The sequence below is a fragment of the Spirosoma liriopis genome (genome assembly GCF_023196085.1).
Lineage (GTDB): Bacteria > Bacteroidota > Bacteroidia > Cytophagales > Spirosomataceae > Spirosoma > Spirosoma oryzicola.
Map to the genome: position 1 here is coordinate 115344 of NZ_JALPRF010000005.1, position 57671 is coordinate 173014.

38 protein-coding genes (1 of these 38 only partly in view) are annotated in these 57671 nt (G+C 48.8%); 15 read left to right on the top strand and 23 right to left on the bottom strand.

Annotated features, from left to right (window positions below; genetic code table 11):
- Positions 1–39 precede the first annotated feature (39 nt).
- From M0L20_RS23915 to M0L20_RS23945, 7 genes are all read right to left on the bottom strand, one after another.
- Positions 40–1467 (bottom strand): RagB/SusD family nutrient uptake outer membrane protein, encoded by a 1428-nt coding sequence (locus M0L20_RS23915; RefSeq protein ID WP_248479558.1) that lies wholly within the window; start codon positions 1465–1467, stop codon positions 40–42.
- Positions 1468–1481: 14 nt separating this feature from the next.
- Positions 1482–4553: a SusC/RagA family TonB-linked outer membrane protein gene (locus M0L20_RS23920; RefSeq protein ID WP_248479559.1), complete on the bottom strand. Its 3072-nt coding sequence runs from the start codon at positions 4551–4553 to the stop codon at positions 1482–1484.
- Between the two features lie 338 nt (positions 4554–4891).
- Positions 4892–6058 carry an acyltransferase family protein gene (locus M0L20_RS23925; protein WP_248479560.1) on the bottom strand — a complete coding sequence of 389 codons (1167 nt, stop codon included), beginning with the start codon at positions 6056–6058 and terminating at the stop codon, positions 4892–4894.
- 49 nt (positions 6059–6107) lie between these two features.
- A complete protein-coding gene (nagA, locus tag M0L20_RS23930; RefSeq protein ID WP_248479561.1) occupies positions 6108–7307 on the bottom strand; it encodes an N-acetylglucosamine-6-phosphate deacetylase in 1200 nt (399 codons plus the stop codon).
- 35 nt (positions 7308–7342) lie between these two features.
- On the bottom strand, positions 7343–8710 hold the full coding sequence (locus M0L20_RS23935) for a Gfo/Idh/MocA family protein (protein ID WP_248479562.1): 1368 nt from the start codon (positions 8708–8710) through the stop codon (positions 7343–7345).
- 41 nt (positions 8711–8751) lie between these two features.
- Entirely contained in the window at positions 8752–9765 is a 1014-nt protein-coding gene (locus M0L20_RS23940; RefSeq protein ID WP_248479563.1) for a Gfo/Idh/MocA family protein, read from the bottom strand.
- Between the two features lie 179 nt (positions 9766–9944).
- A complete protein-coding gene (locus M0L20_RS23945) occupies positions 9945–11003 on the bottom strand; it encodes a LacI family DNA-binding transcriptional regulator (RefSeq protein ID WP_232563324.1) in 1059 nt (352 codons plus the stop codon).
- A 354-nt stretch (positions 11004–11357) separates the two neighbouring features.
- Here M0L20_RS23945 and M0L20_RS23950 point away from each other — a divergent pair, with 354 nt between their 5' ends.
- The 3 genes from M0L20_RS23950 to M0L20_RS23960 all read left to right on the top strand — a co-directional run bounded on the left by M0L20_RS23950 (position 11358) and on the right by M0L20_RS23960 (position 13350).
- Complete coding sequence (locus M0L20_RS23950) at positions 11358–12254, top strand: SDR family oxidoreductase (protein ID WP_248479564.1); 897 nt, start codon at positions 11358–11360, stop codon at positions 12252–12254.
- 191 nt (positions 12255–12445) lie between these two features.
- Positions 12446–12856, top strand: a complete 411-nt coding sequence (locus M0L20_RS23955) for an Xre family toxin-antitoxin system antitoxin (RefSeq protein ID WP_248479566.1) — start codon at positions 12446–12448, stop codon at positions 12854–12856.
- Positions 12857–12861: 5 nt separating this feature from the next.
- On the top strand, positions 12862–13350 hold the full coding sequence (locus M0L20_RS23960) for an RES family NAD+ phosphorylase (RefSeq protein ID WP_248479568.1): 489 nt from the start codon (positions 12862–12864) through the stop codon (positions 13348–13350).
- A 146-nt stretch (positions 13351–13496) separates the two neighbouring features.
- Here M0L20_RS23960 and M0L20_RS23965 read toward each other — a convergent pair whose 3' ends face one another.
- The 5 genes from M0L20_RS23965 to M0L20_RS23985 form a co-directional block, all read right to left on the bottom strand.
- Entirely contained in the window at positions 13497–14249 is a 753-nt protein-coding gene (locus M0L20_RS23965; protein ID WP_248479570.1) for an SDR family NAD(P)-dependent oxidoreductase, read from the bottom strand.
- A 78-nt stretch (positions 14250–14327) separates the two neighbouring features.
- A complete protein-coding gene (locus tag M0L20_RS23970; protein ID WP_248479572.1) occupies positions 14328–15278 on the bottom strand; it encodes a helix-turn-helix domain-containing protein in 951 nt (316 codons plus the stop codon).
- A 275-nt stretch (positions 15279–15553) separates the two neighbouring features.
- Positions 15554–18067, bottom strand: coding sequence for a phosphocholine-specific phospholipase C (locus tag M0L20_RS23975; RefSeq protein WP_248479574.1), 2514 nt, complete (start codon positions 18065–18067; stop codon positions 15554–15556).
- A gap of 30 nt (positions 18068–18097) precedes the next feature.
- Positions 18098–21334: a TonB-dependent receptor gene (locus tag M0L20_RS23980; RefSeq protein WP_248479575.1), complete on the bottom strand. Its 3237-nt coding sequence runs from the start codon at positions 21332–21334 to the stop codon at positions 18098–18100.
- Between the two features lie 160 nt (positions 21335–21494).
- A complete protein-coding gene (locus tag M0L20_RS23985) occupies positions 21495–22094 on the bottom strand; it encodes a Crp/Fnr family transcriptional regulator (protein ID WP_248479576.1) in 600 nt (199 codons plus the stop codon).
- Between the two features lie 267 nt (positions 22095–22361).
- Between M0L20_RS23985 and M0L20_RS23990 the strand changes: the two genes are divergently transcribed.
- Entirely contained in the window at positions 22362–25574 is a 3213-nt protein-coding gene (locus M0L20_RS23990) for a TonB-dependent receptor (RefSeq protein WP_248479577.1), read from the top strand.
- A gap of 67 nt (positions 25575–25641) precedes the next feature.
- Here M0L20_RS23990 and M0L20_RS23995 read toward each other — a convergent pair whose 3' ends face one another.
- A complete protein-coding gene (locus tag M0L20_RS23995; protein ID WP_435531845.1) occupies positions 25642–27453 on the bottom strand; it encodes a cytochrome c peroxidase in 1812 nt (603 codons plus the stop codon).
- Between the two features lie 81 nt (positions 27454–27534).
- Positions 27535–28995: a PhoX family protein gene (locus tag M0L20_RS24000; protein ID WP_248479579.1), complete on the bottom strand. Its 1461-nt coding sequence runs from the start codon at positions 28993–28995 to the stop codon at positions 27535–27537.
- 654 nt (positions 28996–29649) lie between these two features.
- Here M0L20_RS24000 and M0L20_RS24005 point away from each other — a divergent pair.
- From M0L20_RS24005 to M0L20_RS24015, 3 genes are all read left to right on the top strand, one after another.
- Positions 29650–29916, top strand: a complete 267-nt coding sequence (locus M0L20_RS24005) for a hypothetical protein (RefSeq protein WP_232563312.1) — start codon at positions 29650–29652, stop codon at positions 29914–29916.
- 23 nt (positions 29917–29939) lie between these two features.
- The gene (locus tag M0L20_RS24010; RefSeq protein ID WP_248479580.1) at positions 29940–30689 is read left to right on the top strand and encodes a hypothetical protein; all 750 of its coding nucleotides are present in this window, start codon (positions 29940–29942) and stop codon (positions 30687–30689) included.
- Between the two features lie 308 nt (positions 30690–30997).
- Positions 30998–32278, top strand: coding sequence for an MFS transporter (locus M0L20_RS24015; protein ID WP_248479582.1), 1281 nt, complete (start codon positions 30998–31000; stop codon positions 32276–32278).
- 57 nt (positions 32279–32335) lie between these two features.
- On the opposite strand, the gene M0L20_RS24020 is transcribed toward M0L20_RS24015, so the two are convergent.
- The 7 genes from M0L20_RS24020 to M0L20_RS24050 form a co-directional block, all read right to left on the bottom strand.
- Positions 32336–32764, bottom strand: a complete 429-nt coding sequence (locus M0L20_RS24020; RefSeq protein ID WP_494338093.1) for a VanZ family protein — start codon at positions 32762–32764, stop codon at positions 32336–32338.
- 118 nt (positions 32765–32882) lie between these two features.
- Positions 32883–33320, bottom strand: a complete 438-nt coding sequence (locus tag M0L20_RS24025) for a response regulator (protein WP_232563308.1) — start codon at positions 33318–33320, stop codon at positions 32883–32885.
- A 134-nt stretch (positions 33321–33454) separates the two neighbouring features.
- Positions 33455–36676 (bottom strand): PAS domain-containing sensor histidine kinase, encoded by a 3222-nt coding sequence (locus M0L20_RS24030; RefSeq protein WP_248479586.1) that lies wholly within the window; start codon positions 36674–36676, stop codon positions 33455–33457.
- A 213-nt stretch (positions 36677–36889) separates the two neighbouring features.
- Complete coding sequence (locus M0L20_RS24035) at positions 36890–37027, bottom strand: hypothetical protein (protein ID WP_248479588.1); 138 nt, start codon at positions 37025–37027, stop codon at positions 36890–36892.
- A 503-nt stretch (positions 37028–37530) separates the two neighbouring features.
- Positions 37531–40083 (bottom strand): FdhF/YdeP family oxidoreductase, encoded by a 2553-nt coding sequence (locus tag M0L20_RS24040; protein WP_248479589.1) that lies wholly within the window; start codon positions 40081–40083, stop codon positions 37531–37533.
- Between the two features lie 448 nt (positions 40084–40531).
- Positions 40532–41020 (bottom strand): hypothetical protein, encoded by a 489-nt coding sequence (locus tag M0L20_RS24045; protein WP_248479590.1) that lies wholly within the window; start codon positions 41018–41020, stop codon positions 40532–40534.
- A 33-nt stretch (positions 41021–41053) separates the two neighbouring features.
- Positions 41054–41605: an RNA polymerase sigma factor gene (locus M0L20_RS24050; RefSeq protein WP_248479591.1), complete on the bottom strand. Its 552-nt coding sequence runs from the start codon at positions 41603–41605 to the stop codon at positions 41054–41056.
- 189 nt (positions 41606–41794) lie between these two features.
- Between M0L20_RS24050 and M0L20_RS24055 the strand changes: the two genes are divergently transcribed.
- Positions 41795–42139 carry a DUF6249 domain-containing protein gene (locus M0L20_RS24055; protein WP_248479592.1) on the top strand — a complete coding sequence of 115 codons (345 nt, stop codon included), beginning with the start codon at positions 41795–41797 and terminating at the stop codon, positions 42137–42139.
- 181 nt (positions 42140–42320) lie between these two features.
- On the top strand, positions 42321–44753 hold the full coding sequence (locus M0L20_RS24060) for a TonB-dependent receptor (RefSeq protein WP_248479593.1): 2433 nt from the start codon (positions 42321–42323) through the stop codon (positions 44751–44753).
- 75 nt (positions 44754–44828) lie between these two features.
- Here M0L20_RS24060 and M0L20_RS24065 read toward each other — a convergent pair whose 3' ends face one another.
- The gene (locus M0L20_RS24065) at positions 44829–45710 is read right to left on the bottom strand and encodes a DUF808 domain-containing protein (protein ID WP_248479594.1); all 882 of its coding nucleotides are present in this window, start codon (positions 45708–45710) and stop codon (positions 44829–44831) included.
- A gap of 832 nt (positions 45711–46542) precedes the next feature.
- Here M0L20_RS24065 and M0L20_RS24070 point away from each other — a divergent pair.
- From M0L20_RS24070 to M0L20_RS24080, 3 genes are all read left to right on the top strand, one after another.
- A complete protein-coding gene (locus tag M0L20_RS24070; RefSeq protein WP_248479596.1) occupies positions 46543–47637 on the top strand; it encodes a catalase family protein in 1095 nt (364 codons plus the stop codon).
- A 263-nt stretch (positions 47638–47900) separates the two neighbouring features.
- Complete coding sequence (locus tag M0L20_RS24075; protein ID WP_248479598.1) at positions 47901–50213, top strand: FdhF/YdeP family oxidoreductase; 2313 nt, start codon at positions 47901–47903, stop codon at positions 50211–50213.
- Positions 50214–50453: 240 nt separating this feature from the next.
- Complete coding sequence (locus M0L20_RS24080; protein WP_248479600.1) at positions 50454–51059, top strand: outer membrane beta-barrel protein; 606 nt, start codon at positions 50454–50456, stop codon at positions 51057–51059.
- A gap of 69 nt (positions 51060–51128) precedes the next feature.
- Here the strand turns inward: M0L20_RS24080 and M0L20_RS24085 are convergent, their stop codons facing one another.
- A complete protein-coding gene (locus M0L20_RS24085; RefSeq protein WP_248479602.1) occupies positions 51129–55184 on the bottom strand; it encodes a hybrid sensor histidine kinase/response regulator transcription factor in 4056 nt (1351 codons plus the stop codon).
- A gap of 314 nt (positions 55185–55498) precedes the next feature.
- Between M0L20_RS24085 and M0L20_RS24090 the strand changes: the two genes are divergently transcribed.
- From M0L20_RS24090 to M0L20_RS24100, 3 genes are all read left to right on the top strand, one after another.
- Positions 55499–55795: a hypothetical protein gene (locus tag M0L20_RS24090; RefSeq protein ID WP_232563295.1), complete on the top strand. Its 297-nt coding sequence runs from the start codon at positions 55499–55501 to the stop codon at positions 55793–55795.
- A gap of 188 nt (positions 55796–55983) precedes the next feature.
- On the top strand, positions 55984–57066 hold the full coding sequence (locus tag M0L20_RS24095) for a sensor histidine kinase (RefSeq protein WP_248479604.1): 1083 nt from the start codon (positions 55984–55986) through the stop codon (positions 57064–57066).
- A 300-nt stretch (positions 57067–57366) separates the two neighbouring features.
- Positions 57367–57671 carry the 5' portion of a MarR family winged helix-turn-helix transcriptional regulator gene (locus tag M0L20_RS24100; protein ID WP_232563293.1) on the top strand. 169 nt of this gene lie beyond the right edge of the window, so only the first 305 of its 474 coding nucleotides appear in the window; the start codon lies at positions 57367–57369; the stop codon falls past the right edge of the window.

Consider the following 57671-nt stretch of genomic DNA (forward strand, 5'->3'; position numbering starts at 1 on the left):
TTTGTTGCTAAGTAAAAACTATCTTGGCTTTAAATTAGCCTAAAAACCAGGATTTTGTGTCAGATTAGGATTCAAGGTTATTTCGGTCTGCGGAATCGGGTAAAGCAGGTATTTATCGTCAACGGTCCGGTTGTACACCCGCTTCTGAACTTCCTTGTACCGACCCAGCCGTAGAAGATCGAACCGACGGATTCCTTCGGCGCTGAACTCCCAACCCCGCTCATCGACCAAAGCCGTAATAAAGTCTTCTTTTGAAGGAGTCGTCGTCAAACTTAGTTTGCTGATACCCGCCCTCGTCCGAACAGCATTGATACCGTCAAACTTGCCCGCGTTGGCCGGATTGAGTTGATTCATGGCCTCCGATTGCATCAGCAGTACATCGGCATAGCGTAAAATCAGCGTGTTGTTGCGGGCGTTGTTTCCTTGTCTAAGCGGGTCCCGAAACTTGACGTAATACGCGTTAGCTAATGTCTGACTCCCGGCTTTTTTGGTCATCGTCCAGTTCTTACGAATGGTATCGGCAGGCGCGAACGAGTTGTAGAACCATTCCTCAACGTAAAACGCCTGATTGCCGTCTAGCGACGCAGGCAAATGCATCCGCGCCGTGATGTTACCCGCGTTGGGCGGCAAATCGAACTGAACTGAGAAAATGTGTTCAGGACCATTTTCGGTTGCGACATCGAATACGTTGGCGTAAGGCACCAGCGAATAAATTTTCGAGTTGATCACCCGGTTGGTAGCATCGAGGGCTGACTGAGTATCCGTTGCTTCGGCAGCTGATGAAGCAGCCCGGGTCAGATACACCTTAGCCAGCAAGGAAGCGGCTGCTCCGCTGGATACGCGCCCTTTTTCAGCCGCCGTAATTTTATTTTCAGGAAGGCAGTTCGCTTCGGCAAAGGTCAGGTCATCAACGATTTGCTTGTATACATCTTTGATCGGTGTTCGGGCGGGTCGTAAATTACCATCTGCTCCGGTTGGCTTGGTCAGCAGCGGAACATCGCCATAACTACGCACCAAGTCAAAATAAGCCAGCGCCCGCAGAAAACGAGCGTTTCCTTCGATGTTGGCGCGTCTGGCGGCATCCATGCTAATCGACGGCGTATTGGCAATGACATCGTTCGCGCGGTTGACCATCAGGTACGAGTACGTCCACCAGTTGGCTACTTCCGGATTGGTGGACGTATACGTTAGTTCATCCAGATCAGGCCGGCCCGCCTGCGGATTTCCGACCTTCATCAGATCACCGGTCAACTCCGACAAGATCCAGAACGTACGGGCGTAGTACAATCCATTCTGCATGAGATTGAATACACCGTTCAGCGCGGTAACGGCATCGGCCTCGCTCCGGTAAAAATTATCGGTGCTGACAAAATCGTAGGGTTCTTCTTTTAAGAAATTTTCGCAGGAAACGCCCGTCATCGCAAGCGCCCCCAACAGGAGCAACAAACCTTTTTTCGTAGTTTTCATGAGTGTCACGTGGATTAGAGGCCAAGGCGAATACCGGCGGTGAATGTTCGGACGTTTGGATACGCGTTGAAGTCGGTGTTGAGACTGAGGTTGGAAGCCCCGAATGAGTTGACCTCCGGATCGTAGCCAGAATACTTGGTGAAGGTGAACAGGTTCTGAGCGGTAACGTAGACATTCGCCGATTTCAGGACGTTGCTGATTGAGCCTAACTTCGGTAGCGTGTAGGAAAGCGAAACGGTTTTAACGCGCAGAAAACTGCCATCTTCAACCACATCACTCGTAATACCAGTTCCACGCCGTAGAGTGCTGTTTGCCTTGGCAATGGTGTTGCTGGTACCCGGCCCGGTCCAGCGCTGCGTCTGCGACTTTAGTTTGTTGCCGTTAATATAGCCGCCCGTTTCGAGGTAATACCGGTTGAGGTTCAATATGTCGCTACCCTGAACGCCTTGCAGAAAAACGTTCAGGTTGAAATTGCCCAGCGTAAAATTGTTGGTAAGTCCGTAAATAAACTTGGGTTGCGCCCGACCAATAATGGTGCGATCCTTCGCGTCGAGTACGCCATCGCCGTTGAGATCGGCGTAGCGCGGATCGCCCGGACGAACACCGGTTCGTTTGCTGGCGCTGATTTCGTCGGGTGTTTGCCAGATTCCTTCGAATACGTATCCGTAAAAAGAGCCAATCGGTTCGCCTACGCGCAGCACGCTGGTTGCGCCATTGCTGGCACTCGGGAAAAGACTGCCGCTCGACGTACCGACAAAGCGTTCGTATTCGCCATTCAGGTCAAGAACTTTATTGCGATTAGCGGAAAGGTTGGCGGCTGTTGTCCATTTGAAGCGACCCGAATTCACATTGACGCTATTGACACTCAGCTCAATTCCTTTGTTTTGCACCCCACCCGCGTTTAACAGGACTGTGCTGTAGCCCGTTGACACCGGAATTGATACGTTCAGTAGTAAGTCTCTTGTGCGTTTGTAGTAATAGTCCGCAGTAAACGTAATTCGATTGCTCAAGACACTCAGGTCAACACCGAAATCCAACGAAGCGGTTGATTCCCAGCTAATACCTGGGTTCGGGATGTTGTTCGGCGATAAACCAATCACGCGTGTGCCGCCCCCCAGTGTGTAAGCGTTGTTAGTGTAGCGGGCAAATGATGAATACGACGCGATTTCCTGATTACCGGTGATGCCGTAGCTTGCCCGTAATTTCAGATCAGAAACGACGGGTACCGACTTCATAAAGGGTTCGTCGATGACGCGCCAGGCGAAAGCTCCCGACGGGAAATAGCCCCATTTGTTGTTCGGTCCGAAGCGGGACGACCCATCGGCCCGCATCGTGAACGTAAACAGGTACTTATCCAGAAAGCGGTAGTTGGCCCGGCCAAAGTAAGACATCAGGCTATTTTTACTACGGCTTGAACTCGGTGGCAACACGTTGGCACCAATGCCGATGTTGTCGGATTCCAGCAGATTCGTGAAGAAATTACTATTCGATGCCGCGAATTCGGTGTTGTAAAATTCCTGAAATGTCAGACCACCGAGAAGCGTGAGCGCGTGCGATTTGTTGAACTCCCGGTCGTAGGTTAAGGTATTTTCGTTAACCCAGCTGTAACGGTTTCCTGATGAGCGCGTAGCGGTGCCTTTGCTGTTCGAACCGGCGTAAATATCGGACGGTACGTAATACTCCAGCGACGCATAATTAAAATCCGTTCCGGCGGTACTTCTGAGCTTAAGTCCTTTGACGATCTCATAGTCAGCGAAAAAATTAAGTAGACCCCGCAGGTTGTTGTACTGATTTTTGACTTTGTTGGCATAAGCGACCGGATTACCGACCAGCTCCAGGTAGCCCGCAGGACCATTGAGGTACGTATAAGTTCCCGCCTGATCACGAACTGGCAGTGCCGGATTGAAACGCATGGCGTCCAGAATAATACCACCCATTTCCGTCGATCCGGCAGTATTGACCAACGCGCGGTTCTCTCCCGACCGGGTTAGTTGTGACGTAAAGCCAACATTGATTTTGTCGCTTATCTTTTTGTCCAGATTAAACCGAATAGAGCCTCGCTGGAAGCCCGAATTAATGACGATACCCTGCTGGTTAAAATAGTTGAAGCTCAGGTTGTAGCGGGTATCGCTGTTGCCGCCCAGGAAGTTAAGCTGGTAGTTACTGATCGGCGCTGTTCGCAGCACTTCTTTTTGCCAGTTTGTGCCTTCGCCCAATGCCGCAACCTGTTCTGGGGTATAAGGCAGTGCTTTCGCAGAAGCGGGCGTTTCCTGATTAATCAGACCCTGAACGTCATTCAGATAGGTCGCAAACTCTCTGGCGTTCATCATATCGTATAGCTTGCTGACGGACTGAACACCGTGATACGCTTCAAAATTGATGGATGATTGTTTGCTGGACCCTTTTTTCGTCGTAACGATCACGACACCGTTGGCCCCCCGGCTTCCGTAGATAGCCGTAGCAGAAGCATCCTTCAACACTTCAATGGATTCGATATCGCTGGGGTTTATGGAATTCAGATCGCCTGCGCCCGGAAAGCCGTCAATCACAAACAGCGGTTCGTTGCCCGAGTTGATGGAGTTTGTCCCCCGGATGCGAATGCTGATGTTACCGCCCGGTTCCGCATTGGTTTGGGTGACCTGCACTCCGCTGATACGGCCCTGTAGAATCTGATCGGCCCGGGCGATGGGCAGATTCTTTACTTCCGTCTGCGAAATAGAAGCAATTGATCCGGTCAAATCCCTTTTTCGCTGCGTACCGTAACCAACCACAACAACATCACTCAACAACTGGGGCGACTCAGCAAGGGTAATGTTCAGCGTTGTCGATTGACCAACAGGCACTTCTTTAGCCAGGTAGCCGGTGTAAGAAACGACCAGCACTGCATTAGCAGGAGCATTAATCGTGAAGGTGCCTTCGGCATCGGTAACAGTACCCGTCGTACTTCCTTTTAGCAGAACCGACGCGCCTGGTAACGGAGCATTCTGCGCATCCAGCACCTTACCGGATATCCGCTTCGTTTGAGCCCCGGCTGTTATCAGGATGAGCCAGAGCATGCCTGTGATAAGTAGTTTTAGTCGAATCATAGATGTAGAATTGGTCTATATAGGTAAGGCTACGTTTACGTCTGTCTGATTGCGGGTACGTACCCGCAATCAGACAAAAAAATAATCAGAATTGATTACGCTTTATTTTTCTATGATTTGCCACTCGCCTATTACTTTCCAGGGACGTTGACGATCAAATTCTTACTTTAACTTAAACGGTTTCGGGTACGTACCCGAAAAGTAAAAAACAATTAAATACAATCAAATCATTGACAGAAATTTATTTTGCACATCTCCATTCAAAGAAAATTAACGAGCAATTTATGCTTGAACTAAGTACATAATATTTCTCCTGTTTGAACTTACGCTTATACAGCTTACAATCTGAGAAACCATTTCTGTTTGTACAATACATACATAAAGCTCCATAGGACCGCTATTGTGGCTATCACTAACCCTACGGCCTGAACAGGTTCAGGAAAAAAGCTTAGCATCCCGCCAAACAACGCTTTGGCGGTGTACCGAAAGTCAACGAATCCGCCGATCATATAGATGACGATGGAATTCATGCCGATAACAATAAAAAAGAAGGTCCACCGACGCCAGTGGAGAATGTCGATGATGCTGTAAAAGAGCGCTAGTAACAACAAGCTAAAACTACCCGTCAGCATGACGAATGAACTCGACCAAAGAATTTTGTTGATGGGAAAAACCTGATTCCAGCCTAACGCAACAACCAGGCATACTAAACCACTCCCTGTAAGCCACATCGCTTTTCGGGATCTGGACATTGTTTGTTCTGGTGTTCGGAGCAGATTACCCGCAAAAATTCCTAGTAAAGCGGTAGCAATAGCGGGCAATGTCGATAAAATACCCACTGGGTCATAGACTTCATTGTACATTCGGCCCGGTAATAAGGTCTTGTCCAGGTACGTTGCCGGATTGCATTCAGGAGTAATCAAACCAGATCCGCAACCGGGAACGGGCACCAACTGAATGATTAGCCAATAACCAATGAGCAATCCGGCGAACCACACGTACTGCGATCGCCGGGACGCGTATAGATAAATTAGCTGGGCAAACATGCCCGCCAGCCCAATTCGTCCCAATACGCTTGGGTAGCGCATATGCGTCCATTCGGTTTTGAATAAGCCATTGTTGTACAGAATCCCAAGCAAAACCAGGACAGCTCCGCGTTGAATTACCTTACGAGTCAACAGATTGGGACTTACTCCTTTTTCCAGTCGGCTGCCTAACGAAAAAGGAGTAGAAACGCCGGCCAGGAACAGGAACAGCGGGAAAATCAGATCATAAGCGTGGAAACCGTGCCAATAAACATGGGTAAATTGATCAGCCACCACCAGTGCCCAACCCCAGCCCGTTACGTCGGCCAGCACATGAACCAGCTTGTCGCCCCCCGCAATCCAGAACATATCGAATCCCCGCAATGTATCCAGGGATTGCAGCCGAAATGGCGCTGAGGAATCCAATGGCAGCTGATTAGGTTCAGTCTTTGCCTGTTCAGCGGAAAGGTCGGTCAGCATCTTTTTCGGATTTAGTTAGAGAGTAGGGCATTGAACAGTATGGTAGGCACTAAATGGTATGAGCAACCTGCGCTTTCGAGTAGACGATGTTTCCCCCGACAATCGTAGTATCAATCGTGATATTCTCATCGAAAACCACTACGTCTGCATCTTTACCAGCAACCAGCGACCCTTTGCGGGAATCGACGCTCATAATGCGGGCGGGCGTAGTGCTGGCCATGCGAACGGCATCGAGCAATGACACGTCAGCCAGTTGAACCATGTTACGAACCAACTGATTGGCCGTAGCGACGCTCCCCGCGAACGAAGATCGGTCGGGCAGTTTTGCTACGCCGTCTTCAACCAGAACAGGTAGCCCGTTGGTCAGTGAGCCAAGAATGCTGTCTCCTTCTGGCATACCAGCTGCCCGCATAGCATCTGTGATCAACGCCGTTCGGTCTGCACCTTTAATTTTGTATACCAGTTTCAACAACGGAGGAGGCAAGTGAATACCATCAGTGATGATTTCAACGTCCATATCGAGTAGCAAAGCGCTTTCAATGGCCCCCGCGTAACGGAACGCGTTCCGGCGCGTTACGCCCGACATAGCCGAGTACAAGTGCGTAGCCAGTGTATACCCGTTCTCATACGCTTCGAGCACGTCTTCGTAGACGGCGTCGGTATGGGCAATGGCGGCTAGAATGCCTTTTTCGCGTAGTCGACGGCCAAACGGAATAGCACCATTCAGTTCAGGGGCCGCACTCCACCGGGCGATGGACGATGAATAAGCCAGTATTTCTTCGTATTCGGCGGGGTTCGGATTGCGGATGTAACGCGGGTCCTGAGCGCCCCGCTGACTAAGCGCAAAGTAAGGTCCTTCCAGGTGAATGCCCAGAAAATTTGCACCATTGCAGTTCTGTTGATTAGCACGCTCGTAGTTGTCCAGCGTTTTAAGCAAATCCTCTTTTTCAGCCGTTAGCGTGGTTGGTACCAGCGATGTCGTTCCATACTGGGCGTGCAATTCAGCGATTTTCAAGAATGCCGTGTCGGTACCATCCATAAAATCGTGCCCTCCTCCCCCGTGAACATGAATATCAATAAAACCCGGCGCTACATAGCGTCCTTCTACATCCAGTTCGACAGCACCGGGTACGTCGACATCCCGTTCGTGAACGCCGACAATCAACCCATCCTGCATCACGACTGTTCCACCCCGAATATACCGAAAGGGTGTGATGAGCGTTCCATTTTTAAGTTTAAGATAGCCCATGCTACGGCTGATATGCGGTTGACACGATGATCCGTTTAAATCGTTGGCTCCCAACCCGATTGGTACGTCCGGCGCCAGAGTTTTTCGGCTTCTTTGTTGTTTTTGATGTGCCCGTTTGACGGGTCAATAGCGAGCATTCCGCCCGTCCGCTGCGCAATGTTACCGAGTTGACAAAGCAATGTGCTTTTATGTCCTCCGGTAATATCGGATGCTAGCGTTGTCCCTTTTTTAATGCTGTCGAAAAAGTTTTGAATATGAATGGCATCGAGCGCCTGCGATGGGTTCATCCGATTTCTCGGGTCAATCTGAAGATCGTTCTTGACGTCTTTTACCAGCTTATTTTCCAGATCAAAAACTTTGTATGAATTGCCGGATTCAATTAGAAGCGAACCCGATTCGCCATAAAACATAACCCCTACGCTGGTGCCTTCAACAGTTCGGCCATTGCAACTTCGGCCTTCCCAGGTCATGGCCGTGTTATTCGGAAATTCCAGATTGATGACCTGCGTATCGGGGGTTTCCCAGTCGTCTTTGTACCGATAACGGCCACCCGTTGAGGTTACCTTGGTCGGATAATCGACGCCCAGCCCCCACCGCATCAGGTCGAGCATGTGCGTACCGTTGTTGCAGGCTTCACCGGTGCCCCAGTGCCAGAACCAGTGCCAGTTGTAGTGAATAAGGTTGTCTTTGAAGGTTTGGCGCGGAGCCGGTCCCTGCCAGAGTTCGTAATCCAGCCAGGATGGTACGGCGACCGCTTTACCCGTGCCAATCGAAGCGCGGTTGTTGGTATACCAGCCTTTCGCAAAATAAGGCCGGCCAATAACGCCCCCTTGAACGTCCTTGATTGCCTGGGCTACATTGGGCCAGGATCGGCGTTGGTTGCCCATCTGGACAACATTCTTATATTTTTTGACACTGGCTACCAGCAGTTCACCCTCGTGCGGATTGTGACTACACGGCTTTTCGAGGTAAACATGCTTGCCCGCTTTAGATGCTAATAAAGCGGCTGGCGCATGCCAGTGGTCCGGCGCAGCAATAATTAAGGCATCCAGGTCTTTGTTTTCCAGCGCCTTCCTGAAATCAGGCAGATTTTTGGGCTTCGTTTGCTGAATGCCTTCAACAGTAGTCAGGCATTTAGCAGCGGCTCGCTGATCGACATCCGAAATCGAAATTACCTCACAGTTGGGTTGTAAAGCAAAGTTACTGGCTAGTGCCAGGCCCCGGCTGTTTACACCCATCATGCCCACTCGTACTTTTTCGTTGGCTCCAAGAATACGTGCATAACTTTTAGGGCTAAAGCTCGGTAGTATGCCACCCACAGCCAACGCAGTAGCGCCTGTCAAAGTACGGCTAATGAAACGTCGGCGTGCGCTGTCGAAATGAGTCTGTTCCTCGTTATGCATATAAAAGTTGGGTTTAGGAATGCCTGGGAACGCTGGATTGACTAAGGATTTTTTCGTTTTGCTTTTTCTAGGACACTCGCCAGAACGACAGCCGCTCCCCCCTGTCGTTTACTTTCATCGGCGGCTTCCATGAACGTAAAGATTTCGATTGTTTCTACGGGCGATACGGGAGGTTTACCAGTTTCGAAATAGGTAATGATTTCCTTCAATAAGGCATTGTACCCGTCGTAAGGACCCAGCTTGACAGCACCAGCCTGCGTGTAAACGGTTCCTCCGTATTCGTGTTTGCCGGTCCGCGTTCCCCGAAACGTACCGATCCGGCCATCCGCCCACGTTCCGACGACAACGTCGGTTCCATCGGTGTGCGCCCGAATTACTTGCTGGCAACCCGTTCCCATAACAGTATACAGCGTTTCAACGCCGTGGACGCCGTACCAGAAAAAGTCGGGATGTGTTTTTTCCAATACCGCCGGGCTAAACGTATCCGCTCCCAGCACCTGACTTTTATCGATGCTGTCAACGCCCTTGATATACCGCAGCGACGAGGCTGAGAAAATAGGTAGATTATAGGAACGAGCCAGATCAAATATGGCTACTACGTCGCTTAGTGACGCAGCGATGGGCTTGTCGATAAAAACGCGCTTCCCGGCTTTGAGTACCGGTCTAAGCTGTTCCAGATGAAGCCGACCATCGTTGGTTTCCAGCAAAACCACGTCAACTTTTTTGAGCAACTCATCAATTGAATCGACGATGTCAACCCCTAATTTTTTTACCTCGTTAATGTAGTCAGGAATTCGCTTCGCGCTGCTCTCAATCGTCTTGCTCCCATACGGGTAAGCGGCTACTACTTTGTAATTGGCATAGTCTGAACCACCTCCGTTCAAGGCTTTCGTAAAAGCTACGCTGTGCGATGTATCCAGGCCAATGATTCCCACCCGCTTACCTTCTGCCGACTCCTGTTTTGTTGACCATGCCATTGGTGATAAGCCAAGTGCCAGACTTCCCAACGAAGCTTTCTGGATAAATTGCCGACGATCATGCAATAGAGTAGTCATAAAACGGATGGCTGATAGCGGGGTGAACGAAGGAGAAATACGTTTTTACGGGTACGTACCCGTAAATATACACACATTTTTAGAGTAGCAATAAATCAGGCCAAAACTTTCATTTAATTCTGCCTGATAAAGTTTGGCAGCGATAAAGTACGGCCTAAAAGCTTTGTGACCCTAGCTAATTAATTTCGATAAAAAGCCTGGTTTTCCTGGGTGACGATATCGATGGGCATGTAATGTTCCTTCGCGACGGAAGCCGAAAGAATTAAGTGTTGGTACAAAGCCATGATGCTTCGGTAGCCTTGTTCTTTTGGCTGGTGGCAAATCAGGAAATCAATGATACCACTAGCCAGAAAGCGGATGTTTTCATTAACGAAATCATAGCCGATCAACAGCGGTCTCTTTAGTAAATCGGCACTTTCGAGAAAACGGGCAACCGAGAAGACGCGGGAATTACTGACAAACACGGCATCAATCGCTTCGTGAGCGGTAAACAGATCTTGCAAGTGTAGAGCAATAGAGGGGTAGTCGGTCTGCTGGATATTGGCCTTTAAAATCGGGTAGGTCAGCTTGTGGTCGGTGAAGTAAGCCCGAAATCCTTCTTCAATTTGCTGGTACGTAAAGCTATCCAGCGACGTAGCGATATTAACAACCAGCAACTTACTATGCTCCTGCAAGCGATAGGTACATAATTTTCCGGCCAGATAACCACTCTGAAATAACGGCGGACCGATGTAAGACAGGCTCCGTTGATTGGGTATGGTAGAGTCGATGAAGACAAACGGGATATTGGCTTTTTGACATGCGTCGGTAAACTCACGGGCTTCGTCCACAAAGGAGGGCGCTAAAACAAGGCCATCGACGGAAGCGTCTACGATTCGGTTCGCCTGTTCGACAAAAGTGCGGGGATCGCTTAGGTTGAAAAAATAAAGATCAACGTTGATTCCGTATTGTCTGATTTCGGCTTCGGCCTGTCGGACTCCCTGCAACGGCGCTTCCCAGAAGTCGGTTTCTTCGGTGACCGACGGAATCAAAACGGCAATGGAAAGAATCTTATTGGAAGCTAATCGCCTGGCTAGCAGGTTGGGCTGGTAATTAAGCTCGGCGATGATCTGGTTTATTTTTTCCCGCGTTTTAGCCGAAACACCAGTTCGATTATGAATTACCCGATCGACGGTGGCGATAGCGACGTTGGCACGACGAGCAATTTCTTTAACACCTGGTATCTCCTTTTTTTTCATTGGTTGCAATAACGGATAGGCCGTGAAACCTGGATCAGTTCAGTATTTCACGAAAGTTAGGCAATAATTATGGACGTTCTCCCCAAAAACTGCGCTGACGAATCGGACTTGCTGACAATCACGGCGGTTAAAAGAAGGACTATGGATTCAATTTACTCAGGTACACTGCCCTCGAAAAGCAAATCGGTAACTTCTCCAAAAATGCTACGTAACAAGACGCATCAGCTTCCAGAGATGCTGACCTAAAAGCCTTTCAATGTTGCGGTACCGTTTCCTTACTCAGGAAAATTTTACCGTCTTATCCCGGTTGCGAAGCGGTTATTGCCATAGGTCGCAAAAATTTAACCAACAACTATGACAGCTCAACCCACAACGTCCTCAATGGAGGACCCGCTGAAAAAATACCCTCAACCTCCTCATCCTGAGCAGCAACAGGATGTACCAGGCCATGAAGATCAGTTGCAACCTAAAGCCGATCATGGGGAAGAATCGTACAAAGGTTCAGGAAAGTTAACAAGGCGTAAAGCGCTCATTACCGGAGCGGATTCGGGCATTGGCCGGGCTGTAGCAATTGCTTTTGCCCGCGAAGGGGCCGACATACTCATTGCGTATCTGGACGAAGAGGACGATGCGCGCGAAACCGCCCGCTATGTCGAAGAAGCGGGGCAAAAAGCGGTGCTGATGGCTGGCGATATCCGCAGTGAAGCGCATTGCCAGCAACTCGTGCAGCGTGCCGTGGATGAGTTAGGTGGTCTGGACATTCTGGTCAATAATGCCGCGTATCAAATGTCGCAGGAGTCTTTGCAGCATATCAACGAGGAACAGTTAGAGCGAACGTTCCGCACCAACATTTTCTCAATGTTTTTTCTGTGTAAAGCAGCTGAAAATCATCTCAAGCCGGGTAGTACGGTGGTCAACACAACATCGATCAATGCCTACAAGCCCAGTCCTACATTGCTGGATTATGCGGCTACCAAGGCAGCTATCCAGAATTTTACGGCTAATCTGGGGCAACTATGGGCCGAAAAAGGCATTCGGGTAAACTGCGTTGCGCCCGGCCCGATCTGGACGCCATTGATTCCTTCGACGATGCCTCCCGAAAAAGTAAAAAGTTTTGGTCAGGATGTGCCGTTGAAGCGAGCAGGTCAACCCGCCGAACTGGCTCCGGCTTACGTACTGCTCGCATCCAATGATTCTAGTTACATGACGAGCAGTACCGTACAGGTGACTGGTGGTACACCAACGATCTAGGGAGAGGAACGCAGCGATGGCTATCACGCACTTGCTCGAAGCCTATTGGATAGGGCCTTTGCCCGGCTTTTGGCTCGGCAAAGGCCCACCAGTAAAGACAAATCACGTAGATAACCGACTAAGCGAGTTGCCCAGATGAACCCAATGCGCCATATTGCGGTTATAAGGCTGACAAATTTCGGTCACTGCTCATGGCTTCCGCAACACTTCCTCCTCACACGGCTGTTTACGCGCCTTATACGCTGATTGACAAGTCACGTCAGGGCGTGCTTCGTTCAGAAGTCGATCAGGTAGCAAACCTGGTGGGCTTAACCGATATTGAGATGGCCCGCATCCTTAGTATGTCGGATCGTAATTTGCATCGCCTGAAACCCCAGGAGCGGCTATCTCGCGATACCTCCGAACGATTATTGCTATTGACCAATTTGCTTCGGCATGGGCTGGATGTCTTTGACGATGATGCGGAAACCCTCGCCGACTGGCTGCGCTCACCCATTCGTGAATTGAATTCCCAATCGCCCCTACAGTTGCTGGATACAACAACTGGCTTTGGGCTGGTCGATGATGTGCTGGGTCGTATCGAACACGGTATTGTTGGATAAGGGCAATGCTGACTGTTTACCGCACTGTAAAAGCCAAATACAGCCAGGAACCCTTAGCTACCGAAGGAGCGCGCTTGTTTGGCGGTCGGTGGAATCCAAAGGGATATGCCTTGTTATACACCACTTCCTCCCCCGCCCTTGCCCTGGTAGAATCACTTGTTCACCAACCTCGGGTAAAGTACGAGAAGCTGCCGAAACTGGTGTTGTTTACCCTGCAAGTACCCGACGACGTAGTCTTTTTCTCCGCAGAGTCACTTCCGGCCTATTGGAATGAGGAAAGTTATGAGCGCACCCAATGGTTGCTGCGCGACTGGCTCACGGCCCCAACGAACTTAGTAGCCGCGGTGCCTTCGGTTGTGGTTCCGATGTCCTATAACTACTTACTTCATCCCGCTCATCCCCGCTTCCGTGAGATCGAGATCATCAAACAAGAAATCTTCCCGGTTGAGCGACGATTATGGCGTGACGAAGGGCTTTCTTCCGAAACCGAATAAAATAGGTTTTGTGATGTGTAAACCGTCCGGATCGCAACCGAAGAATCAGTTAACCAACGTTGTACCCAGAATTTACCGATAAAGTTGACGTTGTTTACTATTGCCCATAATACAGAAAAATGAGCGCCCGAAAGAGCGCTCATCGATCAAAGATTCATGCCGCCGGTAACCTCAATTCGTTGACCGTTCACCCATTTGGCGTCATCACTACACAAGAATGCCACCACGCCCCCGATATCGTCTGGTAAGCCGACGCGTCCCAAAGCCGTAACACCCGCCACGAAATTCCGCATGGCCGGGGTATCTTCCATAGCACCTCCACCGAATACAGCACCGGGCGCAACGGTATTGGCCGAAATACCCCTTCCTCCTAGCTCGAGGGCAAGATACCGGGTGAATACATCAATCGCCCCTTTCATGATTCCGTATGCGGAAGCGCCAGCAAATGAGTAGCGCGTAACGCCGGAAGTAATATTAACAATGCGCCCGCCGTCTCGAAGATACCCTAACGACTTTTGCGTCAGAAAGTAAACGCCCTTTAGATGAATAGTCATCATTTCATCAAACTGAGCCTCAGTCGTTTCTGCTATCGGCGCTACAAGACCGGTACCCGCGTTGTTAATTAAAAAATCGAAACGGTCGGTACCGAAGGTGTCTTGTAAGGTTGTGCTCACCTGCCCGAAAAAGGCATCGAAGGCGCTAGCGTCTGACACATTGAGTGGTAAGGCAATCGCTTTACGCCCGAGTGATTCGATAGCCGCCACAGTTACTTCGGCTTCACGTTGGTTGCTGCGATAGGTAAGCAGAATGTCTACGCCTTTTTGGGCTAAGGTCAAAGCTATGTTTTTGCCGATCCCACGGCTTCCTCCAGTTATTAAAGCAATTTTTTGCGTTGTCATGCGACTTTTTGTACAGATTAAAAACAGTACAAATGTCCTCCAACGAACAGCGACGATGTTTGTCCCGAACAATCAACTTTATGTATAATTCAAACTTTTTGCCTGACTACGAAAAGCCCCTGGTGAAACGGAGGTTTCGTTCTTGAAGAATTTGGCGAAATGCGCAAAATCCGAGAATCCGAGACTATCCGCAATTTCGGCGATGGTCCAGTCGGTATGAAGCAGCAGCGCTTTGGCTTCCTGAAGCATCCTGCCAGCAATGAGTTCGGTCGTTGTAAGGCCGGTGGTTTCTCGAAGAACCTTGTTGAGATGATTCACGTGGACGGCGAGTTGATCGGCGTATTGCTTTGCGGTACGGAGCGCTACTTTTTGCTGTGGATTTTCGAGAGGAAATTGCCGTTCGAGCAACTCAATAAACAACGATGTTGTCCGGGCGAAGGTACTATAGTTGGGATGAAGCATCGTCGTTGACTGCAACTTTTGCCCAATGTGAATTAGCTCTAGCGCGTAGGCACGCAGCAGGTCGTATTTGTACGCATAGTTGGACGTAATCTCTGCCTGCATATGGTCAAAAATGGCTTGTACCCTTACTGCGTCGGTTTCGGATAAAGCATAGACAGGATGTTCCGGCGACTTGAAAATAGGCAATTCGTCCAGAAGCACACCGCTTTTAGTCGGGTGAAGGAAATCCGCCGTAAAGACGCAAAACGGCCCGGTCTGGCGATTCAGGGGCAACCACTGAAATGGTTTTTTGGGTGTTGAAAAGATCAGCGTCGGTTGCGATACTTCGATAGTGCGGTCCGGATATTGAACGAGGGAGCGTCCGGTGAGAAAGCTTATTTTGTAGAAGGCGCGACATGGAAGGGGCACCGATGGTTTCTCACGAGCAGTCTGATTGATCTGGTCCAGGTCAAATACGTTGAAATGACCTACTTCATGCTGAATTCCATCGGGTAGCAATGCACTCAAATCCGTCGAAGAACCGCTGGAAAGCCGAAGGCATAGTTCCTCAAATGAAGTCGTACTCATAGCGTGGTTATGTAAAATTCAAAGTTAACCAAAACAATCTTAACTCGCTCACACAAAGCTATTGTTCCGGTTGATTTTGAACTAGACCACAACCGCCTGGAATGTCTTTTATCAGGATACCGGTGTTTCTAACAACCGATCTATTCAGATACTTTACAACGAACAAGCGTCAGTATTTACTCCCAGATGTAAGTAGGAAGCAGATACTGACGCTTGGGATAACCGTTTTACTAAAGCCTATTAGATTATTTACCAGGCTGCAATTAAACTAGTTTTTACACCACACGGCCCATGAGTGGATCGGTCTTTGATGGGTTACCAGTCTCTATATGTCCGGCGAAACGCTCCTCAAAACCATCGTGGCCTTTGACCTGTACGCTCAGATCGTACCAACCGTGTTGCTTGTTCAGATCAACCGGCACGCTGGTTTTTGCCCCCGCCGGTAGACGGACCTGCTGGCTTTTCCCTTTGTAGCTGTTATCGAGCAGGGTCAGTGTGTGCGCTTTTGTATCTCGATTATGAACCGTTAGTTGCAGATTGCCCGTCAGCTTGTTGCGACGCAGACGCTGGGGCTCATACTGACACTCGATTTGTAGCAGCGGATTAGTGGCCCCACCGGTAAACTCGCGGTAGAAACCGTTGGGACCGTAGACCCGTAAATGGTACTGGCTGGCGTCAAAATCGCCGACGGACCACTCATCCTGCAACAAATCACCAGCAGCTACCGAATAATCCCAGGCCCGCATTGGTTCGCCCTGATAAGGTCGGACGGCATAAACACGGAACGGAGCCCCCGCAGCCTGTTCGCCAAAGACAGTCTTACCCGCTTTAAAACTCAGGCCAAATTGCCCATTGTTCTGGCCGATCACGCGATCAACGTACAACTCGTAAGGCAGCGCGCAGGCCGACCGGATGCCTTTTTCCTGCTGTGGTAAGTGCGACGACTGCTCAGGCTGAGCGTTGATCTGTTTAACCGTATCGGCGGCTAGTTTTTGGTAGTTAGCAGGCGCATTCTTGAACTGAGCCTGGTGGATACCTTCTATGAAAGGTCCCCGCTCAAGAAATTTAGGCTGGGTAATGGGTTCACCATTGTAAGGTCGGAAAACCGACGTTAGATCACCGCAAACTGTCCGACGCCATTCCGTGATGTTTTCCTCACGGATGGTTTTCCCTGTTTTCTTCGCCAGAAAATGCTCTAGAAATTGCAGCGACGAGGTGTGGTCGAATACTTCGGAGTTAACGTATCCGCCCCGCGTCCAGGGTGATGCAACAATCATCGGTACGCGGTAGCCTAATCCGATTGGTCCTTCCCGTAGGCCACTGGTTTGTGCCGAAGGGTTAGTCTGCTGCTCTTTGGTAACGAAGTCGAGCCGGGGGTCGATACCAGCCGAAACCTTACCGGTATTCGATTTGTACGGGTTAGGCACCACATAAGGCGGCATGTGATCAAAGTACCCGTCGTTTTCATCGTAGGTGATGATAAAAATCGTTTTCTTCCATACCTCCGGGTTTTGCAGCAAGATTTCCATCGCTTCACTGACGTACCAGGGGCCAAACCAGGGCTGGCCGGGATGATCGGAGAAGTGGGCAGGCGGCATTAGCCACGAAACGGTCGGCAATGTACCGTTCTGAACATCCTGCCGGAACTGGTGAAAAACATCACCTTTCGGCACATTCAGAGTCCGTTCGGCCCCTGCTTCCGAGTACGCCATAGCTGTCAGCTCATGGAAAAACGAGTCCTGCCGGTTCGTTACGAATGCGCTGTCGTGCAATTGTCTGGCTTCGGTTGACAGGTTGGCGTAACCGTCGGTTGTGTACCGACGCTGGGCCGTTTCGATGTTGGTCAGCAGTTTGCGGGCAGCGGCTAACTTCTGAGCGGTTTTTTCATCGGCAGGCTGCTTTTCCAGTTCAGCAATCAACTGGCGCACCGACTCATTTTTAGCTTGCAGGTTTGCAATACCCCCTTCGTGAAGCCGGACATTATACTGCTGGTAATATTCCAGCACGTTGGTTCCGAAGTTACTAAGCCAGGCGCTTTCTTCGCCCTTAAGCCCATAACCCATCGTAATTTCGTTCTGGTACACCTTCCAGGGAACGCCAGCCGCTTGCAGTCGTTCGGGATAAGTTGTCCAGTTCAGGGTAGGGTATTCGTAGTTGTTGACGTTCCACAGGTGCGCAATGGCTTCCGGTTCGTTTTTCTCGCGCACCGTACCGGTCATCCAGTAATGCCGGTTGGGGTGTGTACCAGTGATGCTCGAACAGAAGTTGTGATCGCAAACCGTAAAGGCGTCAGCTAACGAATAGTAGAACGGAAAGTCCTCCCGATCGCAGTATCCCATTGTCAGGGGCATGTCGTTAAACGCCTTGTTGCGGGCTTTTTTGGTATCCAGCCACTTATCGTATTTGCCGTTGTTCATGGCATCAGTCTGGTCGGTCCAGCCGTGAGGCAGCGATCCCATCCAGGCCACTTTCGTGTCTTTTACGTTTAAATGAAACGGCCCGTACGTATCCCCTTGCGCGTTGGTTTGCAGCCAGACCGTGTTCTGATCCGGTAACTGAATGACGCGTGGGTCGTTGAAGCCCCGCACGCCCTGCAACATGCCTAACTGGTGGTCGAACGAACGATTTTCCTGCATCAGGAACACGATGTGTTCAGCGTCGTAAAAGGTGCTGCCCACTTCCGGCGCAACAGCCAGCGCCTTCTGAATGACGGGAGGTAACGTATTGCTGAGCAGGCTACTGCTCGACAGCAAGGCTGCTTTTTTTAGAAAATCTCGACGGTTATCCATAACATCTATTTTGGAAAAAGCGTACGTTAATTAGAACGAGTAACGGGCACCCAGCTGTACCGAGTAAGGTGTTCCTTGTTTTTGCGTTGTACCCACGTTTTCGTTGACGCGGTAGCTATACTGACGCGTCGTTGGGTTGAAACCGTTTGGTGTCAGCAACGTCTGGTTGCTCAGGTTGTAATTGCCACCCCAGTTGCGAAAAGAGGTCGCTTCGGCCCCCTTCGTGGTTACTCCGTCGAGTACCTGACCCAGCAGGTTAGCGAAATTAAATACATCGACGCTTAACGCTAGTTGCTGCTTGCCAAACGTGCGGAACGATTTAGCCAGCCGTACGTCGAATGTACCCGAGAAGCCATTTTCGCCCCCGTTGCGGTCAAATATGTTGCCGATGCTGTTGCGGATGGCTCCGGCAGCCCGATTATCCGGGTTATCCAGCACACGCTGCATCGAAGTGCGGATGGCCTGCGGCACCTCCGGATTAGCCGGGTCGAAGACAAACGCCAGGTCATTATCCGTACCAGGACCACCCACAAAATCTCCGTTTATATCACCGTCAACGACCAGCGAATACCGCGAACCGCCGACGCCCGTGAACCGTACGCTCAACACCAAACCAGCCACCGACGGCGACGAACCATAGGCGACTAACTTATGCCGGAACTGATTGTCGGAATAGTTAATCTCGTCCAGGCTGCGGGGATCACTTTTGATGGGCCGGAAGGTAGACGTATTGGCTACGTTCCCGTTGTACGACGTATTATCGCGGGAATCGTTCCAGGTGTAGCTGAACGCCAGCGAACCATTGCGCGGCAACCGGATTTCACCGTCCAGCACGAACGTCAGCGTTTGCAATTTGGCCCCGTTGGTCAGCATCAGAGTCCGGCCAACCGCCTGCGTTTTGCGACCTAATACGTTGTTTGTCTGGCCGCTGTTGGTTGCAATGGTGTTAGCGGGTACGAAAACGCCCCGGTTGGCTTCGTTACTGAGCGTAAAATACGGCTGGTCAACCAGGTTGCGATCCAGGTAAACGTAGTTATTTACTGTTTTGGCGTAAAGCAAGTTAGCCCCTAACCGAACGTTGTCGCCAAAGAAGTGGCTATACGACACGTTTGCTTTGTAGATGGTAGGTACCTGGAAATTCGGATCGTTGAGGTTGATCGTTGACACGTAGCTGGCCCCGGCTGGAATTCCCGGCGCGGTTGTAGGATTGTTACGGTAGGAAACGAAATCAGGACGGGGTACCAGGTTCGGCTGGCTAGCGTTAGCCGGACGGGTTACGTCAATAGACGCCACTTTGGTCCCGCTGTTCTGAATGTTGTTCACCTGTGCGTAGTTGATTACGTAAGCCGAGAAGGCCCCACCCCCTACCCGGATAATGTCGCGATTTTTGTTGCCGAGGTTCCAGGTTAGTTGAACGCGGGGTTGAATGTTGTTCCAGTCGGTTGGATTGGCGTCGGTGCAGAGGCCCAGTTCCCGTTCTACCACTGGGTTGTAATCACCCTTTGTCAGGTAACTGGTCAAATCCCAGCGCAGTCCTGCCTGAAGGTCCATGTCAAACCGGGGTTTATACTGCACCTGTCCGAACAACGACGCGTTCAATACGTACTGTTGCACCGATGGAATGCCGTTGATGGGCACTTCGCGGGCGTACCGTGATGGGTTTAGATCGTTGAACTCCTTTAGGCTGTTGAAGACAAACCGACCGTTTTGTTCATTCGAAATGTAAGTGTCCAGATACGTCAGCGTGTTGTCGGTGCCGAACGTAAAATTGTAGCGGTCTTTCGTCCAGTACAGCGTGTTGGCCAGTTGAATCTGGTTTTCGAGGTTGCGTTCCGGTGTGAACCGCTGTCCGCCTAACTGGACCGACGTACTACCGTTTCGACCGTTGGGCAATACAGAATTGACCGTAACAATAGCGCGGGGAATGTTGGCCGATGGAAGCAGGCTGTTGGCTTCGTAGTTCCGGGTAGCGTGCTGATACTGAATTTTTAGTTCGTTGACCAATGTTGGTTTAAACGTCGACCGTAGTGATAGCAGCGTACTATTTTCCAGCGATTTGAATCCTCCGTACACTTCGAACAGATTGATGGCGGAATTATCGTTCGTGCTATTTGGATTGTCCCAGTTGCTGAAGTTGTTGCGCAGCGTCAGCGTATGCTTGGCATTGAGTTGCCAGTCGAGCCGAGTAAATAGGGTGTTGGCCACCGTCTTCCGGTTAAATTCTCCGACCTGCTGGGTATTGCTCAGGCCATATTTTTGACGGCCAATGGTGATGACACTGTCAAGTACAGCCTTACTAATCGCCAGCGCGTTGGCATCCGCATCGGAGCGGATATCAGCAATGTAGAATGGAGACGATTCATTCTGCCGATCGAGGGCAACAAAGTAATGCAATTTGTCTTTGATGATCGGTCCACCCAACGAGAAGCCGTACTGAAAGCGGCTGAAATCAACCGTGCGGATATTGCCCCGCATATCGCGTGGACTCGACAGACCGTTGGCGTTATAATACGTAAAGGCAGTACCCGTCACGGTATTCGTACCCGACTTGGTAACCGCACTCACCGTACCGCCCCCCTGACGCCCTTTGGTTACATCGTACTCATTCGCGACAATTTCAAATTCACGGATCGCTTCGAGCGAAAGCGAAAACGGCCCACTCCCTAAAGCACCACTGGTCAGGTTATTACGAGCACTGGCCCCATCGATGAGAAAGTTGGTCGATGACGGTAGTTGCCCACCGATGCTGGTACCATTACTCAACGGCGAAAGCGCCAGCAGGTTGGTGAAGCTCCGGTTAAACACCGGTAGCTTGGCAATGTTGTCGGCGGTTATAGCCGTTGAAGCGCCGAGTCGGTCAACGCGGTTTTTAAGACTCGTACCCGCTACAACAACCTCCTGCAATTGCTGATCAGTTTCGGCCATCGTAGCGTTGACAGTTATTAGATCGCCTTGGTTGAGCTGGTATCCTTTGCGGCTTTGATTCGTAAAGCCCACATACGAGAACGTAATGGTGTACGGCCCGCCGAGTGGCAACTGCCGAATAGCAAAACGTCCATCGACACTCGTCTGTGTGCCGGTATGGAAGCCGGTGGCTTCGTTACGGATCTGAACGGTTACGCCGGGTAAGGCACTTCCGGCTTTATCCTTTACGATACCGGCCATCGTAGCGTCAGTGGCTTGTCCCAAGGCCAGGCGCGTGAAGAATAAACAACAGAAGAGTAAGGGTAAAAGAAAACGGTTGTACGAAGCGAAAATGTGCTGCATTGAGTTGCGTTTGAAGAATCGGAAAAACGAAACTCGCTAACGCCATCGGCTCGACGCTGTTAAATTTTAACATTTGCCTCAGGCTTAACAAAACCTTAAATAACCACGACAAACTATTAAGTATGTATTACCAGATTGGCCCGTTTGCCGGAACAGTTGGTTACACATGCATAACAATGGTAGCTGTCGGTTCGGCGGAGGTACGAATCTTACGCGAAACCGTTTGACGGGTAGCACCCACCAAATCACCAATTTCCTGATACGACAAATAATCGAAGGGGCGATGCAGCTGATTGTTCGCATCCAAAACAGAGGAGTTGTACTGCTCCTGCAAGTGCCGAATTCGGTCATCAACGATCAACCCATTGCGATGCAGCAGTCGGATTTCCGTACGGTGCCATCGACGAATAACCGTCTCGCTGAACCAGTCGGCCAGCAAAGGATTGTGGGTCACTGCATGCCGGAAAGCGGGTCGGTCAATAACATATACGGAAGCACTGGTTGCGGCCTGAGCGTATTCAAAAAAAACGACTTCGTCCAGATAATCCAAGTCGCCGAACAGTTCACCCGGTTTTAATAAATCATACAGAACGCGTTGGCCCCACTCCCCCAGGCTACCGATTTTAACCAGTCCTTTTTCTATAATGTATACGTGTGTATCAACGTCAGCGGGCTGGTAGATAAAATCACCCGGTTTTACTGTGCGTAGCGAGTAGTCTTGTGAGCAATCGTCAAGCAGGCGCTGGACAACGATGGGCATTGGCATAACTAAAAGAGGAAACGTAAGCATTAAAATTAAGTCGGCTTAACACGGTTACCATATGGATAGTATTATGAAATCGTTAAACAAACCCCGATTGCTCGATAAGCCAGATGCGGCAGCGCCTAACGTCACGAAAATAAATGTTAGGTGCACAAGCGTTTGTTAATCGTCTTTTAATCAATCTGTACCGATTCGTAACATTGTCATAATATACAGGCAATATGCCCAGGATAACTTGCAGCCCGAAACAAACCATTAGTTTGAATGAAACGCTGTAGCTTAGTTCTACTTGTTAATTTATTGTTGAGTTCGTTCGCTTGGGCACAGGTAACCACCAGCGGCCTGAGTGGTCGAATCACCGACGCCAAAAATGAAAGCCTCATCGGGGCCACTGTTCAAGCCTTATACACACCCACTGGCGCGCGCTACGCCACGATCACCGATGCTGAAGGGCGCTACCGCATCAACAACATGACCGCGGGTGGTCCTTACGAAATTACATTCTCTTACGTCAGCTTTAAAAATGCCGTCCGGTCGGGCGTTACCCTGCAACTGGGCGAAACAACGAACCTGAACGTAATTCTCGAAGATGCCAAAGCGACCCTCAGTGAAGTGGTAGTAAAAGGCAATCGGGGGGGCGAGCGCGAAGGGGCTGGCATCAACGTCGGCAGCGAAACGATCCGCCGTCTACCCACTATTTCCCGCAGCCTGACCGATATGACCCGGCTGACGCCCCAGGTCAATAACCAGAACTCGTTTGCGGGTACCAACTTTCGGTACAACAACGTAACCATCGACGGAGCCATTAATAACGATGCGATTGGCTTTAGTCCTTCGCTCGGCGGTTCAACGGGAACGTCGGGACAGCCCGGATCAAGCACCCGTACCAACCCGGTCAGCTTAGATGCGATCCAGGACATTCAGGTAGCCGTAGCCCCATTTGACGTGCGGCTGGGTAACTTTCTGGGTGGCTCGGTCAACGCCGTTACGCGTAGCGGTACGAACAAAGTAACGGGTTCGGTGTATGGATTCGGTCGGAACGCAACGCTGACGGGAACCTGGAACGGCGCATCCGGTACGAAAGAAAAATTGCCCAGCACCTTCCACGAGTACCAGACTGGTGTTCGGGTAGGTTTACCGCTGATCAAAGACAAATTGTTTTTCTTTACCAACGAAGAAATCACAAACCGTCAGGACCCCGTACAGTTTCAGGCTGGTTCGCCTTCGTCGCTGATTAAAGACGCAGCGGTAGCCCAGCAGCTTTCCGACTTCGTTAAAGCCAATTACGGCCTCGACGCTGGTTCATACGACAACTACTCGATCTACTCGAAAAGCACGAAGTTCTTTAACCGGCTCGATTGGAACATCAATGCCCGCAACCAGTTGAGCATCCGTAACAATACCGTTTTCTCGGAAGCAACGAACCTGGAGCGCGACGCGGCTAACTTCCGCTTCGGCAGCATCGATTTTCGCCAGAACAACAACCAGAGCAGTACGGTTGCTGAGCTGAAAACGCAGTTGGGTGGCCGGGCGTCGAACAGCCTGATCGCTGGTTACTCGACAGTACATGACTACCGCACGACGCTTTCCAACGTCCGGACGTTTCCGCAGGTTGAAATTGGCTACAACGGCGGTACGATTTTCCTGGGTAACGACCGCGAAGCTTCGGTGTTCAACATGCGCCAGAAGACCTTTGAGCTGACGGATAACTTTACGTTCTACAAAGGCATCAACACATTCACCATCGGTACGCACAACGAGTTTTACACCATCGACTACGGCTTTGTCAATTCGCCTAATGGCCGGATTTCGTACCGTTCCGTTGACGAATTCCTGAGCAAACTGCCAAACCGGGTTCGGGGTTCATATCCGTTCGGTGATGCCAGCAACAATCTGGACAACCAGTTCAACAATCCGTACGCGCATTTCAACGTAAATTTGTTGAGTCTGTACGCGCAGGACGACATTCAGCTGACCGACCGCATCAAGCTGTCGCCGGGTGTTCGTTTCGACTATACGGGCCTGCCAAATAAACCGGCTCTTAGCCCACAGGTTAATGCGTCGGCTGGTGACCCGAACTACGGCACAACGTATACCTACACCCCGCTGAATCAGATCACCAATACGTATCTGAACAACGTTCAGGTGTCGCCCCGACTGGGCTTCACCGTCGATGCCAAAGGCGATAGAAGTCTGGTGTTCCGGGGTGGTGCCGGTCTGTTCACGGGTCGTATTCCTTTCGCTTGGTTAGGATACGCTTTCTACAACAACGGTGTTGGCTACGGTGCTTACGATTTCAACAACAACGCGACGGCTACGACCAAACTGGTTGGCGATCCGCTGATACCGAACGGCGCTCTGGCCATCAACAACAACGCGGCTAACGGTGGTGTTCGCCGGACGCAGGTTGATTTGATCGATAACAATTTTAAAATGCCACAGATGTTCCGGGGTAACCTGGCCGTCGATTACACCCTTGCCGGTTACAAAATCACGTTAGAAGGCTTGTACACGAAGGTGATCAAAGACCTTAAGTTCCAGCAGGTGAATACGAAAGATGCCGTTCGGTATTATAGCTACGATACCCAGCAGCAACAGCCCATTTACGTATCGGCAACAGGAACAGCCGGTGCTCAGCGTATCGACAATAACTTCGCGAACGCTTACCTGCTGTCTAACACCAATCAGGGTTACCGGTACAATCTGACGGCGCAGATTCAGAAAAACTACACCGCAGGCTTTGGCTTCTCGGCTGCTTATACCTACGGAAAAGCGTATGATTTAACCAACGGTATTCGTAACTCGATGGAATCGAACTGGCAGTTGAACCAGTCGCTGTCGCCGAACAATCCGACGCTGGCATATTCGAACTTCGATATTCGCCACCGCATCGTAGGCACGATCAACTACCGCCAGACCTGGAGCAAAAGCAACGCCACAACGGTTACGCTGTTCTACTCTTTCCAGTCGGGTTCGCCTTTCTCGTGGGGTTACGTAAACTCGACGGTCGATGGAACGGGACAAGCGAACAGCTTAGCGTATATTCCGAAGGATATGAGCGAAGCCCAACGTCTGCTTCCAACCGGCACCCAGGCTCAGGACTTTATGGCCTTCGTTCAGAGCGACAAATATTTGAGCAGCCGCATGGGAACGTTTACCGAGCGTAATGGCGGACGTACCCCCTGGAACAACACGATGGATCTGCGCTTCCTGCACGAGATCAGAATGCAGAACGGCCACTCGCTTCAGTTCTCGTACGATATTCTGAACTTCCTGAACCTGGTTGATAAGAAGTTAGGTTACTACTACTTCTCGCCCAACACGTTCAACTCGACAGCGTCTATCGGTCTGGCTCGCGCGACGAATCCCGCTACCGGCGATCCTACCTTTACCTGGAGCCGTCCATCAGCCCCCTACTCGATTGATCCGCTGGGATCACGCTGGCAGATGCAGCTAGGAGCGCGGTACTCCTTCTAAGCACGGAGGTAACTCCTATGTCCTTTACCAAAAGCGGGTAGAACGTCATTCGTTCTACCCGCTTTTTTTATAATGCTTTCAGAAAAGAGACCAGCGCTTTTTTCTCGCTATCGGTCAGATCCAGCTTGTCAAAAGGTAACGTCTGATTATCGAGCTTAAAGCCTAAACCGTTACCGCCCCCTTTCTCGTAAAAATCGATTACTTCTTCCAGTGTTCGGTAAACGCCGTTGTGCATGTACGGAGCAGTCTGCGAAACCTGACGAACCGTAGGAGTCTTGAAGGAATAGCGATGTGGTTCCCGTTTTGTCAGTACAAACTTACCCAGGTCTTCATCCACCTGCTTACCATTAGCGTGAGCGGGCGTTCCCAACACTTCGCTTTCCGTTTCCTGAAAAGCGGGCGGAACGGTTCCGTTAAACAATGGAAAAAAGTGACAGGTAGCGCATTTCGCCTTCCCCATAAACAGATTGAAGCCTTTCTTCTCGTCTACCGTAAGAGTGGTTGGTTGCCCACGTAGGTACTGATCAACGCGCGAATCGAGCTTCACCAGCGAGCGAACGTAACTGGCGACGGCGTTCTTCAGCGTACCTTCGGTTACCCCCTCCTGGTACGATTTTGCAAACAGCGCACGGTACTGCTTATTTTTCTGCAATGCGATGACGGCAGCCGGTAACGACCCGTGCATCTCTGCTTTATTCTGAATAACGTCGCTGGCCTGATCCTCCAGAAACACAACGCGCGAGTCGGCAAATTGTACGGCCTGTAGTGAAGCGTTGAGCAAGGTCGGCGCGTTACGTGCCACACGGCGTCCGTTGAAACCGATAGCCAGACTTTTTTGCTCGCCATCCGTAAAAGCCCGCTCCGGCTGATGACAACTGGCACAAGTCCGGCCCGCTCCTCCCGACAGAATGGGATCGCTGAACAGCTGTTTCCCTAAGGCAATCCGATCCGGTGTTGCCCGTTGCTCGGTAAAGTTGACAAAATAGCTCGGATCAAACGCATCTATGTCTGTCAATGTCCGGGCTGACGGACGTAGCAAACGGCTTTCCGTAAAAACTGGAATGTTCAAACTCTCTTGGGCATCGAGCAATAAGCTGCTCAAGGTATTAGCGGACTGCTTGATGAAACCTAACCGGTCGAACCGATTAAAATCCTGCCCCGAACGCAGCGACTGTACAGCCTGGGTAAATGCCTGATCCAATTGCTCCGCTAGGTGGGCATCGCGTTTTTTCAACTCATAATGCGCAAGTTGCTGTTGCAGGCTTTCGAGAGCGCTGGCAGATTCGGGTAGTGAGTAAAACGCCACAGGCGAGTCGAAGCCGGTAATCCCCAGCGTGATCACGCGAAACACCTCCAACCGCATTGCGTCGAACACATGGCTGTCCGTAACGTCGTTGCTCTCGGAAATTTTGCGTAGCCGGTTGACATTAGCCCGTAATACAGCGGCATGTTGCGTTGCCTCCGCTTGATTGGCGGGTTCCAATCCGGGAAATAAGAGTTCTTCCAATACTTGAAATCCCTCCGGTTCGTTGACCCGCAGGTCATCATCTACGTCCGGAATATTGGGACCATTGAGCGCTTTCGTCGTTTCAGGACTGTAATAGGCTGATAAGAATTCGATTCGTTTGTAGGCTAGTCGAGACCGTCGAAACGCATCTTGAATAGTTTGATTAGACTGACGCAGTGCGATGGCCTTTTGTAGGTGACTAACGGTGCTGTCCAGTTCGTCAATTTCCTGCATAAACTGCGCCTTGACCGTCTGTACGGGTGTTGGTATGGGCCTTAGCCACAGGTACAGCGCTATACTACAGACAACTACGGCTAGGCAGAAGGCAATAAGGCGTGCCTTGTGTTGTATTTTGTTGGATTTACTGCTCACAATAGTCATTCATAAAAAGCGTACATAAAAAAACTGACCGGATATCTCTTCCGGTCAGGTAAGCATAAGAATAAGGGTTTATTAGCGCGGTAATCCTTCGATAAGAATGAGCTGGCTAGCCTGGTTTTCGTTTTTCCGCACCGAACCGCCATCCACACCTTTGTATTTATCACCACGCCAGGTGTGGGCCTGAATACCCAGCATAAACGTATTCGGGCGACCCGTTACGTCAGAAACGTCGATCATGCCACTGCTTTCCCACGAACCCAACTTGGATGTGCCCCCCACGTTGTACTTGGCAGCATCAGCCTCCATCCGGCGGTGGTCAAGTTCGAGTACGGGGGTTAGTTTGCCCGTGTTCAGGTCATACTGGTATACATAGGCATCGTGTTTTTCGTCGCCGTACTCATTGGGGTCTTCCATGATGTACGCATAATTCGTGGTAACGCAGATGTTGTCCGGGTCCTGAAATGTCTTCGCCATACCATTGCGGTCATCACCGTCAAGCGCTACTTCCAGTTTCGCCTTAGTCGGGTCGTTAGCGTCGAGCGTCAGCTTATAGATACGACCATATTTCGAGCGTGAATAATCAGCATTGACACCCGTATTGTTCTGTCCCGTTACGGCAAAGAAAACTTCACGACCGTTAGCCGCGCCACCTTTGCGATAATCAACGTCCTCGACGCGGCCAAATTTAATGCCTTTCAGATCGTTAACTTTAGCGTTGATCTGAGCGCCGGTCAGCGATTTGTGGTTTTCGATTTTTACGAACTCAACGTCGTATTTCGTACCCGCTTTCATATCCATTTCCCGCTGATTGCCGTCGGTCCGCTTAAGCATGTAAAGCGATCCGTTTTCCAGATCGCCAACCGAGTTGGTCAGGTACATAGCGACCTGCCCACCGTTGACGTCCGAATCATCATCACCAATGACAATAACCGTTTTTCCTGGGTAGGCCGTTTTTGGCAAGGGTAAGGCATTCTCGGCACTCCACCGTCCTAGAGCGGCTACTTCACGCGAGATAGCGGCCTGTTGAGGATCGGCATCAACCTGAAGCGCGTGCGTACGCGACTCCTGCCCACTTTCACCACAAGTCAGAAAAACGGGTCCGAAACCGTGTTCGACGGGAGTAGCAAGCGTGGCTGAGCACAACCGCCAGGTACCTCCGTCGGAGTTGAGAATGTACTCGCCTTTGATCGGCTTGAACGATTTATCAAGCGTAAGACGGGATACCGCAAAGTTATCTTCGTTGTTAACCAGGACCGAGTAATTGCCATCCGGATTTTGAAGAATACCGGCTCCATCGGCCGAGCCCCCAAAAACGTAGTTAGGCGATTGTTCCAGTTGGTCGTCGCTGCTCAACAGGGAGTACAAATTGACACCGCTGACCGAACCCGGCAACACTCTGGCTAAAACAGGCGTTACCGACCGGTTTTGTAAGGTAATGGCTGGACTATTCGGATCTCGATGATCCTGACAGGCGGCTAAGGCAAGAAAAGAGAAAACCGTTGTTGCCGATAGAAGAAGTTTATTGGACTGCATGAACAAGTTGTAGGTTACACTTGTACAAAGCAACTCATCAACTATTACTAGAGTATTACAGTCTGATTAGGGCTCTGTTATGTTTTGTCGAAATACGTAATAGAAATTTAATTGACTACCTCTGGTACAGTAAAAATTGACCAAGCCGGCTTATAGAATCAATCTTATTAACGTAGTAAGTTTTTCAGAACCAAGCGGGTGTCGAATCATCAAATGAGATAGAGAAGCAGCGTAACGCCAATAAAAAAAAGTAAACCGAAAATGAAAACCAGCTGCTGTTTAGTCGAATAACTAACGTACCGACTGTTACCAGCCAGCAAGTTCATTAACTCAATAATCCAATGAGAAAGCATCTTAAAAAAGGTAGACCTACGGTGTAGACCTTAATCAGAGGGTACGTCACTTCTTTTTCGATTATGAAATTGTTACCCTAACAAAACTGTCCTTATCTACTCGTTTTTCAGTTAACACAGTAGACACCGTATTCAAAAAGTCGAAGCTGTTGTTTTATAACACAGAGCAGAAACGGTTCATGTATCGATTTTGCGGGTTTATACCGGCTTTCTGACCACTAATACCCAATCGATTGTCAAACAGCCGACTCACTTATATCTTCGGCCAAACAACAGTTAACAACTTTACGACTTAGCAATCATGAGCGTTCTTATCAAACCAACCGTCAGCAACATCATCAATCTTTGGTTTAGCGTCGATACGCCCATCCGACAGTATAAAATCAAACTCAACCCCGATCTATGGGGAGCTTGTGAAAATACCAATCGCCATTTCGCTCCACCCTCCAAAAAACGGCAGGTAGAGCAGTACCGCAAATCCGACAAGGTGGCTTTCGCCAAAGCGGTGCAGCAGGAATTAGAGCGGCACAAGTCAACCATCAACACCAGGGTATCTAAACTCAACTAATGCCCTAAAAACGCATCGTGTTCATGCGTCGAATCGATTTTATCGCTCTCGTTACCCGGCTATTTTTAGGCTACCTATTTTTCTCTTCGGGTCTTTGCAAGCTGACCGACGGTGAGTTTGGTCAGCTCATTGGTCCGCCCCACCTGATCAGCACACTGGCTCCGTACAGTTTGGCGGGCTTTGCTTTATTTATTGCTACTGCGCAAGTCTTGACGGGAGCGTTGGTCTTTTCTCAGCGGTATAGCTTGCTCGGCTTAGTCGCTTTGATGCCAATCAATAGTTGCATACTGGCCGTTACCATATCGCAGCAGTGGCAGGGAACACCGTATATTGATGCCTTCTTTTTGCTGATGAATGTACTGGTGTTACTCTATGAGTGGCCGGTTCTAAAAATGTTTCTAATCCCCGAATCCGTTTCAAACGAAATACCACGCACCAGCCAGCTGTTTACGAACCGATGGCTGCCAATATGTATACTTATGATGGCCGTACTGGCCGTTATAACTGCTCGCTACAATGCTCCTCTGACGATCTTGCCAGCTTTGGTCTGTTTTGGCCTCACATACGCCAATATCTGGACAAACCGTTCATTACATCGACTTGACCGGGCGGTGTTAGTAATATCGTTGGTGGCCATTGTGGGCGTTACCCTATCGAATCAACTTCTGCTTTTTCATATCAACCCGGTAGTATGGTTTACCGGATCAGCCGTTTTAAGTGTAGGTCTGTTTATGATCTCACTTTGGCAAAGTTACCGGCAGCCCATCGCCTGATTGATCTATTTTCTATTCAGTAAGTAGGTTAATTCCTCTACAACGGGTCAAACATGGGCAGATGCAGTGGCGTCCTTCAAGGCTGTTACCATCTGGTCACTGCTGCGCAGCAACGGTATCTTGTTTAACAGCAACGTCATACATTATCGAGTTGCAACACTCGCCTATAATTATGGATTTTGATTGAGCGTTGCAAAGTCTTTTGATTAAAAAGCGCTTGGTTCGGCCTTTGTGAATTTGAGCCTTACTTCCAGAAAACTACATGCCGATAGTGGCCCCATCTGGACAGTCTACTCACTCAAGCTGTTATGGACAACACAATTGCTAAATCGCGCTGGTACCGACTGCTCCCTGTCGCCTTTGTTACTTACAGTCTGGCTTATCTGGACCGGGCGAATTTTGGGTTCGGTGCCGCCAGCGGCATGGCGACTGATTTACAGATTACCCCCGCCATGTCGTCCTTGCTGGGCTCACTTTTTTTTCTTGGTTATTTTTTCTTTCAGGTTCCGGGAGCGATTTACGCTGAAAAGAAAAGTGCGAAACAGCTTATCTTCTGGTCATTGATTTTGTGGGGTGGCCTGGCCATGGCAACGGGCATTATCAGCAATGTAACGTTGTTGATCGGTATACGCTTTGCGCTTGGTGTTGTCGAAAGCGCCGTCATGCCGTCGATGCTGCTTTTTCTTAGCCGATGGTTTACCAAAGCCGAGCGCTCGCAGGCCAACACCTTTCTAATTCTAGGAAATCCAGCCACAATTCTCTGGATGTCGGTCTTATCAGGTTATCTCATCCAGGCAGTTGGCTGGCGATGGATGTTTATTCTGGAAGGGTTCCCGGCTATTGTTTGGGCGTTTTTCTGGTGGCGGCTGGTCGATGACTCCCCCCAGGACGCAGACTGGCTAACCAGCGAGGAAAAGCGGGCGTTGGAAGAACAGCTTCAAAAAGAGCAGCAAGGAATTAAGCCGGTCAAAAACTACGCCGAAGCCTTTAAGTCGCGCGTTGTGCTTCTGCTCAGTTTACAATATGCCTTATGGAGCATTGGTGTCTATGGCTTTGTCATGTGGCTCCCTTCGATCATCAATGCCGCGCCAAATATGACGATTGTCAAAACAGGCTGGCTTTCGGCGATTCCCTACGTATTAGCAATTATTGGTATGCTGAGTGCATCCTATTATTCAGATAAGACGCTGAATCGTAAAGCATTCGTGTGGCCCTTTCTGTTGATTGGCGCTTTTGCTTTTTACGGGTCGTATCTCATCGGCACGACTAATTTCTGGTTGTCCTTTGCCTTGCTCGTTGTCGCAGGCGGAGCGATGTACGCACCATACGGCCCATTTTTTGCCATCATCCCCGACCTCTTACCCAAGAATGTGGCCGGTGGAGCGATGGCCTTAATTAACAGCTTCGGTGCTTTAGGCTCTTTTATTGGCTCCTACATTGTGGGTTATCTGAATGATGCGACCAACGGATTTGGAATGTCGTACCTATTCATGGCAGGCTCCCTATTACTCTCCGCTGTGATAACTTTACTAGCTGTCAGAAAGCCTGCTGCCGTTGGTTTACCCAAACAAAAAGAATTATCGTCCTAGTCCTAAACGAAAAGGTCTGATTTCAAGCCTTTCAACTGATACAAATTGGGTAAATTCTTAGGCTCTGAAGCGTTTTCGTATGTGGATAAATACACTGGCGATCAGTAACCCAAGCAGCGCTCCGGCAGCTCCCCAGGCAATATCGGCCCATCGAAAAACGCGGTGAGGGAGAACAAGCTGGCCTGCTTCGGCGATGGTTACAACACCAACAAGAATGAACCACGAAATAACCAGTCGGTACAAGAAGCGGTGATGATCGCGCGCCAAAAAGCCGGCAAACAAGCCTAAGAATACGAAAGGAACGGCGGTTCGACTATCTTCGTTGCCGGGCGTATCAGTCCAACGCGTCAGCCAGCCTGGCATAAACCACAATTTTTCCAATTGTGGACTAGGTACCCAACTCAAATAGAAGACTAAAGCAATACCTATTAGCATCAAACTATACACTACGCGCATTGAAAAGATGTCTTTTCGTTGTAAAGCCATTGTTTAGCCAACAACAGGTTATATCAATGAGCAATATAGTTTATTTAGGCTCAAGGTGTAAATACCAATCAATGTACAACGCGAATGATGAAACTTTATCTGGTCAACGACAACCCGATTACTCCTGATCATACCGTGTATCATGGAGCGTAACCGTTTCAAACCAGTAAGCTCTCAAATTGCTGAGATACTCTTTCCAACCAGCATAGCTGAACGGTTTAACGGTAAACGAAGAAGCGCCAAACAGATAAGCCCGTTCTACCAAGCCTGGCGTTTTACTGGCAGACAGGATAACGGCTGGCAGCGTACGGCCTTTAGGATGCGCCCGTAGTAAAGCCAAAAAATCCAGCCCGTCAACTTTATCCTGCAAATCAATGTCTAGCAGCACTAGTTTCGGCCCTCTCCCCTGCAATTCTTCAATGTACTGTTTGGCTTCTTCAAAAGAACTGACGTGAATGAAAGTAGCCTCCTCGAAATTCGTTTTTGCCGCCCGAGTCAGGACATCAGCTATGTTGGGGTCATCATCAACGAGTAAAATAGGAAATCTGCTTGTCATACCCTTTTCAATTCGGACGTAAAGATGAACCCATTTAAGGAAAGTAGCTTGTTCACCAATTAATCATTTTAGACTAGACGCTTTTACTGATGTACTGGCCCAATTTTACCCGCTGTGTAAACAGCCAATGTGGCTCAAACGGGTAGGTATATACTAAAGGTTGCCCCCTGTCCAGGCTTGCTGCTCGCCGTGATTGCTCCACCGTGGTTGGTGACCACTTTTTCGCAAATGGCCAGGCCTATACCCGTTCCGGCGTACTGATTCTTGCCGTGTAGTCGCTGAAAAACCTGAAAAATGCGATCCAGGTACTTCTCGTCAAAGCCTATACCGTTGTCAATCACATCGATCTGGTAATAAAACTTAGCCGTGCGAGTGGGTTTTACGGCAACCGGCAGCTCACTCGCCCCTGACGTTTTTGCTCGTACTTGAATGACCGGCTCAACACTTATACCAGCCTGATCGGTCCGGCGAAATTTGAGAGCATTACTAAGTAAGTTCTGAAAAAGTTGCTCTAATTGCAACCGATCGCCTTCAATAGTTGGTAAGTCATCAAGTTCGATAGTCGCCCCGGTTTCATCAACAACTAATTCCAGATCAGATACGACCGTCTGAACAACCTTTGCTAAGGATACAGGTTCGCTTGCGTTTCGCTGGGTAGATATTCGGGAGAAACTCAGTAGATCTTTGATAAGTGTGGACATGCGCCCAGCGGCTGCCTGCATCCGTTCTAGATACAAAACGCCTTCGCCCAACTGATCCTTATATTGATTTTTCAGCATATCGCCGAAGGACTGTACCTTTCGAAGCGGCTCCTGCAAGTCATGAGAAGCGATGTAGGCAAACTGCTGGAGGTTTTCGTTGGAACGATTCAACAACTGGTTGGCTTCTCCGAGTTCTTCGTTGATGGCCGCGTATTCCTCGTTGGCGTAGACTAACTCTTTATTGATAGACGCTAATTGTTCAGTGCGCTCCAATACCTGCTGCTCCAAAGCCAGTTGTATCTGCCGTTGCTCGGTAATATCCTGTGCGGTACCCACCATTTTGTAGGGTTTGCCTTGCGCATCGAAGTACGTTTTTGCCTGCGCGTGAATGATTCTACGCCGACCAGTACGTATATTGATCATGGTATGTTCTACGTCAAACAATCCATTACCCTCTGGCTGCATGGCTTGCTGCATCGCTTCGCGCACACGATCATACTCATCTTCTGGAATGTAAGCAGGTGTCGCGCTGAGTACAACGTCGTCGATACCAACCCACTCTTTCATACGAGCGCTGTTGGTAATTTCACCGGTAATCAGGTTTACAGTCCAGGTTGCCAGCTCGGCTAACTCGATGGCTCCGCGCAGTGACGCTTCGGCTTCTTCGATATTCCGTCGGCTTAATACCTGCTGTGTTACATCCACAACAACAGCCAAAATACCTGAGATAGTCCCGTCAGCCTCCCGCTGTGGCTGGTAGGTAAGATCGACATAAATCGTGTCAAGCTGGTTATAACGCACCACGTCTACGGCAACCTCCTTAGCAATGTAAGGCACACCCGTAGCAATGACATCCCGAAGTAATTGATCAAAACCCTGACCTGCTATTTCAGGAATCGCTTCCAGCAGGGGTTTACCAACAATGTCTTCCGGTGCGCGTCCAACCAGTTCCCCATAGACAGGATTGGCCATCTGAAACGTTAGATCAGGATCGCGGATGATGGCAATAGCGACGGGCGACTGTTCAAACAGCGCCAGCAACTGAAGACGGCTTTCTTCAATTTGTTGCTGCGCTTCAACCCGTTCGGTTACGTCAATGGCGATATCGAGAATAGCGTATACATTACCGTCTGCATTAAAAAGAGGACTATACGTGATGTTGTAAAAATTGTGAGTCATTACCCCATCCCGCACGATATTAACCTGCGAGCCAAAACTCCGAAACGTCTTGCCCGTGGTAAACACATCATCCAGAATTTGAAGAAAAGGTTGATTGTGCAATTCCGGCATCACCTCCCGAAGCGGTTTCCCCTCGATATCGGGTCCTTTGCCAACTATATCAATAAAGGCTTTGTTGGGCATTGTCACCAGCAAATCGCGACCTACGAACAGACCCATCGCAGCCGGTGCGGAAGCAATAACCGATTTTAACTGAGCCTCACTTGCTTCCACTTTTTTCCGAGCCAGTACCTGATCGGTCACATCAAGCACGGTATTGATAACACCGTAGATTTCACCGGCCGTATTTCGTAGTGCTTTGAATGTGAAGTTTAAGTATTTAATCGAAGACTTCTCATTTCCGGCCAGTTCATATTTTCCCTCCGGTTCATGATGCGTTTTCCCCGTTTTGTAAACCTTTCGTAGCAGCGCTGGTAGACGCGTATCGGCAAATTCTGGCAAAGCGTCCGTAAAGGTCTTTCCAACAATGGATGCATCCCGATCCAGTAAATCCAGCATCTTCCCATTTACCCGGCTGATTGTCATTGCATCACCCGACAAAATGATCTTGGCAATGGGTGAATTTTCAATGATGTTCCGAGAATAAAATTCGCTTTCTTCCAGCTGCTTACGGGCAAGAACTTCTTCCGTTACGTCAACGGCCATATCCATGACGGCATACACCTGTCCCTGATCATCGAACAACGGCTTGTAGGTGAAGTTGAAGTAATACGTACCCAGCTTGCCATCTACCACCAGGTCACATTTATCGGCAAGCGCGTAATACGGTTTACCTGTTGTAAAAACGTCAGCCAGAATTTGCAGAAAAGGCTGACCCACCAGTTCAGGAACTGCCTGCGCCAGTGGCTTGCCCATCACCGAGTTGCCCTTGCCCCAAAAAGCAAGCATGGGTTTGTTGGCTACTTCAATAACCATTTCCCGACCCACGAACAAACAAGTAGCAATGGGCGCTTCTTCGATCAGGCTACGAAAACGACTTTCACTTGCTTTCAGTGGTTGCTGACTTTCAACCTCTTTCGTTACATCCTGGGCTATTCCGGTAAATCGGTATGCATGCCCTGCATCGTTGAAATACGCTTGGCCAATAAAGCGAACCCACCGCTGTAAATCGTTGTCGGCTCCAAGAGTTCGGCAAATTACATCATACCCTCCTTCTGACTGAGGATTCATGGACCATTTGACGGCCTCATCGATCCGCACCCTGTCTTCTGGATGAATGTATTGAAGCGTTTGTTGATACGAGAGTGGGTTATTTTTTTTCAATCCAAACAGCTCCTGGCATCGCTCATCCCAACTGACTTGGTCCGTAATCGGATCTAACTCCCAGACTCCCAATCGAGCTGCCTTCAAGGCAAAGTTCATATCTAAACGCTCATTAAGCGATTTATCAGCCAATGGCTTATAATTACCGTTCATTAAAGAATAAACAGGTTTACCGGAAACGTAACGGGCACTAACGAACCTTATTAAACTGGAAAACCCAGAAAAGGTTTATATAACACGTTTCTGGGCCCGAATACTCTCAACCGGTTTATTGCTGATGTGTTCTTTTGCACGAGAAATACCCAGATGCAATCTACGATTTTATGATTGCCATGTGCGTTACCTGGTTACGACGGCTGGTTTTATTTAAACGAAGGTTCCTCCGAAACCGTCGGAGTTTGATCCCACTTTTAGCGTCAGCGTTTTAACATTGCCCAGTTTTTTAATCGTAGGCGTTTGATAGATCTTTTTTGCAGGAGGTACGTATAAAGTATTCTTAGGCATGATTGAACAGATTAAGTGATGGTGAATGGGTAGTTTACAGGCAAGCAATCCGGGATTTATCAGGCTCGGAAGTCTTACTCAATGAAAAGTTTTCGAGAGTTATACATACTGTTTTTTGGCTTTATCCGCACAAAAGTTCAACTTACCTAGTCATCACTTGGCTATGTAAGTTGATTAATGATATAGCAATAGCCATATAGGTTTTTTTTAAGTCGTTTTAAAGTTAAAGCCGAAGCTACAAGTATAGTAAATAAAGTAAACTGAGTGGTATACTTAAATCAATTATAGCTAATCGTACCATCTTTTTTACAAGTAAAAACACGCCCAACAAATTAAGCACTTACACCTCGAAAGTTATGTTCTGAAATGCTTCTACTGTGGATGTAACCCAGTCCAACTTCTGAAACAGGTTTTCGTTTTGTTGATCGCCCAACCGATAAAAACCGAGTGAAACCATCCTAAACAATGGTTCCACCCGGCTGGATAGTCTGAAAAACCTATTTTCACTCGGCTAGCGCTGCCACCGGAACAGATGATGTACTACCTTCTGGAAGAAACTCACCGATGGCTTCGACGGTAATCACTAAATATTTAGAAGTTGGCTGGTTACTGATATACGCTACACTCGCCATGGGAACCAGCGGATTCATTTCCGGGTAGTAAGCTGCTGTATTGCCCTTAGGGATGTTGTAGGGAATAGCAATAAATCGCTCAAGCTTACGCTGCTGTCCCTCGTAATAACTCGTAATCGTCACCAATTGCCGCTCCTTGATGCCGCGATCCTGCATGTCCTGTGGATTCATAAAAATGACCCGTCGTTCACCATACACCCCCCGATAGCGGTCGTTGTAGTCGTAAATCGTTGTGTTGAATTGATCGTGGCTACGAATAGACATCAGCACCAGTTGATCAGGCTCGATATGATGCATGACCATGTCGGTCACCGTAAAATTGGCCTTTCCGTTCTCGGTCGTGAAATTGCGTTCACGCGGACCGTTCGGTAGGTAAAAGCCGCCGGGTTTCCGGATCTTCTCGTTGAATTTATCAAAGCCGGGAATGACGCGGGAAATCGAATCCCGAATGGTGTCGTAATTTTCGGTGTGCCCAACCCAATCGACTTTTGTTCGATCGCCCAACGTACTGAGTGCAATACCTGAAATTATGGCAACTTCGCTCAGCATCTCTCCTTCCAGCGGTTGCAGAACGCCTTTATTCTGACTGACCACCCCCATTGAGTTTTCGCAGGATGTGAATTGGTGACCGGAACGTTGCCTATCAATGTCGAGGTGAGTCAGGCAGGGCAGGATAAGCGAAGTCTGACCGGTTACCAGGTGGCCCCGGTTAAGTTTCGTACTGACAAAAACAGTAAGTTTCTGCTTCCGAATGGCTTCGGCGATAAACTCGGTATCAGGCCCTGCGGAGAGTAAGTTTCCGCCTAGACTCATAAACACGTTTGTTTTGCCCTCGTGCATCGCCTTAATGGCTTCCACCGTATCATAGCCGTGTTCGCGGGGCGGCTCAAATCCGTACTCGTTCGCCAATGCATCTAGGAACTCTTTGTGAGGTCGCTCCCATATCCCCATCGTCCGGTCGCCCTGCACGTTTGAATGACCACGAACGGGACACGTACCGGCTCCTGGCTTACCAATGGCACCCTTCATCAAGTGCAGGTTAACGATCTCCTGAATACTCATCACGGCGTTTTTTTGCTGCGTGAGTCCCATCGCCCAACAGGTAATGATTTTCTGCTTCGGGGCAATCATATTGGCGGCTTCGAGCAGTTGTTCGCGCGACAGACCACTCATCAGTTCGATGTCTTCCCAGGTAGTATTTTGAATTGTTTCCAGGAACGCTTCATAGTTGGTCGTGTGCTCGTTGATGAACGCATGATCGATCACGGTTCCAGGATTCTGTTCTTCTGCCCGCAGCAGATGCTTCATGATTCCACGAAGCACGGCCATGTCGCCGTTAACTCTGACTTGTAAATGCAGATCTGCAATGGGTGTACCGTGGCCGAGCAACGTTCCGACGGCTTTGATCGGATTCATGAAGTCCTGCGGGTTCTTAAAATGGCTCAACCCGGCTTCGTGCAGGGGGTTTACCGCAATAATCTTAGCCCCTTTCCGCTTGGCGATCTGAAGGGCCGTCAGCATGCGCGGATGGTTGGTACCAGGATTTTGGCCCATGATGATGATCACCTCAGCGTCATAAATGTCGTTCAGCGTTACCGAACCTTTTCCCAGTCCCAAACTTATGCTCAGTGCCGAGCCGCTGCTTTCGTGGCACATGTTCGAGCAATCAGGCATATTGTTGGTACCAAACTCCCGCACGAAAAGCTGATACAGATACGCCGGTTCGTTAGGCACTTTCCCCGATGTGTAAAAAACGGCTTCATCGGGTGATTTTAATTCATTCAAATGGGCGGCCACCAACTGAAACGCTTCTCTCCATTCAATCTTGGTGTAATGCGTAGCGCCAGGCCGAAGTACCATCGGATGAGTCAACCGGCCTGCATTATTGAGATCCCGGTCGGTCATATGCGACAAGTCAACCAGGCTGTGCTTAGCGAAGAACTCAGGATCAACACGACGGGTATCCGCATCGGACGCCGTTGCTTTAGCCCCGTTTTCACAGAATTCCGCCACTGACCGATGATCGTCAGGATCAGGCCAGGCGCAGGACGAGCAATCGAAACCGTCTTTTTGGTTGAGCTTCAGCAAGGCGTGCGTTCCCCGACCAACCCCCGCTTCGCCCCACGAAAACTCCATCGATTTAAGTACAGCGGTAACGCCAGCTGCAACCGTTGCGGGTTTGCCGAGTTTAAGTCCTGTAAATTCTTCGGGGGGTTGGGCCAGCACAGGGTTTTTGTGCTTGGCATTCACATTGTCCGGAGCCACAAAATTTCGTTTGTCGGCGTCCGGTTTTCCGTGCAGATCGTAGTGGTTATTGGTCATCTCCGTACCCTGACCAGATCGTTGACCACTTTGTGGTTTGTTTTCGGCCTTCTGTTCGTCTGGGTTACTGGGTCTTGATTCGTTATTGGGGGCATTTTCCATGATATCAGGCAGTTAGGCAATGCGTTTAACTAGTTGATCAGATTGTTTATCTGACGTGTACCTCGTTCAAAAAATCGTTTTGATCAAGTAAGCTGTATTCTATTATACGTAACTAAATAGCGAGCTCTCTGGACTGATAATTGAGCCAGTTGTTTGTGTACGATACAGATCGGCGAACGGGTATTCGCTAACTAAATCCTATTGCCGGAAAAGATGTTTAGCTACCCTAAAAATTGGATTGTCCTGATAGGGAACGGCCCTTTAGAAACAGGTATTAGCAGGGCTAAGTTGGCTTGACTTGGCATGGCAGGGGTACTGTAGATCTAGCTCCAAGCCATGCATTTTCCTGGATCTCAATCACTCTAATTTCCCTTAATCCGGGTTGTCTATGTGTGTTAGTCACGGAAAGCGAAGCCGACGGTAAGCCTGATCCTTGGCGGTCTACTAACTAGTAATTGATTGTTAGCTTTCGTCTTAAAAAATAATCCGATACCATCAGTACACTTAGGGCCACGATAGTTAGTGGGTAACTGACAGGAAGGGCGTCGAGGGTGCCCTCAAAGCCAGAAAGAAAACGATCAAGTCCAGACGATTGATGCTCAGTTGAATTGGATGGGAGCAGGAGTATGCAGAAAAGAACAATAAACAGTACCGATGCCGCAATGCTATACCATACGCTCGGGCGAATGATGGGCTCCAATGGTTTTGGTTGCGAGACGGTGATCTGGTTCATTACCCGACGACTGAAATCAACCGATGGCTTTTCGACTAAAGTATGTGATCCGAAAAGCTGGATCAGGGCTGCTTCTGTTGCCGAATCCCGTTCCGATTCCGCTTGTACCCGCTTCATAATCGCACGGGTAAAGTCAGCGCCAGTTTTTTCGGGGCCAGCTTTTTGAATCAACCTTCTAAAACGATCTTCTTTTTCGTCTTCCATAGCACAACGGGCAGTTCAAATCGACTTGCTCACTTATAATAAAAAGCGTAGCTGCTCTTCCAACACTTTTCGGGACCGGAATAATTTCACCTTGATGTTGGATTCCGACAGGCCAGTGATCTCCTCGATCTCTCTAATTGACTTTTCATCCAGATAATACAACGTGATCAATAACCCTTCTGTTGTTGGTAATCGTCCAATCGCATCGTTGATATACTTTCGCTGCTCCGACTCCTGTAGATGTTCCAGTTGGGGAGTCTGATGCTGAAACGCGTAGGTTTCGGCGATTTCCTGATTGATCGGAAGCGTTGTGACCCGTTGCTGCTCTAATTTAGTGACAGCTACCCGGTAAGTAATGGTGTAAAGCCAGGTGGAAAACTTTGATTTGCCCTCAAACCGGTGAATCTGCTGATACGCTTTTACGAAACTTTCCTGAGCCGCGTCTTCGGCATCCTCAGCATTTCGCATAATTCGAAGCGCAATCGTGTAGACCATGTGCTTATAGCGGTCAACAAGGAATGCGTAGGAAGCAGAGTCTCCATGTATGATTTTATCGATATAGACCTGATCTTCCGGTTGCTTCACGAGCTTGCTGGTTAGGTTGAAAATCCATTCGCGCGCTTTGGCAGATTAGACCTGCGTTTTTGACAAGAGGTTACAGATTGACCCAATAATTTTTATCATTAAATAGTTGTCGAATTCTGTAACCCGTTTCTCATTTTGCGTGTCCTATGGGCGAAAAACAATTAATAAAATCAGTAAACGATTAGCTGTATGGATGGTAGCGACATAAAACATATTCTTATATCCCTGGGCGCATTTTCCGGTATCTTCGGAATCGTGTATGTCTTTCTGATGACCCGCTCCCGGGAACGGATGGCTATGATCGAACGGGGGGTCGATGCGTCCATATTTTCAGGCAACAACTCGATTTCTCCTACCCTTAAATTTGGGATGCTGTTTGTCGGGATTGCCATTGGCATGATCGTCGGGGATGTGCTACACGATTATTATGGAATTAGCAAAGTCACCTCTTTCCTATCTATGGTGTTTTTATTTGGTGGGCTTAGCTTGATAGCCAACTTCGTTATCGAGCATCGATTGAGCAAGAAAAAATGATACCCGGTTGGATTGTCTACTGTCTTTAATCCCTGATACAGCCAGACAATCCTTTCTCTTCCAAATTCCCACCGGTTGATACCGGTAACCAATCCAATTCTACTGCTGCGATTTTTCGAAAAGAGCCCAAATCTCTTATTGGCATCGCCTTGCCTTTTTCAACCGATCAACCTTTAAATTCATGAAAATCATACCCATACTTTTGGTGGCTATACTGCTGCTGTGTGTGCACATCGGTATTGCTCAGAAACAACCAGTAAGTTACTCGGTTCAGGGGACGATTGCCGATTCATCCACGCGTAAGCCATTGACCTTCATCACGGTTAATTTGATGAAAGGGCCAGACACCGCTCTGAAAGTTGATTATTCCAAAGCAGACGGCTTTTTTTCGTTTACGGGTTTAGAAGCGGGCAGCTACTGGCTGGTGATGGCAGGAGTAGGCTACAGGACCAAACGAATTCCAATCGAATTGAGAGACTCGCTACAAAAAGAGGTGGAGCTGGGCACCGTGCTGCTTAGTCCAGACATCGTGGGTTTGCAAGAAGTCGTCGTAACGGCTGCCAAGCAAATTGTCAAGCAGGAAATAGACCGGATTAGCTACAACCTTCAGGCTGATCCTGAAAGCAAGGTTGTCAACGTCTTAGAGATGATGCGAAAAGTACCGCTTCTTTCGCTGGATGGCGACAACAATATCCTCATGAAAGGGAATAGTGATTTTAAGATTTTTATCAACGGAAAACCGTCGAGCATGATGGAGCGCAACTACAAAGACATTCTCAGGAGTATGCCTGCTTCATCCATTGAGCGCATTGACGTAATTACCTCGCCACCAGCCAAGTACGACGCAGAGGGATTAGCTGGGATTATCGACATCATCACCACAAAAAAGCTGGACAATGGTTATAACGGTTCCATCAACTTCAGCGAACGTTTTCCGGTGGGCGGGCCGGGTTTGGGTGGATCCGTTTCGGCAAAGTTGGGGAAATTCGGCGTCTCAGCCTTTGGCGGGGCTAGTCTTTACAATAATCTTCCCGTTCGAGGGGGTGTCCAACGAGTTACTACCGGTGAACAACCGACTAATCTTTTACAGGAAGGCACTACAGGCTCGAAAAGTCGAACATCCTACCTGGGCTACGAAATGAGCTATGAAATCGATGCGCAGAATCTACTTGTTGCTCAGTTCAATCTGAATGGCAATCAATTGACAGGCAATTCATTACAGACCAGTTTATTAACAACGTCAGGTGTTTATCAACAAGGCTACACGCTGGAAAATAACCGTACGGGAGATGGACAGGGTGTAGATGCCTCATTGAATTATCAACGCAGCTTTCGGGCGGATAAAAACCGTTTATTGACCCTTTCGTACCGCTATCTATCCTATCGAGACGGCCAGCATAGTAATTTGAGCATTACGGAACGAATGAATTATATCCTGCCTGACTATCAGCAAGTAAACGACCAGTCTTTCGCGGAACAAACGTTTCAGCTAGACTATGTACACCCGATCAAAAAACACCAGATTGAAGCGGGTATAAAAGGAATTTTACGGGATAATCAAAGCAATTTTCAGTACGCTGTAGCAGATTCTGTAACGCGCGAGTATGTGATTCAACCAGCTATCAGCAATCGATTTAAGAATACGCAGAATGTGTTCGGGGCTTACGCGACGTATCAGTATTCGTTGAAAAGCTGGGGCGTAAAAGCAGGCTTACGTATAGAAGAAACCGTTATTGATGCTGATTTTATTTCGGTCGATGCCAAATTACAACGGACGTATTTTAACCTGATCCCCTCCGTATCTGTAAATCGGAAACTAGAGAACAGCGCTGGCTTTACCCTAAGCTATACACAGCGCATTCAACGACCAGGAATTAATCAGTTAAATCCGTTTGTGGATCGTTCTAATCCAAATTTCGAGCGAAGCGGCAATCCTGAACTTCGACCCGCCCTTGTCAACGACATTCAGGTAACGTATAGCAGGCCAGCAAAAGCTCAACTTAACATAGGCTTGGGATTTACGTTTTTTCGGAATCTTGTTTTTACGGTATCGGTATACGATTCAGCGACAAACATTACGCGAACCTCCTACGGAAACACAGGTACGGCGAAGCTCCCAAGCTTATACGTAAACCTCAGTTATTCGATCACCAAACAGTGGAACTTAAGTGCAAACAGCCGGGCTGCTTATGGGATGGTGCAGGGGCTGGTCAATAGCGTATTAATCAAAAATAGTGGATTGATGTACAACGTTGCTGTGTCCACCAATTACAGACTACCCAAAGACTGGCGGCTGACAGCCAATGTGCAGCTGAATGGCCCAAGTATTAACTTACAGGGTAACACAAATAGTCTGCTCGCTACTTCGCTCAGCATCAATAAAGATCTGATCAAAGACAAGTTAGTGCTGGCAGGTTCGGTCAGCAACCCATTTCGCACCTACAGAAAATACCTTTCCAACACGTTCGGACCTGATTTTGAGCAGACAAGTTTTCGGTGGGACTACTATCGGTCGTTTACTGCTAGTTTGAACTACAAATTCGGGACGCTCAAGGAAACGATAAAAAAAAGCAAACGCGGAATTCGTAATGACGATGTCCTGAGTGGGAATTAGTCTGCTTGGTAGTAGCCGATTAATCTGAATAGTCTACGATATAGTAACTTCTGTAATATGCTGAAAATTAACATGTTACAATGCCACTTTTTTAGTTGATCCCCGAATTGTTTTGAACAGGGCGAAACTGCCCGCGATTACCAATCCGACAACCAGCCCCACGCCAAATTCTCGCACTATTGCTGGAAGATCAGGGTACAGATGATGCAAGAAGTCTAAGTTATGCACAAAAATCCCGCCCGCAACCAGCAAGAGAGCCAACGTTCCTACTACGCTTAAAATTCTGATGATAACCGGCAGCGCCTTTACAAGACCATTGCCTAGTATCGAGAAAAACCCTTTATTGTCTGACCATTTAATCAATCGGTAGCCTGCGTCATCCATTCGCACGATGAGCGCTACCAGACCATATACGCCGACCGTCGCTATCACGGCAACCGCTGACACCGTTACTACCTGAATCATTGTCTGTTGATCGGTAACTGAACCCAGTGAAATGATGACGATTTCTACTGACAGAATAAAGTCGGTCATGATGGCGGATTTTATCTTCGCTTTTTCGTGATCGACGGCTCGATCAGCCTGTTCACTTGCTACGGCTGCTGGCGTATCTGTCTTTGCCGTCTTAAAAAAGTATTCGATTATTTTGTGGCCCCCTTCGTAAGCCAGATAACACCCTCCCAACACCAGTATAAATGTGATTGCAATGGGAAAGAACACATTCAGTAATAGCGCAACGGGAACGATAATAAGTTTGTTGATCAACGATCCTTTCGTAATTGACCATAGTATCGGTAACTCTCTTTCGGCCAGGAAACCCGTAGCTTTTTCTGCGTTTACGGCTAGGTCGTCGCCTAGTATACCGGCTGTTTTTCGGGTGGCTACTTTTGTCGCTAAAGCCACATCATCCATCAGGGCCGCTATATCGTCCAGAACTGCAAAAATACCAGATGCCATTTCTTTGCTTAATTTAAATTGATAGTCCCAGAGCCTTATCCTGTCTGTATATTGTATACACAGTTTGTTCATTAGATTCTGGAACGAATAGACAAACCGTAGCAAGGGACCGCTTGTTTGATCAAGCTGCGCGTTACAGAAGAGAATGTCTTACTGCAAGTATGAGCAAAATGCTATAAAAACGATTTGAAGACGCTTCCACCTTGCATTATTCCGATTATCGACTACACATCGATTGTCCTGCATGCTCAACCAGAATGCAGGTAAGTAGTTTTACCAAATCTGCGGTACCGATGAGAAGTCGTCACAGTTGTTTAATACGAACACTATGTGTCTCAACATTTGCTAGTCAATTGTTCTTTATCAAAACGAGCTACCTAAGCAGTGCCTTAATGTAAGCGCTATAATCGGCTATAGGCGTACTTAGTCATTGTCAACTCAAATGGGTTGCAAATTGGATCTGCTACCAAACACCCTGGTCCAAGTGCACGTTTGAATGTTGTGTTTCGTCCCTTAATTCAGGAAATTCCGTCTGAAAAATGTACAGCTAAATTTGATAGCGATAGATAGCGATTATCCTGAAAAATCAACACGGCTTTTGGCGAAAAAGTAAACATCGTTTCCTAGAATCATATGCTAATGAACCTTATAACTAACGCATTATAGGCTAGAGCGCGAGCAATCGGCTGATTCCCTGCTATGATTTAGCAATCAGATACTTACATAAAAGAAAGCACCTTTAAATACCATACCATTTTCTCCTATATGCTATGTAGTGAAATCAAAAACATTAATTGGTTTATGAAGTTGTCATATGACAAAACCATTATTCATGAAACAAGCGCCCGCAGACTTCAACCCACTGCCTTACGATCCTTCCTACGAGCAGCCTGAGCCAGACGAAGCCCAAACCATTCAGGAGATTATTGATACGATGGCCCATATCCAACGAAAAACGTATCAGTCACAGGGACACGCCATACGGAGTGTACACGCGAAAGGTCATGCTATCTTGACGGGTGAATTTCAGGTATTCGATAACCTGCCTCCTTATCTGGCACAGGGCTTGTTTGCGAAACCCGGCACCTATCCGATTACGGCGCGTATTTCTACTCAACCGGGTGATGTACTACCTGATAGCGTATCGACACCCCGTGGCATTTCCTTTAAAATTGGTGGTGTGGAAGGCGAGCATCTACCCGGTGCGGATGAATCAACTTCGCAGGATTTTATTCTGGTCAATAGTCCCATTTTTCCGCAAAAGCTTAAAGATTTTCTGGGTGGTCTGAAACGATTCGATCTGTTGACAAACAAGGCCGAGGGCCTCAAAGAAGGAATCTCCAAAACCCTGCGTGCTATTGGCGAAGTCGTAGAAAAGGTTAGCGGTTCCGATGCGGGCGTGATGCCAGGAATGGGTGGTCAATTGGCTACGCACCCAATGGGCGATACCTATTATTCGCAGGGGGCATACCTGTACGGCGATTACATGGCTAAGTTTTCTCTGACGCCAGTAACATCCAACCTAACTTCTCTCAAAGACCAGCCGATTGATATCGACAGTGACGACGACGCGCTACGCCACCTATTGCAGGATTTTTTCGCTACCAACGGCGGAGAATGGGAATTTGGCGTGCAACTGTCAACTGACATCGAAAAAATGCCAGTAGAAGATGCTTCGGTAGAATGGCCTGAGCAGGAAAGCCCTTACCTCACCGTCGGAAAGCTAACGATTGCTCCCCAGCAAGCATGGACAGACGAAAAGGTGGCTTTGGTAGAAGACAAGATGTACTTCAGCCCCTGGCATGGCCTGGCAGCTCATCGTCCGTTGGGTGTCATTCAGCGGGCACGCAACGCAACCTACAAAGCGTCAGCAGCGTTCCGCCAGAATATGTACGGCAAGGCAGAGGACCCCCAGCAAGTAAAGTAACTATAGTTTGTGGGCTCACCAATTTGTATCTTACATTACGATAACCACGGTAGCGTTTAGCACCCCACCTGTTGAGCAGATAAATCCAAGAATCTATTCTTGTTTTATTAACGTATAAACCTGACATCAGGCACTGGTATTTACAGACAGCTTCGGCGATACCTATGTGTGTTTATCATGCCTGAGCTCGGTGGCTTTTCACTCGGATAGGCTGGCGTCTGATCACTCATACGCGTTACCAATCGACATTACCTAAACAAAGTATGGATCAGAATACTCCTCCCGAAGAATTTACGGGTGACCTTGAACTGGATAAACCCGAAACAGAAGCGGCTGGCATGTCGGCCATTGTTGCTTCGTTTGAACACGTCTTGCGCGGTACGAATGTTAGCCGGGGTTGGAAGGCCCTGGCTAACTTGAATCAGAAAGACGGTTTCGACTGTCCTTCCTGCGCCTGGCCCGATCCAGACGGCAAGCGCTCACCCATTGCTGAGTATTGTGAAAGCGGTGCCAAAGCAGTGGCTGATGAGGTCATGACTAAGCACACCGCTTCCCCCGTCCTGTTTCAGCGCTACTCGGTCGCTGAGTTGATCGAAAAAAGCGATTTGTGGTTAGGTCAGCAGGGTCGTCTGACTCAGCCGCTGGTCCTGCGACCCGGTGCTACTCATTACGTACCCATCGACTGGTCAGAAGCTTTTGACCTCATTGCCGATCAACTGAACGCGCTCGAATCACCCGACGAAGCCATTTTTTACACCTCGGGACGTGCCAGCAACGAAGCCGCTTTTGTGTATCAGCTCTTCGTCAAAATGTTCGGCACCAACAACCTGCCCGACTGTTCGAACATGTGCCACGAATCGACCACAGTTGCCTTGACTGATACCCTCGGCTTAGGCAAAGCGACGGTTACCTACGAGGATTACGAGACGGCTGATGTGGTCATGATTATGGGGCAGAACCCAGGAACAACGGCTCCCCGCATGCTGACCCCAATGGAAGAAATGAAGCGCAAGGGTGGTAAAATCATTGCCGTTAATCCCCTGCACGAAGCCGGTCTGCTGGCCTTCAAATACCCGCAAAGTCCGCGCGACATGCTGTTTGGCGGAGAAAAACTAGCTGATGTCTTTCTGCAAGTCCGTATTAATTCGGACTTGGCACTGCTAAAAGCGATGTGCAAGCTGTTGATAGCGGAAGAGCAAAAAGCGGCTATGGCGGGTCAGCCGGGCAAAGTACTCGACCTGCATTTTATCGAACAGTATACATCCGGTTACGAATCTTTCGTCAAAAGCCTGGACCATTTTGATCTAAACGAACTAGCCGCCCAGTGTGGTCTGACGGTAGAACAGATTCAGCAGGCTGTCGATTTGTTCAAGTACACGCCAAAGCTGATTATTTGCTGGGCAATGGGTTTGACCCAGCACAAGAATGGGGTAGCTACCATTAGTGAAGTCATTAATTTATTGCTCTTAAAAGGCAGTATCGGTATTAAAGGAGGAGGAGCCAGCCCTATACGCGGCCATAGCAATGTACAGGGCGACCGGACGATGGGCGTCTGGGAAAAAACCAAACCCGAACTGCTGGAAGCACTGGAACGAGTGTTTCAGTTCAAGCCCCCTCGCGAGAATGGTTATGATGCGGTGGCCTCGGTAAAGGCCATGCACGAGGGGAAAGGCAAGGTTTTCTTTGGACTGGGCGGCAATTTTACGATGGCCATGTCGGACACCAATTTCACGGCCGAAGGGCTGCGCAAGTGCCGACTGACCGTGCACGTATCGACCAAACTAAACCGTAGCCACCTGATTCATGGTGAAACGGCGCTGATCCTGCCCTGCCTTGGCCGTACCGACCACGATATTCAAGCATCTGGGCCGCAATTTATAAGCTGCGAAAGCACCACCGGCGTAGTAGCCCAGTCGCACGGGATATTGGACCCGGTTTCTCCTCATCTGAAAAGCGAGGTCGCCATCATTTGCGAACTGGCAAAGGCCACACTAGGCGAAAAATCGACCGTAGACTGGGATAGCCTTGTAGCGGATTACGACCGAATCCGGGATCTGATTGCGCAAACCATCAAAGGATTTGACAATTATAACCAAAAGGTGCGGCAGCCGGGCGGATTTTACCTTCCGAATGATCCCCGCGACCGGGTGTTTAAAAATACCAGCGATGGTAAAGCGCACTTTACGGTCAACGCACCAACACCCCATGAGCTGCAATCGGATGAATTGCTGTTGATGACCATTCGCAGCCACGATCAGTTTAACACGACAGTCTACAAAAACGCGGATCGTTACCGGGGCGTTCATAACGAACGACGGGTAGTGTTCATGCATCCCGACGACATAGCCAGTCTGGGCTTACAGGAGAAACAAGCGGTTGATCTGCACAGTCGATATGACGGAGAGACCAGAACTGCACATCGGTTTATAGTAGTGCCTTACGACATTCCGAGGGGTTGCACGGCAGCTTATTTTCCAGAAACCAACGTCCTGGTACCTATCGATCAAATGGCTGAGAAAAGCCATACGCCGATCTCCAAATCCATTGTCGTTAAAGTGACACCGACTCAAGCATAAGCTCATTTCAAAAAGTTCTTCGATCAGCGAAGCAGCCATAATCAAGTTTCTTCTACATCGCTTTCTCGTAACGATGTAGAAGAAACTAAGTAACTAATGAGACATAGCCAGCAAGTTAATCAACAGGTTCGCAACCTGTGTAGACATTAGCCGAAACAAATTTTCGAGAAAGAGTACATTTGGAGACAAAAAGCCTGACAACAACTGTAATTTAGCGCGAATCAAAGCAATATGCTCCTTATGAAAAACACCGTAAAACTAACGGCCTCTTTGCTCCTTGTTGTAAGCGCACTACTCTTATCTCCCCAAGCACAGGCACAATTCCAGGCAAACCTGACAGGAAACTATCTGGCATCAACGGAATCAGGGGCTTCATTCTCCGATGGTCAATGGGGGGGTGGAGCTACACTACGCTATTTTGTTAAACCTAACTTCGCCATTGGATTGAATGGCCGGTATTTTACTTCAAACAGTTCAGCTATCATCCCTTTCGATCCTCAATCAGGCGCTATCTCATCAATTAAAGCCTCGGCAAATCTTCTTATGGTGACAGGACAGGCTGAATACTTTTTTTCCCAATCCGCTCTTCGACCCTACGCTGGTCTGGAAGCTGGGTTGTACCGGTCCGCTACTAAGGTCGAAATCTCCGACGGATATAATACATTTAAAGCGTCTGACAGCGCTAACAAGTTTGGGATAGCACCCAAAGTAGGTTTGCAATATGCCCTCTCGCCCGTTGTTGGCATAAATGTCGATGCGGGTTATCACATTGTATTTGATGATGGCGAAACAGGAAAGGCTTTTTTGCTTGGGGCAGGTGTATACTTCACATTTGGCAAGAAGTAGCATCGATACTCAGCAGAAAAAGGATTCTGTTGACACTAATTTCAGCGTTACCAGAAGAATAGGATTCTCTTACAAATAGTCAGCCGGTGCTTTCCCAAAACGTTGCTGGTACGTTTGGGCAAAATGACTCACCTGCCGAAAGCCAACCTGATAAGCTACCTGCTTGACGGTCGATACCTGGCGAGTTTCTAGGAGAAAACGAGCTTGTCGAAAGCGCGCTTCGGAAAGATATTGGGCCGGAGTCATTCCTGTCAGTCGTTTCACGGTTCGATAAAACGTGCGACGGCTGGCTGCCAGTTCGGACGCTAATTCGTCGGCGGTCAGATCAAAGTTACTCAAGCGAGCCATCGTTAACATTTCCAGTCGTTCGAGCCACAAGCTGTCTTCACTCGATAGAGCCGTTGTGGGTAAGGATGGATCGTCATTCTGCGAAACCTCGACAACTTCCGTTGTCAACGCAACGGATCGTTCGCGTTGATTATGCAGTAACGAAGCAATTCGAGCCATTAATTCTTCCTCGTCGAACGGCTTCAGCAGGTAATCATCAACACCAATTCGTAAGGCCCGCAATCGATCAACCATTTCGGCCCTGGCGGTAAGCATTATTACGGGGATTCGCCGGTACGTATCATTTCCTTTGAGCGTTTCCAGCAATTGAAAGCCATCCATGACAGGCATCATGATGTCAGAAACAATGAGCGACGGTAGCAGTGGCAGCTCGGCCAACCGTGTCAACGCTACTTGTCCATTTTCGGCAGTTTGTACCGTAAATAACGGTGACAAGATGGTCACTAGGTAATTGCGCAGGTCTGGATTATCTTCCACAACCAATACAACATCCGCACAATGAGCCTTTACTTCTTCTGCGAGTTGTTTCGTGGAATTGCCGCCTGCCACTTCTTCCGACACGGGGCTTTCTGCGTCGGACTCCTGCTGCGGCATGCTGCTAATAGGAGCGGGTAGCTCTATCCTAAACGTACTTCCTTGCCCGAGCTGGCTTTCGACCCGTAGCGTACCCTGCATTAGCCGTACCAGCTCCTGACAAAGCGCCAGACCAATGCCTGTCCCACCTTCCAGAGGTGTGTCCGACTGCCTTGTTTGAAAATAGCGATCAAACACATACGGTAAATCATCGGGTGAAATACCACGACCCGTATCCAGCACCGCTATATGCAATTGGGGTTCAGCATAGTTCAGGGTCACTTTTACAAATCCATCGGTAGGAGTGAATTTGAGCGCGTTTGCAAGCAAGTTGGTAAGCACCTGTCGCAATTTTCGTTCGTCTAACTGGACAATCAATTCATCACGGACAGCCAATTCGCTGGTCAGCGTGATTTCTTTCTGACGCGCCAATGAATCGAAACTGGCAACCAGACCACTGACCAACGATTTTACTCGTACAGCCTGACTATTCAGTTGCATTTTGCCAGCCTCTAGTTTAGTCAGATCAAGCAGTTCGTTCACCAAACCAAGCAGGTTTTCCGCATTTCGTTGGGCTGTCTGCACGAGGTATTCATCCCTGGACGTTAGCTCTCTGCTTAGAAGTACGCTTTTCAGCGGTCCTAGCATAAGCGTCAGTGGCGTACGAAGCTCATGCGATACGTTAGCAAAAAAGCGGGTTTTAGCCAAATCAAGCTGCCGCAGTTCGTTGGCCTGCTGTTCACGAAGTAACAGTTCATTGCGTTCGCGTTCACGCTTTGTGCGAAACCGGACAAACCCAACCAGTCCCGAAACCGCCAGTAGTGTGTATAAACTATACGCCCATCCGCCAGCCCAGAAGGGTGGCAACACGGCGATGCTCAGTTCTTTTACGTGACGGCTCCACTGGCCTGTTTCATTGCCGGCATTCACCTCCAAGGTGTACTGACCGGGTGGAAGTTTTGTATAGCTGGCTCTCGGCTGATTGCTAATAGTCCATCGATCATCATACCCCCGCAGTTTGTAGCGGTAAACCACCCGGTCGGGCTGATGACAATGCAAAGCAGCGAACTCAAACGTTACATAATTTTGATTATAGGAAAGCTGAAGGTCCGACGCATTATTGACCGGCGTTGGCAGCGGAGAGTCAGTTCCATACTGTGCTACAGACTGGTTGTTGATGAACAACTCGGTTAGTGCCACAACGGGCTGTAATGTGTCCTCTTTAATCAGCGCAGGATCGAACACCAACCACCCTTTTATACCACCAAAAGCCAGCTGACCGTTCGGCAGTTTAAGGTGATGAAATCGGTTAAACTCGTTTCCCGGTAATCCGTCAGCTGTTTGTAGACTCAGAACTGTATGTCGGATGGGATGAAAACGGCACAGTCCTTTGTTGGTGCTAAGCCAGAGGTACCCCTGCCTGTCGGGCACCACCGAGTAAATAGTATTGTTGGGCAATCCATGCGCGGTCGTAAAACGTTGGTAGCGGTGGGTGCGTTTGTTGAAGCAAATTAGCCCTTGATAGCTACCGATCCACAGCAAATGACTACGGGTCGGGTCCTGCTCTAAATCGAGAAGTGTTGGATTGGCTTGTTTGTCATCGGGCGAACCGAATCGAAAAGCCTGGTAGCGCCGGGCATCGAGCGTATAATGCAACAGTCCTTTGCCGATGGTCGTTACCCACAAACTTGTCGAATCAACCAGCAGGTCATTCGTTAAGGTAGGCGGCAATGCGGTCAAACGCCCACGAAACAATGCTTGCCAGCTACTGGTCAGGCTATCGTACCCGTACGGCTCACCCTGTTCCGTAACGACCCATATTTTACCATCAGGAGCAATCGATAAGCCGCGCAGACCATTATTGAACGAGGCCGTTATTTTGCTGGGTACAGTGGGTAAAAGCGTAATTTTTTTCTGCTGATTATGATAGCACCCTACCTGGTCGCCTAGACCAACCCACAGTCGTCCCCACGGGTCATAGCTTGATCGCATGATATACGAGCTTTGCGAATTAGCCGTTTCATTCGTAAAAGGCCAGCGGTAAGTAGCCATCAGTGACACATCCAGCTCCTGCTGAACCACATCCTGACAGAACGCTTTTTTGTATGAATACGTATGCAAAGGTGTCGCAGCCAGATCAAGCCTTAATAAGCCCAGGGTATTACCGCCGATCCACAGCACTCCCGCTTGATCAAAACTTATGTCTGTGCACCATAAACCCGTAGACAGGTTATCTTTTGAAGGCTGGTAACGCCAGACGGGTGTTAACCCTTGTTGATCGGTATATCGGTAAACGGTTCCGGCGTATTCGATCCACTCCCCTCCTTTCGGGCTTTGAGCTATGTGGCGTATTCCTTCTTTATCTTCAATGGACAGATCAACGATCCGAAACGTATGGCGATTGGGGTCAAAAAAGTATAGCTTTTTTCGGTCACTAAACATCAGTTCACCGCTAGTTCGTACAAGTACGCCGAGTTTCTCTGCGCCTGCAGCGGTATAGCCTTCCGGACGCACCAGTGGCAACGGATAGGCTGTATTGATAAACCGATTTGTTGTTTTGTCGAACTGGCTCAGGCCGTTTTGTGTGATAACCCAAAGACGTTGCTGCCGATCTTCTGCAATGGCTTTGACCGTATCCGACGCCAGTCCGTGAATAGTCCTGCCCAACTGCTGAATTTTATTGCGCTTGAAGTCGCAGTGGAATATGCCTTTGTTGAGTAAAGTACCCCATAGATTTCCCTGGTGGTCAACTTTCAGCTGGCAACCAACCGTGAAGGGAAGTTTTTTAATGATGGCGAAGGCAGGTTGGCGGGTCAGGTGCCAGAAGCGGCCCATTCGGGTATCCAGCCGGTCGATCTCACCATTTTCGTAGTGAACCCAAATTTCATTTTTTGCTCCTTTCCAAAGACCACTGACTGCGTTATCGATGGGGGAAGTCGGGTCATCGTCCTGATGCTGAAACGTAATAAAGCGCCGACCATCATAGCGTGCCAGCCCATCAAGGGTACCCACCCAGATAAATCCATCGTCGTCTAAAACGACTCCTGAAACGAATGATTGAGGTAAACCTTTCTCAACATCGAGAATTTGAAGAGGTGGCCAGCCACCAGCTTGACTAATGGGTTGTCCACCAGCGTCTTGCCAAGACAACAAACATAGCGGCATCGTCAACAGAAAAACGATGCTGAACAAAGCGGTACTCATGATGTCGAAACAAACTGAACTCAGGATAAAGCGGCCTATAAACCGTCAGTCTGACAAGTTTATTTACTAATATACAGCCATTATTAATTTATGTTCATGCTTGTTTAATTTATCAGCAATTGATAGCTATAATTAGACTACACAAACCAAAAACTCCTCTTCATAAAGAATTCATACACCTAACCACCACGGTTACTGGCAAAAGCAACCAAAAGAGCAGTAAACATGAGTACTGCCGAGTTTTATTTGTTAGTTTATGGTTAAGCAGATCGCCAAAAAGACGTTATTTGAACCAACTTTATTTTGATACCCTTATGATCCACAAAACGATTAAATCGCTCTTGATTCAAGGATGTTTGTTGGTTTGCAGTGTCGCAACCTTAACCAGTTGCGCGACTGTCTTCGGTGGACCCCGAACCAGCTATCAGGTTACTAAACCCCGTGATGGAGAACCACAGCGGGAAGTGCGAGTAGGTGCTTTGATTGCGGATATTATTCTGTTCTGGCCAGGCACGATTGTCGACTTCGCGACAGGAGCCATTTACAGACCTGCCCCCCTTAAGCCACCATACATCACACCCTCGACAACACCACCAACCGAACTGAGATAACACTACCGATGGCCGCTGTAACGTTTACGGCGGCCATCGGTGCTAGGCTATTAACTAGAGGTAGCCTAAACCCTTGTCAGTAAGTCTATACAGAATCTCGACTTCGTTGATTCCCCCAAAATTATTCTGCATATTGGCCTTATCTGTCAACTATTCAGCCTGGCCTTCGTCTGCTGGTGGCCTACTCTATGACAAACCTTTTTCGTCGGCTCTTTAAACTTCCTTTTCTTAACCCCCCTGCGCAAAGTATCTGGATCATCATTGGTTTAGTTTCGTGGACAGTCCCGCTTGGCAACTATGTTTGGCTGGGTCCACGCTACTTCTCCGATTGGCGTATTTTAATTTTGTCGTCCAGTATCGCTTATCTGGTCTGCTTCTCGCTGCTGGCTGCGCAAACAGCAATTATTCGTTGGATAACGCATCAATACCCGGACTTGTCGCAAACGCCTAAGCGTATGTTGCTCGAATTTCCGGTATTTATCGTTATGACCATCGCGACCGAGGTTATTGCTTTTTACGTGTATGGACTGATTCCCTTTTTCGATTTTAGACCTACCCCTTCAACAAAAATCATTATCTTCTGGATAGGGCTTGGCTCCAATGTTATTTCGCTGTGCATGTACGAGCTGTACTATACACTTACCAAGTGGCGGGAGAATAGTATACAGACTGAAGTGTACAAGCGCGAATCTTTGCTAAATCAACTGGAAGTTCTCAAAAATCAGGTCAATCCTCATTTTCTGTTCAACAGTCTGAACTCGCTTTCATCGCTTATCAGTGATGAGCCTAAACAAGCCGAACAGTTTGTTGATGAACTAGCCAAAGTCTACCGTTACCTGTTACAAACCAACGAGGGTAATCTGACAACGCTGGATAACGAACTGGTATTTATTGAGTCGTATTATTATCTGCTCAAAACGCGTCACCAACGGGGAATTGAGCTTACTGTCGATATTAAGGGAGATTTCCGGTCCCAGCTACTCCCACCTTTAACGTTGCAATTGTTGGTCGAAAATGCCGTCAAGCATAACCGCGAGCAAGCCACTCAACCGTTGCGCATTACGATTGATACCAATCCGGAGGGCTGGCTCCGGGTACAAAACAACCTTCAACGTAAACGTATACGCATGGCATCCAACCGGGTTGGGTTGTCTAACATATCAACCAAGTATCGCCTACTCGATCAGCCTGAGCCAATTATTACTGACAACAATAGTCTATTTACAGTGATCCTGCCATTGCTGGCCGATAGACAATTGACTAAGCGATAACTGTTGGTTGGTTGTGGCTACTGTCCCACTACTCGTAACAGAACATTTTATCTAATAAGCTCCTCCCCTATTTTCAACGAGCAGACAAGATTTAAACAATTAGAAAAACTGTTACCTTATGAAACGGTTCTTGTGAATGTTATTCATGCGGTTGAAAACAACACGATCAGAACAGAACGTTTTAGATAACGCCTTTACCTATACTAAGAATCCACACATTAAGCGTTAAATAATTGGGAATGGTCAAGTATTTAACTAACATTTGCATCTTTGTGGCGGTACGTTAAACAACAAGTAAGAATGTGTAATGATAATTTGATCGATGTCGCTGAGTCTACAGGAGCGCAAAAAGAGTTCGCACGTATAGCGATTGAAGTCAATATTGCGTTTCGACAGTTTGTCCAGCAAAAACTCAAACAGCAAAAGTTCGATCTAACCTATGAAATGTTGCAGGTGATGGGGTATCTGTGGGAAAACGACGGTGTTAACCAGCAGGAGATTGCCAATGCGACGTTAAAAGATAAAGCCAGTCTAACCTACCTGATTGACAATCTGACCCGACGAGAGCTGGTTTACAGACAAGAGGATACGAATGACCGACGCAA

Bases quoted from the DNA above. Each gene is read 5' to 3' on its own strand.
- M0L20_RS23920 (WP_248479559.1), bottom strand. From the start codon at position 4,553: ATGATTCGACTAAAACTACTTATCACAGGCATGCTCTGGCTCATCCTG.
- M0L20_RS24035 (WP_248479588.1), bottom strand. From the start codon at position 37,027: ATGCCTAAGAATACTTTATACGTACCTCCTGCAAAAAAGATCTATCAA.
- M0L20_RS24080 (WP_248479600.1), top strand. From the start codon at position 50,454: ATGAAAAACACCGTAAAACTAACGGCCTCTTTGCTCCTTGTTGTAAGC.
- M0L20_RS23945 (WP_232563324.1), bottom strand. From the start codon at position 11,003: ATGAAAAAAAAGGAGATACCAGGTGTTAAAGAAATTGCTCGTCGTGCC.
- M0L20_RS23965 (WP_248479570.1), bottom strand. From the start codon at position 14,249: ATGACAACGCAAAAAATTGCTTTAATAACTGGAGGAAGCCGTGGGATC.
- M0L20_RS24065 (WP_248479594.1), bottom strand. From the start codon at position 45,710: ATGGCATCTGGTATTTTTGCAGTTCTGGACGATATAGCGGCCCTGATG.
- M0L20_RS24010 (WP_248479580.1), top strand. From the start codon at position 29,940: ATGCGTCGAATCGATTTTATCGCTCTCGTTACCCGGCTATTTTTAGGC.
- nagA (WP_248479561.1), bottom strand. From the start codon at position 7,307: ATGGGCTATCTTAAACTTAAAAATGGAACGCTCATCACACCCTTTCGG.
- M0L20_RS24040 (WP_248479589.1), bottom strand. From the start codon at position 40,083: ATGGAAAATGCCCCCAATAACGAATCAAGACCCAGTAACCCAGACGAA.
- M0L20_RS24000 (WP_248479579.1), bottom strand. From the start codon at position 28,995: ATGCAGTCCAATAAACTTCTTCTATCGGCAACAACGGTTTTCTCTTTT.
- M0L20_RS24075 (WP_248479598.1), top strand. From the start codon at position 47,901: ATGGATCAGAATACTCCTCCCGAAGAATTTACGGGTGACCTTGAACTG.
- M0L20_RS23940 (WP_248479563.1), bottom strand. From the start codon at position 9,765: ATGACTACTCTATTGCATGATCGTCGGCAATTTATCCAGAAAGCTTCG.
- M0L20_RS24055 (WP_248479592.1), top strand. From the start codon at position 41,795: ATGGATGGTAGCGACATAAAACATATTCTTATATCCCTGGGCGCATTT.
- M0L20_RS24030 (WP_248479586.1), bottom strand. From the start codon at position 36,676: ATGAACGGTAATTATAAGCCATTGGCTGATAAATCGCTTAATGAGCGT.
- M0L20_RS23925 (WP_248479560.1), bottom strand. From the start codon at position 6,058: ATGCTGACCGACCTTTCCGCTGAACAGGCAAAGACTGAACCTAATCAG.
- M0L20_RS24045 (WP_248479590.1), bottom strand. From the start codon at position 41,020: ATGGAAGACGAAAAAGAAGATCGTTTTAGAAGGTTGATTCAAAAAGCT.
- M0L20_RS24020 (WP_494338093.1), bottom strand. From the start codon at position 32,764: ATGGCTTTACAACGAAAAGACATCTTTTCAATGCGCGTAGTGTATAGT.
- M0L20_RS23980 (WP_248479575.1), bottom strand. From the start codon at position 21,334: ATGCAGCACATTTTCGCTTCGTACAACCGTTTTCTTTTACCCTTACTC.
- M0L20_RS23975 (WP_248479574.1), bottom strand. From the start codon at position 18,067: ATGGATAACCGTCGAGATTTTCTAAAAAAAGCAGCCTTGCTGTCGAGC.
- M0L20_RS23950 (WP_248479564.1), top strand. From the start codon at position 11,358: ATGACAGCTCAACCCACAACGTCCTCAATGGAGGACCCGCTGAAAAAA.
- M0L20_RS23970 (WP_248479572.1), bottom strand. From the start codon at position 15,278: ATGAGTACGACTTCATTTGAGGAACTATGCCTTCGGCTTTCCAGCGGT.
- M0L20_RS24015 (WP_248479582.1), top strand. From the start codon at position 30,998: ATGGACAACACAATTGCTAAATCGCGCTGGTACCGACTGCTCCCTGTC.
- M0L20_RS24090 (WP_232563295.1), top strand. From the start codon at position 55,499: ATGATCCACAAAACGATTAAATCGCTCTTGATTCAAGGATGTTTGTTG.
- M0L20_RS23960 (WP_248479568.1), top strand. From the start codon at position 12,862: ATGCTGACTGTTTACCGCACTGTAAAAGCCAAATACAGCCAGGAACCC.
- M0L20_RS23955 (WP_248479566.1), top strand. From the start codon at position 12,446: ATGGCTTCCGCAACACTTCCTCCTCACACGGCTGTTTACGCGCCTTAT.
- M0L20_RS23985 (WP_248479576.1), bottom strand. From the start codon at position 22,094: ATGCCCATCGTTGTCCAGCGCCTGCTTGACGATTGCTCACAAGACTAC.
- M0L20_RS23935 (WP_248479562.1), bottom strand. From the start codon at position 8,710: ATGCATAACGAGGAACAGACTCATTTCGACAGCGCACGCCGACGTTTC.
- M0L20_RS23990 (WP_248479577.1), top strand. From the start codon at position 22,362: ATGAAACGCTGTAGCTTAGTTCTACTTGTTAATTTATTGTTGAGTTCG.
- M0L20_RS24005 (WP_232563312.1), top strand. From the start codon at position 29,650: ATGAGCGTTCTTATCAAACCAACCGTCAGCAACATCATCAATCTTTGG.
- M0L20_RS24085 (WP_248479602.1), bottom strand. From the start codon at position 55,184: ATGAGTACCGCTTTGTTCAGCATCGTTTTTCTGTTGACGATGCCGCTA.
- M0L20_RS24025 (WP_232563308.1), bottom strand. From the start codon at position 33,320: ATGACAAGCAGATTTCCTATTTTACTCGTTGATGATGACCCCAACATA.
- M0L20_RS24070 (WP_248479596.1), top strand. From the start codon at position 46,543: ATGAAACAAGCGCCCGCAGACTTCAACCCACTGCCTTACGATCCTTCC.
- M0L20_RS24060 (WP_248479593.1), top strand. From the start codon at position 42,321: ATGAAAATCATACCCATACTTTTGGTGGCTATACTGCTGCTGTGTGTG.
- M0L20_RS23915 (WP_248479558.1), bottom strand. From the start codon at position 1,467: ATGAAAACTACGAAAAAAGGTTTGTTGCTCCTGTTGGGGGCGCTTGCG.
- M0L20_RS24095 (WP_248479604.1), top strand. From the start codon at position 55,984: ATGACAAACCTTTTTCGTCGGCTCTTTAAACTTCCTTTTCTTAACCCC.